General features: G+C 67.0%; 39 protein-coding genes and 1 tRNA gene (1 of these 40 running past the window's edge). 20 read left to right on the plus strand and 20 right to left on the minus strand.

All coding sequences use genetic code 11. From position 1 onward, the window contains the following. The 4 genes in view from rlmH to EC839_RS07725 are tightly spaced (at most 10 nt apart) and all read right to left on the minus strand, a layout consistent with a single transcriptional unit that may run on beyond the window. Positions 1-4, minus strand: partial view of a 23S rRNA (pseudouridine(1915)-N(3))-methyltransferase RlmH gene (rlmH, locus tag EC839_RS07710; RefSeq protein ID WP_007159668.1) — the 5' end (the start) only. 464 nt of this gene lie to the left of the window's left edge; only the first 4 of its 468 coding nucleotides appear in the window; it begins with the start codon at positions 2-4; the stop codon falls past the left edge of the window. Between the two features lie 5 nt (positions 5-9). Then, positions 10-360, minus strand: coding sequence for a ribosome silencing factor (gene rsfS, locus EC839_RS07715; protein WP_007159669.1), 351 nt, complete (start codon positions 358-360; stop codon positions 10-12). Positions 361-370: 10 nt separating this feature from the next. After that, positions 371-1,033 carry a nicotinate-nucleotide adenylyltransferase gene (nadD, locus tag EC839_RS07720; RefSeq protein ID WP_007159670.1) on the minus strand — a complete coding sequence of 221 codons (663 nt, stop codon included), beginning with the start codon at positions 1,031-1,033 and terminating at the stop codon, positions 371-373. Further along, on the minus strand, positions 1,033-2,298 hold the full coding sequence (locus EC839_RS07725; protein ID WP_007159671.1) for a glutamate-5-semialdehyde dehydrogenase: 1,266 nt from the start codon (positions 2,296-2,298) through the stop codon (positions 1,033-1,035). The genes nadD and EC839_RS07725 overlap by 1 nt, the downstream gene beginning before the upstream one ends. 252 nt (positions 2,299-2,550) lie before the next feature. On the opposite strand from EC839_RS07725, the gene EC839_RS07730 reads away from it, so the two are divergent. The 3 genes from EC839_RS07730 (at position 2,551) to EC839_RS07740 (ending at position 9,793) form a co-directional block, all read left to right on the plus strand. After that, on the plus strand, positions 2,551-5,568 hold the full coding sequence (locus EC839_RS07730) for a cellulose biosynthesis protein BcsC (protein ID WP_007159672.1): 3,018 nt from the start codon (positions 2,551-2,553) through the stop codon (positions 5,566-5,568). 228 nt (positions 5,569-5,796) lie between these two features. Continuing rightward, positions 5,797-7,125, plus strand: a complete 1,329-nt coding sequence (locus tag EC839_RS07735; RefSeq protein WP_007159673.1) for a bifunctional DedA family/phosphatase PAP2 family protein — start codon at positions 5,797-5,799, stop codon at positions 7,123-7,125. Between the two features lie 100 nt (positions 7,126-7,225). Beyond that, on the plus strand, positions 7,226-9,793 hold the full coding sequence (locus tag EC839_RS07740) for an ATP-binding protein (RefSeq protein ID WP_132832494.1): 2,568 nt from the start codon (positions 7,226-7,228) through the stop codon (positions 9,791-9,793). 30 nt (positions 9,794-9,823) lie between these two features. Here the strand turns inward: EC839_RS07740 and bfr are convergent, their stop codons facing one another. From bfr to EC839_RS07770, 6 genes are all read right to left on the minus strand, one after another. Continuing rightward, positions 9,824-10,321 carry a bacterioferritin gene (bfr, locus tag EC839_RS07745; RefSeq protein ID WP_007159675.1) on the minus strand — a complete coding sequence of 166 codons (498 nt, stop codon included), beginning with the start codon at positions 10,319-10,321 and terminating at the stop codon, positions 9,824-9,826. 120 nt (positions 10,322-10,441) lie between these two features. Then, complete coding sequence (locus tag EC839_RS07750; RefSeq protein WP_007159676.1) at positions 10,442-11,332, minus strand: PA4780 family RIO1-like protein kinase; 891 nt, start codon at positions 11,330-11,332, stop codon at positions 10,442-10,444. Between the two features lie 150 nt (positions 11,333-11,482). Next, on the minus strand, positions 11,483-12,415 hold the full coding sequence (locus tag EC839_RS07755; protein ID WP_007159677.1) for a biotin-dependent carboxyltransferase family protein: 933 nt from the start codon (positions 12,413-12,415) through the stop codon (positions 11,483-11,485). Next, complete coding sequence (gene pxpB, locus EC839_RS07760; protein WP_007159678.1) at positions 12,412-13,089, minus strand: 5-oxoprolinase subunit PxpB; 678 nt, start codon at positions 13,087-13,089, stop codon at positions 12,412-12,414. Before pxpB ends, EC839_RS07755 begins: the two co-directional genes overlap by 4 nt. Next, the gene (locus EC839_RS07765) at positions 13,086-13,832 is read right to left on the minus strand and encodes a 5-oxoprolinase subunit PxpA (protein ID WP_007159679.1); all 747 of its coding nucleotides are present in this window, start codon (positions 13,830-13,832) and stop codon (positions 13,086-13,088) included. The genes pxpB and EC839_RS07765 overlap by 4 nt, the downstream gene beginning before the upstream one ends. Before the next feature lie 105 nt (positions 13,833-13,937). Further along, the gene (locus tag EC839_RS07770; protein WP_007159680.1) at positions 13,938-14,858 is read right to left on the minus strand and encodes a LysR family transcriptional regulator; all 921 of its coding nucleotides are present in this window, start codon (positions 14,856-14,858) and stop codon (positions 13,938-13,940) included. Positions 14,859-15,129: 271 nt separating this feature from the next. Between EC839_RS07770 and EC839_RS07775 the strand changes: the two genes are divergently transcribed. From EC839_RS07775 to EC839_RS07800, 7 genes are all read left to right on the plus strand, one after another. Beyond that, positions 15,130-15,837 (plus strand): DUF969 domain-containing protein, encoded by a 708-nt coding sequence (locus EC839_RS07775; RefSeq protein WP_007159681.1) that lies wholly within the window; start codon positions 15,130-15,132, stop codon positions 15,835-15,837. Beyond that, positions 15,834-16,784: a DUF979 domain-containing protein gene (locus EC839_RS07780; RefSeq protein WP_007159682.1), complete on the plus strand. Its 951-nt coding sequence runs from the start codon at positions 15,834-15,836 to the stop codon at positions 16,782-16,784. Before EC839_RS07775 ends, EC839_RS07780 begins: the two co-directional genes overlap by 4 nt. 8 nt (positions 16,785-16,792) lie before the next feature. After that, the gene (pcp, locus tag EC839_RS07785) at positions 16,793-17,431 is read left to right on the plus strand and encodes a pyroglutamyl-peptidase I (RefSeq protein WP_007159683.1); all 639 of its coding nucleotides are present in this window, start codon (positions 16,793-16,795) and stop codon (positions 17,429-17,431) included. Between the two features lie 79 nt (positions 17,432-17,510). After that, positions 17,511-18,863, plus strand: a complete 1,353-nt coding sequence (locus EC839_RS07790) for an MATE family efflux transporter (RefSeq protein WP_007159684.1) — start codon at positions 17,511-17,513, stop codon at positions 18,861-18,863. Positions 18,864-18,927: 64 nt separating this feature from the next. Further along, positions 18,928-19,065 (plus strand): hypothetical protein, encoded by a 138-nt coding sequence (locus EC839_RS24130; RefSeq protein ID WP_007159685.1) that lies wholly within the window; start codon positions 18,928-18,930, stop codon positions 19,063-19,065. A 120-nt stretch (positions 19,066-19,185) separates the two neighbouring features. Further along, positions 19,186-19,731 (plus strand): hypothetical protein, encoded by a 546-nt coding sequence (locus tag EC839_RS07795; RefSeq protein WP_007159686.1) that lies wholly within the window; start codon positions 19,186-19,188, stop codon positions 19,729-19,731. A 286-nt stretch (positions 19,732-20,017) separates the two neighbouring features. Beyond that, positions 20,018-21,058: an acyltransferase gene (locus tag EC839_RS07800; protein ID WP_007159687.1), complete on the plus strand. Its 1,041-nt coding sequence runs from the start codon at positions 20,018-20,020 to the stop codon at positions 21,056-21,058. Between the two features lie 153 nt (positions 21,059-21,211). Here the strand turns inward: EC839_RS07800 and EC839_RS07805 are convergent, their stop codons facing one another. From EC839_RS07805 to queA, 6 genes are all read right to left on the minus strand, one after another. Then, on the minus strand, positions 21,212-21,739 hold the full coding sequence (locus EC839_RS07805) for a glycine zipper 2TM domain-containing protein (protein ID WP_007162948.1): 528 nt from the start codon (positions 21,737-21,739) through the stop codon (positions 21,212-21,214). A 59-nt stretch (positions 21,740-21,798) separates the two neighbouring features. Continuing rightward, complete coding sequence (gene secF / locus EC839_RS07810) at positions 21,799-22,704, minus strand: protein translocase subunit SecF (RefSeq protein ID WP_007162949.1); 906 nt, start codon at positions 22,702-22,704, stop codon at positions 21,799-21,801. Positions 22,705-22,714: 10 nt separating this feature from the next. Continuing rightward, positions 22,715-24,583 carry a protein translocase subunit SecD gene (secD, locus tag EC839_RS07815; protein ID WP_007162950.1) on the minus strand — a complete coding sequence of 623 codons (1,869 nt, stop codon included), beginning with the start codon at positions 24,581-24,583 and terminating at the stop codon, positions 22,715-22,717. Positions 24,584-24,647: 64 nt separating this feature from the next. After that, the gene (gene yajC, locus EC839_RS07820) at positions 24,648-24,992 is read right to left on the minus strand and encodes a preprotein translocase subunit YajC (RefSeq protein ID WP_007162951.1); all 345 of its coding nucleotides are present in this window, start codon (positions 24,990-24,992) and stop codon (positions 24,648-24,650) included. A gap of 147 nt (positions 24,993-25,139) precedes the next feature. Then, positions 25,140-26,258, minus strand: coding sequence for a tRNA guanosine(34) transglycosylase Tgt (tgt, locus tag EC839_RS07825; protein WP_007162952.1), 1,119 nt, complete (start codon positions 26,256-26,258; stop codon positions 25,140-25,142). A gap of 10 nt (positions 26,259-26,268) precedes the next feature. Then, positions 26,269-27,312 carry a tRNA preQ1(34) S-adenosylmethionine ribosyltransferase-isomerase QueA gene (gene queA / locus EC839_RS07830; RefSeq protein WP_007162953.1) on the minus strand — a complete coding sequence of 348 codons (1,044 nt, stop codon included), beginning with the start codon at positions 27,310-27,312 and terminating at the stop codon, positions 26,269-26,271. A gap of 106 nt (positions 27,313-27,418) precedes the next feature. Between queA and EC839_RS07835 the strand changes: the two genes are divergently transcribed. From EC839_RS07835 to EC839_RS07850, 4 genes are all read left to right on the plus strand, one after another. Beyond that, positions 27,419-27,503 (plus strand) — tRNA-Leu (locus EC839_RS07835). Between the two features lie 222 nt (positions 27,504-27,725). Continuing rightward, positions 27,726-28,265: a DUF4410 domain-containing protein gene (locus tag EC839_RS07840; protein ID WP_007162968.1), complete on the plus strand. Its 540-nt coding sequence runs from the start codon at positions 27,726-27,728 to the stop codon at positions 28,263-28,265. A gap of 289 nt (positions 28,266-28,554) precedes the next feature. Continuing rightward, positions 28,555-29,064 (plus strand): hypothetical protein, encoded by a 510-nt coding sequence (locus EC839_RS07845; protein ID WP_007162969.1) that lies wholly within the window; start codon positions 28,555-28,557, stop codon positions 29,062-29,064. A 57-nt stretch (positions 29,065-29,121) separates the two neighbouring features. Then, entirely contained in the window at positions 29,122-29,442 is a 321-nt protein-coding gene (locus EC839_RS07850) for a hypothetical protein (RefSeq protein WP_007162970.1), read from the plus strand. A 19-nt stretch (positions 29,443-29,461) separates the two neighbouring features. Here EC839_RS07850 and lptG read toward each other — a convergent pair whose 3' ends face one another. Next, a complete protein-coding gene (lptG, locus tag EC839_RS07855) occupies positions 29,462-30,523 on the minus strand; it encodes an LPS export ABC transporter permease LptG (protein WP_007162971.1) in 1,062 nt (353 codons plus the stop codon). Then, complete coding sequence (gene lptF / locus EC839_RS07860) at positions 30,520-31,632, minus strand: LPS export ABC transporter permease LptF (RefSeq protein ID WP_007162972.1); 1,113 nt, start codon at positions 31,630-31,632, stop codon at positions 30,520-30,522. Before lptF ends, lptG begins: the two co-directional genes overlap by 4 nt. A gap of 171 nt (positions 31,633-31,803) precedes the next feature. Between lptF and EC839_RS07865 the strand changes: the two genes are divergently transcribed. The 5 genes from EC839_RS07865 to EC839_RS07885 all read left to right on the plus strand — a co-directional run bounded on the left by EC839_RS07865 (position 31,804) and on the right by EC839_RS07885 (position 37,595). Beyond that, a complete protein-coding gene (locus EC839_RS07865) occupies positions 31,804-33,303 on the plus strand; it encodes a leucyl aminopeptidase (RefSeq protein WP_077171780.1) in 1,500 nt (499 codons plus the stop codon). 228 nt (positions 33,304-33,531) lie between these two features. Continuing rightward, positions 33,532-33,960, plus strand: a complete 429-nt coding sequence (locus EC839_RS07870) for a DNA polymerase III subunit chi (RefSeq protein WP_007162974.1) — start codon at positions 33,532-33,534, stop codon at positions 33,958-33,960. 4 nt (positions 33,961-33,964) lie between these two features. Next, on the plus strand, positions 33,965-34,327 hold the full coding sequence (locus EC839_RS07875) for a hypothetical protein (protein ID WP_007162975.1): 363 nt from the start codon (positions 33,965-33,967) through the stop codon (positions 34,325-34,327). Positions 34,328-34,414: 87 nt separating this feature from the next. After that, positions 34,415-37,246 carry a valine--tRNA ligase gene (locus EC839_RS07880; protein ID WP_007162976.1) on the plus strand — a complete coding sequence of 944 codons (2,832 nt, stop codon included), beginning with the start codon at positions 34,415-34,417 and terminating at the stop codon, positions 37,244-37,246. A 52-nt stretch (positions 37,247-37,298) separates the two neighbouring features. Beyond that, a complete protein-coding gene (locus EC839_RS07885; protein ID WP_007162977.1) occupies positions 37,299-37,595 on the plus strand; it encodes a helix-turn-helix domain-containing protein in 297 nt (98 codons plus the stop codon). Positions 37,596-37,598: 3 nt separating this feature from the next. Here the strand turns inward: EC839_RS07885 and EC839_RS07890 are convergent, their stop codons facing one another. Both EC839_RS07890 and purL read right to left on the minus strand, forming a co-directional pair. Continuing rightward, entirely contained in the window at positions 37,599-37,913 is a 315-nt protein-coding gene (locus EC839_RS07890) for a hypothetical protein (protein WP_007162978.1), read from the minus strand. Between the two features lie 169 nt (positions 37,914-38,082). After that, complete coding sequence (purL, locus tag EC839_RS07895; RefSeq protein ID WP_007162979.1) at positions 38,083-41,982, minus strand: phosphoribosylformylglycinamidine synthase; 3,900 nt, start codon at positions 41,980-41,982, stop codon at positions 38,083-38,085. 316 nt (positions 41,983-42,298) lie between these two features. Between purL and mltF the strand changes: the two genes are divergently transcribed. Continuing rightward, positions 42,299-43,783 (plus strand): membrane-bound lytic murein transglycosylase MltF, encoded by a 1,485-nt coding sequence (gene mltF / locus EC839_RS07900; protein ID WP_007162980.1) that lies wholly within the window; start codon positions 42,299-42,301, stop codon positions 43,781-43,783. Positions 43,784-44,214 lie beyond the last annotated feature (431 nt).

A 44,214-nucleotide genomic window follows, 5' to 3' on the forward strand; every position in this document is an offset into this window, starting at 1 on the left:
GCACCGGACTTATTCGCCGTGGGCGGCGCGGCTCTGCTCGGCACCGCGCCAGAGGCGCTCGAGGTCATAGAACTCGCGGGTGGTCGGCAGCATCACGTGGACGACCACGTCGCCCAGGTCCAGCAGCGCCCATTCGCCGCCTTCCAGGCCTTCGCTGCCCAGCGGGCGCACGCCCTGCTGCTTGACCTTTTCCAGCACGTTGTCGGCCAGCGACTTGACGTGGCGGCTGGAGGTGCCGCTGGCGATGACCATGATGTCGGTCACGCTGGTCTTTTCCCGCACGTCCAGGGAGATGATGTCCTGGGCCTTCATGTCTTCCAGGGCGGCGATGGCCACCTGGACGAGTTGTTCGCTTTGCATGGTGTAGCTCTTACCTCGGTTCGGAGGACGCCGGATAGAGGTCGTGCGTCCGGATGTAGTCAAGCACGGCATCGGGCACCAGGAAGCGGATGGACTTCCCGGTGGCCAAGAGGCCGCGGATCTGGGTGGCGGACACCGCGAGCGGGTTCTGCCAGATAAAGGTGATCTGCCCGCCCGGCCCCTTGAGGGCCTGGGGATCGGGCTGACTGCGCGCCGCCAGGAAATCGCGCAATTCCTGGCAGGGCTCGCTGTCGGCGTCGGGTCGTTGCAGGACCAGGATGTGGCACAGCTCCAGCAACTCGCGCCAGCGGTGCCAACTCGGCAGGCCGCAGAAGGCGTCCCAGCCCAGCATGAGCAACAGCTGCACCTCATCGCCGAGTTCGACGCGCAGGCTTTCCAGGGTCTCTATGGTATAGGAGTGGCGCGTCCGGCGCAGTTCCCGGTCATCGACCACCAGGGTCGCGACGTCGGCCACCGCCAGGCGCACCATCGCCAGGCGATCCTCGGCGGAGACGCTGGGCGCCTCGCGATGGGGCGGCCGGGCGCTGGGGATCAGCCGCAATTCGTCCAGCGCCAGGGCCTCGGCCACCTCCAGCGCCGCGCGCAGGTGACCGATGTGCACGGGATCGAAGGTACCGCCGAACAAGCCGATGCGGGTAGGCAGGCTGCTCATCAGCTGCGGACGTGACCGTCGCCGAAGACCACGTATTTCTCGCTGGTCAGCCCTTCCAGGCCCACCGGCCCGCGGGCGTGCAGCTTGTCGGTGGAAATGCCGATCTCGGCGCCCAGGCCGTATTCGAAGCCGTCGGCGAAGCGGGTGGAGGCATTGACCATCACCGACGCCGAATCGACCTCGGTCAGGAAACGCCGGGCGTCGCTGAAGTTCTCGGTGACGATGGCATCGGTATGCTGCGAGCCATAGGCATTGATGTGCTCGATGGCCGCATCGAGGCCATCCACCACCCGGATGGACAGGATCGGTGCGTTGTATTCGGTACGCCAGTCTTCTTCGCTGGCCAGCAGGACATCGGTGCCGAGCAGCGCTCGGGTCCGCTCGCAGCCGCGCAGCTCCACCTGCTTGTCGCGATAGATGGCGGCCAGGGGCGGCAACACCCGCTCGGCGATGGCCGCATGGACCAGCAGCGTCTCCATGGTGTTGCAGGGCGCATAGCGCTGGGTCTTGGCGTTGTCGGCGATGCGAATGGCCTTGTCGACGTCGGCGGCGCGGTCGATGTAGACGTGGCAGATACCGTCCAGGTGCTTGATCACCGGTACCCGGGCATCGCGACTGATGCGCTCGATCAGGCTCTTGCCACCCCGCGGCACGATGACGTCGACGTATTCGGGCATGGTGATCAGCGCGCCCACGGCTGCGCGGTCGGTGGTCTCCACCACCTGGACCAGCTCGGCCGGCAGTTCGGCTTCGGCCAGACCGGCCTGGATGCAGGCGGCGATGGCCTGGTTGGAATGAATGGCTTCGGAGCCGCCGCGCAGGATGGTGGCATTGCCGGACTTGAGGCAGAGACTGGCCGCATCGATGGTCACATTGGGGCGCGACTCGTAGATGATGCCGATGACGCCCAACGGCACACGCATCTTGCCCAGCTGGATGCCCGAGGGCACGTATCTCATGTCGCGAATCTCGCCGATGGGATCGGGCAGCGTCGCCACCTGGCGCAGACCTTCGATCATGTCGTCGATACGCTGGGGCGTCAGCGCCAGACGATCCAGCATGGCGGGGTCCAGACCGTTGGCGCGCGCAGCGGCCAGGTCCTGCTCATTGGCCGCGGTCAGCTCGGCACGACGAGCGTCCAGGGCGGCGGCGGCCGCGAGCAGGGCGCGGTTCTTCTGGGCGGTGCTCGCCCGGGCGGCGACCCGCGACGCGGCACGGGCAGCCTGGCCAAGACGGGTCATGTAGGCGGAGACGGACTCGGTCATGGTCGGCGGCCTGCGAAAGACGGTGGGAAAGCCGCAGAGTATAGCGTCGCCGGGCCCTGCGCGGCCAGCGCCGAGGGGCCTGGCGATGGCATTCGCCTGCTCGATTTGGTTGACTCGCCACGGCCTGTCGGGAATCATCCGCGGCTGTATTTGCCGTTCAGCTTGCGTTCAGCTATTCCCTTATAGCCGAAATCGTCCCCAGCTCTGCGCCAGGTGCTGCAGCGACGCCTACCAGTCTTCACGGAAAGAACCATGCCCAAGCACCTCACCTTGTCCCTTGGTCTGCTCGCCCTTCTGATCCATGCCGACGCGACCTGGGCCGCCGCTGCCGATGCCGCGCCGAGCGCAGCCGCAGTCCAGGCCCTGGAAGCCCAGCTGAAGAAGACGCCCCAGGACCCGGACGCCCTGGGCAAGCTGGGCAGTGCCCGGCTGGCGCAGCAGCGCTGGACCGATGCCGAGCAGTTGCTGACCCAGGCCGTGCAGAAAGGCGGCAAGACCTGGCAGCCGGCGCTGGACGAGGCGCGCTATCACCACCTGCTGGAACGCGCCCATGCCGCCGAGAACAAGCGCGAGCTGGACCAGGCGCGGGATCTCAGCGTGGAAGCCATCCGCCTGAAGCCCGAAGCGGTCGAGGCGCAACTGTTCCTGGCCGGCATCCAGAGCCAGAAGCGTCAGTGGGAGCTGGCCGAGGCCACCTACCGCCAGGTGCTGATGCGCGAGCCGGCCAACGTCGATGCCTACTACGGACGCATCGCCGCGCTCAACGAGCTGGGTCGCACCGAAGAAGCCCTGCAACTCACCAAGAATCTGCAGCCGAGCGCCAAGAATCAGGTCAAGGGCCTGGATCGCCTGCGCGCCGGCCAGGCCATGCAGGAAGCCGAAGCCGCCGAGGCGCGGGGCGATCTGCAGGGTGCATCGCGCCTGCTGGAACAGGCGCGCCAGGAGTCCCCGGAGGATCCCTGGCTGCGCCTGGCCCAGGCTCGCCTGGAGGTCCGCCAGGGCCGGCCGCGCGCCGCCCGCGATCTGGTGGACAGCCTGGTCAAGGATGGCGCCCAGCGCCCCGAGGTGCTCTATGCGAGTGCCCTGCTGTCCAACGAGCTGGGTGAATACCCGCGCGCCATGCAGACCCTGATGCGCATTCCCCAGGCGCAGCGTTCGCCGGACATGAACGCCCTGGCCGCGCGCATCACCTTCAACGAACAACTGGCCGAGACCGTGGCCCTGGCCAAGCAGGGGCGCCGCGAGGAAGCGCGCAGCCTGATGCAGCGCCTGGAAGCCCGCGCCGGTCGCAATCCGGATCTGATCGGCGACCTGGCCGAGGCCTTCGCCACCGCCGGCGATCCCGAGCACGGCCTGGCCCTGCTCAAGCCGATGATCACCGGCGATACCCGCCCAGCGCCCGCCATGCAGCTGCACTACGCCAGCATCCAGCTGCAGCTGAACCAGGACCAGACCGTGGGCAACGTCCTGCGCGACCTGCAGGGCGTGGTGCTCGACAGCGGCGAGAAGCAGCAGTACGACGACCTGCTCGCCCGCTATCGCATCCGTCAGGCCGATCGCCTCACCGACCAGGGCAAGCTGGCCGCCGCCTACGACACCCTGGCCCCGGCGCTCAAGGCCCGTCCCGACGACAAGGCCGCCCAGGCCGCCCTGGCGCGCATGTACCTGGCCAGCGGCGACACCCAGAAGGCCCGCCAGCTCTATCGCGACGTGCTCAGCGACCAGCCGAAGGACGCCGAGCTCTATCTTGGCGCCGCCGAGATCGCCGCCAAATCCCAGGACAGCGTCACCGCCCGCCAGTACCTGGACCAGGCGGTCAAGCTGGGCCAGAGCGATCCCCTGGTGCTGCGCCGCGCCGCCCTGCTCTACCGCGACATCGGCATGGCCGGTACCGCCACCGGCCTGCTGGAGCAGGTGGTCCAGGTGGAGCGCAAGGATCGCGAATCCGCGGCCCGCGCCGCCGGTGCCAGCGACAACCCCTTCGCCGCCCTGCCCGGCCAGACCCGCAGCGATGACGCCCTGGCCGCCGTTCCGGCCGCCGCGGGTGGCAACGCCGGCAGCGCCGACTACGCCTGGAGCGATCCGCTGCAGGCGCAGAAGGCCGCCAACAATCCCTTCAGCGACCTGTCCGTGGTGCCCACCAGCAGCCTGTCGAGCAGCCTGGCCACCGAGCAGATCCTCGGCCAGCTGCAGCGCGAGCGCAGCATCCGCATCACCCAGGGCCTCAGCGTACGCAGCTACGACCCCAGTGGCAGTTCGCGCCAGACCACCGTCAGCGCGCCGCTGGAGATCTCCTTTCCCGCCGGCGACCAGCGCCTGGCCGTGCGCGTCACCCCAACGCGCATCAACGACAGCAGCAGCGACGGCAGCCAGAAGGAAAACGGCGTGGCGGCGTCCATCGCCGTGGAAGACGCGGGCCGCGGCCTCAAGGGCGACATCGGCGTCTCGCCGGTGGGCCTGAGATACAGCACCGTGGTTGGCGGCGCGACCCTGGAGCGCCCGCTGAGCAGCCTGAGCGAGAACCTGCTCTATGCCCTGAGCGTATCGCGCCGTTCGGTGACCGATTCCCTGGCGTCCTATGGCGGCATCCGCGATCCGCGCACCGGCCAGGAGTGGGGCGGCGTCACCGCCAACGGCGGCCTGGCGCGGCTACGCTATGACGACGGTCGCTACGGCTCCTACATCTATGGCGCGGCCCATCGCCTGACCGGCCACGACGTCAAGGACAACGACCGCTTCGAGATCGGCACCGGCGTCTACTACTACCTGCGCAATGGCCCGGACAGCCTGTTCACTGTGGGCCTCTCGGCCACCGCGATCGGCTACGACAACAACCAGAACCACCTGACTTACGGTCATGGCGGCTACTTCAGTCCGCAACGCTACTTCGCCATCGGCGTGCCCCTGGTGTGGGCGCAGCGGGGCGATCTCTGGGCCTACCAGGTGCAGGGCATGCTGGGCGTGCAGACCATTCGCCAGGACGCCGCGGATCGTTATCCGGACGACGCCGCCCTGCAGGCCGCCGCAGAAGCCGCCGGCCAAGGCCAGTACGGCAGCAAGAGCAAGACCGGCGTGGCCTACAGCCTCTCCGCCAATGGCGAATACCGCCTCAGCGGGCAATTCGCCCTGGGCGGTCGCCTGGGCCTGGACAACGCCCAGGACGAGCGCGACGTCAACGGCAACCTCTATCTGCGCTACTTCTTCGAAGAGCAGGAAGGCCGACCGCAACTCTCGCGGCCGCAGCCCTACCGCTCGCGCAACGAAGAGTAAGAAAAAGGGCCCGCACCCGCGGGCCTTTTTCTTGCCCATCAGACTTGATCGAGAGCCGGTCCCGCCTTCCGACAAACCCCGCCACAGTTATTGGTCTGGGAAATTCCCGAGCGCGATTTACAATCCCCCGAGCCCCGAGGCGTTGCGTCTCGATCCGCGTCCTTGAGGCAACCAAGGCTTTCCCCATGGGTCTGAGGACGCAACCCCCAGCCCCCAGGAAGCCTTTCGATGACGGAACTGCTAGACGGCCTGACCCAGTGGATCAACCAGCACCACCAGTGGCTGGGCGTGGCCATCTTCATTATCTCCTTTCTCGAGTGCCTGGCCCTGGCCGGGCTGGTAGTGCCCGGCACGGTGATCCTGTTCGCCGTGGCCGCCGCCGCCGGCAATGGCGCGCTCAACCTCTTCGATACCCTGCTGCTGGGCTTTCTGGGCGGCATCCTGGGCGATGCGGTGTCCTATTTCATCGGTCGGCGCTTCCATGAAGGCATCCGCCGCCTGCCCGGCCTGCGTACCCATCCGGAATGGATCGGCTCGGCCGAGGGCTTCATCCACAGATACGGCGTGGCCAGTCTGCTGGTCGGCCGCTTCATTGGTCCGCTGCGCCCGCTGCTGCCGCTGATCGCCGGCATGCTCGACATGCCCCTGGTCAAATTCGTCAGCGTCAGCCTGGTGGCCGCCGCCGGCTGGTCCATCGCCTATCTCGGCCCGGGCTGGGTGACCGGCGCCGCCTTCCGCCTGCCGCTGCCGGAGGGCTTCTGGCAACAGGCCGGCATCGTCTTCGGTGGCGCGGCGGTGCTGCTGACGGTGGTGGCCCACGGCGCCTGGCGCGAGCGCGCCGGCACCACCCTGATCAGCGGCGCCCTCTGCCTGGCCGGGCTGCTGGCCTTGCTGTTCGGCTGGCACCACCTGCGCGCCTTCGATGAAGGCCTGATGGCGCTGGTCCAGGAGCATCGCGAGGGCTGGCTCAATCTGGTCGCGGTGGTCATCACCCGCATGGGCGATTTCCGCACCCAGCTGATCCTGGCCGCCGTGCTGATCCTGGTGCTGGCCGCCTTCCGCCAGTGGCGCCCGCTGCTGTTCGCCCTGGGCACCACCCTGGGGACCGCCCTGGCCAACGGCCAGTTGAAGAATCTGCTGGCCCGCGCTCGCCCGGACGTGCTCGCCGAGCCGCTGACTACCTACAGCCTGCCCAGCGGCCACAGTTCGGCCTCCTTCGCCTTCTTCCTGACCCTGGGCATCCTCGTCGGCCGCCGCTACGGTCCGCGCGGGCGCCTTGCCTGGCTGGTGATCGCCGCCCTGCCGGCGGTGCTCATCGCCCTCAGCCGCGTCTACCTGGGCGTGCACTGGCCCACCGATATCCTGGCCGGCGCCCTGCTCGCCGGGGGCTTCTGCGGCCTGAGCCTGGCGCTGCTGCAGAAGACCGGCGGCAATCGCCTGGAGCCAATCCCGACGCGGACCTGGTGGGTACTGCTGCCGCTGGTGGTGCTGGTGCTGGCCTTCGCCGCCGGCTGGGCCCTGCCGGAAGCCATCGAGCGCTATGCGCCCAGGCTGTAAAGCGGGCGCGAACCAAAAAATCCGGGCGCGGTCCTGCAGTTCCGGTTCGGTTGTGGTCTGAACGCCTGGAACTGCAGAAGTGGCTGGGGAGAAATAACCGATGGCAGCGCAGATTGCCGACTGGAACGAACTGGATTTTCTCGCCGGCGGCGGTGACATGGGCGCCCGGCTGCGCACCCACGACTGGTCGGAGTCGCCCCTGGGCGCTCCGTCCCAATGGCCGCAATCTCTCAGGTCCGCGCTGAGCATCTGCCTGAATTCCAGCTTTCCCACCGCCATCTACTGGGGCCCCGACCTGCTGCTGCTCTACAACGACGCCTGGGCGCCGATTCCCGCCGAGCGGCATCCCTGGGCCCTGGGTCGCCCGGCGCAGGAGGTCTGGCAGGACATCTGGCCGGTGGTGGGGCCGCAATTCACGCAGGTCCTGACCACGGGCCAGGGCTTCTCGGTGTTCGACCAGTTGCTGCCGATGGTGCGCCAGGGGGTGGTCACCGAGACCTACTGGAATTACAGCTTCACCCCGATCCGTGGCGAAGGCGGCGAGATCGCCGGGGTGTTCAACCAGGGCCACGAGACCACCCAGCGTATCCTCGACGAGCGCCGTCGCGCCGCGGATGCCGCCCGCCAACGGCGGATGTTCGAACAGGCGCCCGGCTTCGTCGCCATCGTGCGCGGCCCGGACCACGTCTTCGACTTCGTCAACGTCGCCTTCAGCCGGCTGTTCGATGGTCGGCCCCGGGAAGGCCTCACGGTGCGCGAGGTCTTTCCCGAACTGCAGAATCAGGGCTACTTCGAGTGGCTCGAGCAGGTCTATCGCAGCGGTCGGCGGTTCGTCGCCGAGCACCAGCCGCTGCGCCTGGAAACCGCGGGCGAACCGGTCCGCACCCTTTACCTGGATTTCATCTACGAACCCCTGACCGACGAAGCCGGCCAGGTAATCGGCATCTTCTGCCTGGGACAGGACGTCACCGAAGCCCATCTGGCGCGAGCCGCCCTGGAGGCCAGCGAACGACGCTTTCGCACCGCCCTGGAGATCGAGACGGTAGGCGCCCTCTGCTTCGATGCCGAGGGGCGGCTGATCGATGCCAATGACGCCTTCCTGCGCATGAGTGGCCATGACCACGGGGATCTGGCGACCGGCCGTATCGCCTGGCCCGCGCCGATGCTGCAGTGCATCGACGACCAGTCACCGCCCGAGGAGCGCAACTACCGGCGCCGCGACGGCTCGACCGGCTGGGCATTGGTGGCGGCCAAGCGCCTGCCCGATGGCAGTGCCTTCGAATTCCTGGTGGACATCAGCGACCGCAAGCAGGCCGAGGCGGAGTTGCGCGAGGAAACCCGCACCCTCGAAGCGCTCAAGCGCATCGACACGGAGCTGGCCAGCCAACTGGATCTGGCGCACCTGGTGCAGACCGTGACCGATGCCGGAGTGGAACTGACCGGAGCGGATTTCGGCGCCTACTTCAATCAACGCCACGAAGCGGATGGCGGGCGCCTGCAGCGCTTCACCCTGTCCGGCGTCGAAAGGGACCTGTTCGAGCAGTTCGGCGAATCCGGCGCCACCGCCCTGTTTGTCACCACCCTGGGCCGCGCGGGCGTGGTCCGCAGTGACGACCTGGCGAGCGATCCTCGGCTTGGCCATGCCCTGGCACCTCCAGGCAGCAGCGGGGGCCGCCTGCCGGTGCGCAGCTATCTGGCCGTCCCGGTAGTGGCCCGCAGCGGTGCGGTGCTCGGCGGACTGGGCTTCGGCCATCCCGAACCAGGGCGCTTCAACGCCCGCCACGAACGCCTGATGGTCGCTCTGGCCGCTCGCGCGGCCATCGCCATCGAGCAGGCCCAGCTGTTCCAGGCGGTGCGGACCGCCAACGAGACCCTCGAACAGCGGGTGATCGAGCGCACCGCCGAACTGACCCAGGCGCAGCAGGCGCTGCACCAGGCGCAGAAGATGGAAGCCATCGGCCAGTTGACCGGTGGCATCGCCCATGACTTCAACAACCTGCTGGCCGGCATCATCGGCAGCCTGGAGTTGATCGAGCGCCGCCTGCAGCAGAACCGGACCGACCAGCTCGACCGGCTGTTCGGCGGCGCCCAGGCCTACGCCGCGCGCGCGGCCTCCCTGACCCAGCGGTTGCTGGCCTTTTCCCGGCGGCAGACGCTGGAACCCAAGCCCACCGACGTCAACGAACTGATGCTGGCCATGGAAGAGCTAATCCGCCGCAGCGTCGGCCCGGCGATCGAGGTGCAGGCCGAGCCGGCGGAGCCGCTCTGGCCAACGGTGATCGATGCGGTGCAGCTGGAAAGCGCCCTGCTCAACCTGGCGATCAACGCCCGGGACGCCATGCCCCAGGGCGGCCAGCTGCGGCTGTCCACGGCCAATCTGTCCGAGGACGCACCCGAGCGACCGGACGATCTGCCTGCCGGAGACTATGTGAGAGTCAAGGTGAGCGACACCGGTACCGGCATTGCGCCGGAGACCGTGGAGCGGATCTTCGATCCCTTCTTTACCACCAAGCCGCCGGGTCAGGGTACCGGACTGGGCCTGTCCATGGTGCACGGCTTCGTGCATCAGTCGGGTGGCCAGATCCAGGTCGACACCACGCCGGGCGTGGGTACCTGCATCTCGCTCTATCTGCCACGGGCGCCGGAGGACGACGCCCGCACGCCCTGAGCGACGCCTGGCGGCGCCGCTCGGCCGACCTCAGAGGCCGGCGCCATGGGGCGTGGTGCCGCCCTTCATCTGCGATTGCAGGTAGTTCTGCAGACCGATCTTGTCGATCAGGCCCAGCTGCTGCTCCAGCCAGTAGGCGTGGTCTTCCTCGGTGTCTTCCAGCTGCACCACGAGGATCTCGCGGGTCACGAAGTCCTTGTGCTGGTTGCACAGGGCCACGCCCTGGGCCAGGGCTTCGCGTACCTCGTACTCCAGCGCCAGGTCCGCGCGCAGCATCTCCGGCACGGTCTGGCCGACGGTGATGGCATTGGGTCGCATGTCCGGCGTGCCCTCGAGGAAGAGGATGCGGCGCAGCAGGGCATCGGCGTGCTGGGTTTCCTCTTCCATCTCGTGGCCGATCCGCTCGTACAGGCGCATCAGGCCCCAGTCCTCGTACATCCGCGAGTGGATGAAGTACTGGTCGCGCGCCGCCAGCTCGCCGCGCAGCAGCTGGTTGAGGTAGTTGATGACGTCCGGATGGCCTTGCATGAAAAGAGTCCTGTGCTGTTCAGTGCCCAGTTTAGCGCGCCGGCGCCCGGAGGACGCCGTTCATCGCCCGACCACTGGGGCCGTTCGTCTCATCGCAGCGCTAATCGTTCTGCTTCACGATCAGCTTAGCCAGGGCGGCGGCGGCTCTTCGCGCACGCTGGGCTCGTCCTGCTCGCGCCGCGCGGCCTGGCGGCGCTCCTCGTCGCGCCGGGCGGCCTCGATCTCGCGCATCACCGCATGGACGTCGGCCTGGCCTTCGCGTTCGACGAATTCGCCGGTCAGGCGGGTATTGGCGAACAGCTCGCCCTTCTCGAACAGCGCCCACATCTCCGGCGCATAGCGGGTCTTGCGCAATTCCGGGGCGAAGCGACCGAAATACAGCGCCATGTTCTCCACGTCCCGCGCCAGCAGGCGGAAGGCGTGGTTGTTACCGGCGGCGTCCACCGCCTGGGGCAGGTCGATGATCACCGGGCCGTCCTCGGCCAGCAGCACGTTGAATTCGGAGAGGTCGCCATGGACCAGGCCGGCGCACAGCATGCGCACGATCTGGCCGATCATCAGCTCGTGGTAGCGCAGCGCTTCCTCGGCGGTGAGGGTCACGTCGTTGAGCCGCGGCGCGGCCTCGCCATGGCCGTCGGTGACCAGGTCCATCAGCAGCACGCCGTCGAGGAAGTCGTGGGGCTTGGGTACCCGCACCCCGGCATCGGCCAGGCGATAGAGCGCCGTCACCTCGGCGTTCTGCCAATTGTCCTCGCGCTCGCGGCGACCGAACTTGGAGCCCTTGGCCATGGCGCGGTTTTCCCGACTGCCACGCACCTTGCGCCCCTCCTGATACTCGGCGGCCTGGCGGAAGCTGCGCTTGTCGGCCTCCTTGTAGACCTTGGCGCAACGTACCTGGCTGCCGCAGCGCACCACGTAGACCGCCGCCTCCTTGCCACTCATCAGGGGCCGTATCACCTCATCGACCAAGCCGTCCTCGATCAGCGGCTCGATGCGTTTGGGAATTTTCATCGCCGGTTCCAGCTCCTTCTTGTCGGTCGTCTCGGGGGGACGTGTGAGGCAAGTTTCAAGCCAGACGCCGAGAAAGGGAAGTCGGCGTCGCCCCTGAGCGTGCGACTCATCGAAGCGGACAAGATTCCTCAGCCGTGACCGGTTGCACCCTCAGCCGCCGAAGAAGGCCAGGAACCGCCGCCACTCGGCCTGGGCCTCGGCCAGCTCCACCGGGGCGAAGCGCACCTGGTGATGAGCCGGGCACTGGGCCAGGCGCGCCAGGTCCAGCGGATGGATGAAGCCCAGCAGCGGATAGCCGCCCATGGTCTGGCGATCGGCCATGAGCACGATGGGCTGGCCATCCGGCGGCACCTGGATGGCTCCGGTCACCACCCCAAGCGACCACTGGCGACGCGGGGGCGCCAGGGGAACCTCGCCGGCCAGGCGGATGCCCATGCGATCGGACTGCGGACTGATGCGCCAGGACTGGGTGCAAAGCGCCTGCTGCTGCGCCGGGCCGAAGGCCTCGGCGTCGCCGCCGAGGATCACCCGCAGGGTCGGCACCTCGCGATAGTCCGGCACGAAGCGCGCGGCCGGGCCGCAGCCGTGGGTATGCAGCTCGCTCACCGCCGCGCAGCCCAGTCGCTGCCCGGCGGTGAGCGGCGCGCCCTGGCCTTCCAGCCCGCCCAGGCCTTCGCGTCGGTTGCTGGCCACGCTCCCCAGGGTCGCCGACGCCTGGAAGCCGCCACCGGCGGCGGCCAGGTAGGCGCGCTGCCCGGACTGGGCGAAGCCCAGGCGCAAGCGCGCGCCAGCCCTTACCGGAAAGCACGACCAGGCCGGCAGGGGCTCGCCATCCAGGCGAGCGTCCAGCGGCGCACCGGTCAGCGCCAGCCAGGTGTTGGTCTCGATCTCGAATTCGGCGCCGCCCAGGGCGATCTCCAGCAGCGGCGCCGCGACCGGATTGCCCACCAGGCGATTGGCCCAGCGCGCGGCATGGCCGTCCATGGGCCCCGAGGGCGCCACCCCCAGGTGTTGCCAGCCCTGGCGCCCCAGATCCTGCAGCAGGGTCAGGGGACCGGGCTTGATGACCTGCAGTCCGCTCATGGCTGACCTCCCTGGGCGCGAAAGGCCGCTTCGTCGACGGGTACGAAGCGCACCCGATCACCGGGCGCCAGCAGGCACGGCGGCTCGGCGCGGGCATCGAAGACCGTCCACAGGCAGCGACCGATGAGATTCCAGCCGCCCGGCGACGCCTGGGGATAGACGGCGGTCTGGCGTTCGGCGATGGCCAGGCTGCCGGCGGGTACGTGGGTCCGCGGCGTGCTGCGCCGGGGCAGCGCCAGGCGCTCGTCCAGTTCGCCGAGAAAGGCGAAGCCCGGCATGAAGCCGATGGCGCCCACCTGATAGTCGCGACCGCTGTGCAGAGTGATGACCTCGCCCTCGCTCAGGCCACAGCGCTCGGCCACCTCGGCCAGATCAGGGCCGGCATAGAGCGTCGGCACCTGGTGCAGGCGCCCGCCCTCGCCGGCCGGCGCGGCGCCCGGCCAGTCGGCCAGCAGGGGGTCGAGTCCGGCCTGCAGCTCGGCCAGGGTCAGCTGCAGGGGATCGTAGTGCACCAGCAGGCTGGTCCAGCCCGCCACCAGGTCGGTCACCGCCGGGCCGAAACGCTGGCGAATCCGCTCGCCCAGGCGGGCGATGCGCGGGGGCAGCTCGGCATCGGGATGCTCGGCCAGTTCGAGCAGCAGCGCCGCGACGCCAAAGGGCTTGCAAACGATCATAGGGCATCCAGCGCGGCGCGCAGCCGCCGCAGTACCGCCAGGGATTCGGCGTTGTCACCATGCACGCAGAGGCTGTCGGCCTGCAGCCGCATGGGCTGGCCATCAAAACCGGGAAAGTCTTCGCCGCGGGCGATGGCGACGGCCTGGGCGAGGATGCGCTCGGGGTCGTGATGGACGGCGCCGACCTGGCCACGCGGAGCCAGGGAGCCGTCGGCCAGATAGGCGCGATCGGCGAAGGCCTCCAGCAGCAAGGGCACCCCGGCGGCTTCGGCCAGCTGGCGCTCGCGATCATTGTCGGCCTTGGCCAGCACCATCAGCGGCAGTCCCTGGCGATAGCGGGCGCAGGCGGAGAGCGCGGCGCTCAACAGGGCATCGTCCTTGACCAGGGCGTTGTAGAGGGCGCCATGGGGCTTCACGTACTCGACGCGCACGCCCGCGGCGCGGCAGAAGGCGTCGAGGGCGCCGATCTGGTAGAGGATCATGGCTTCCACCTCGGCCGGGGTGCAGGCCATGGGTCGCCGACCGAAGCCCACCAGATCGGGATAGGCCGGATGGGCGCCGATCTGCACGTCATTGGCCACCGCCAGGGTCACGGCGCGCTGCATGGTCAGGGGATCGGCGGCGTGGAAGCCGCAGGCCAGATTGGCCTGGTCGACCAGGGGAATGGCATGGGCGTCGTCGCCCATGGACCAGGCACCGTAGCTTTCACCGGAATCGCAATTGAGCAGCAGGCGAGCGGGCATGACAGGATCCTCTGAGAAGGTAGCTCGAGTGTCGGAAAGCCGGAGCGCCGCTGTCCAACAAAAGATTCCGGGCGCTGGCGATAAGAAGCTGTTGCAACATCGGGGCTAGACCAGCACCGGCAAGGCGCGCTCCGGCCCCAGCCGCGTGCACCATTCGGCCACTACCGTCTGGCTCAGGGCCACCACCGCCTCGCTCAGCGCCAGGCCGGCGCCGCCATGCCAGCTGGCCTGGACATCGAAGGGTGGCGGGCCGGCCAGCGGCAAGGGCATGAGACTGCCGCGGGCCAATTCCTCGATCACCAGGGCCGGCGGCAGGGCGCCGATGCCGAAGCCCTCGCCCATCAGCTTGATGATGGCCGCCACCGAATTGATGCAGCAGACCCGCGGTTCGGCGATGCCCTCGCGCTGCAAGAGACCAAGGATGTCTTGGTGCGGACGCGAATGGCGGGAAAAGGTGATCAGGCGCTCGCCGGCCAGTTCGGCCAGATTGGCGTAGGGTCGCGCCAGGTGGCTGTCGCTGGCCACCAGCCAGCGCACCGGATAGCTGGCCAGGTGCAGGTTGCGGATGCCCTCGGCGCGCAGCAAATCGGTCTGGAAGATCAGGTCGAGCTGCCCGCGCGCCAGTTGCTCGGCCAGATTCAGCGCCGTGTCCGCGGTCAGTTCCAGCTCGATGGCCGGATAGGTCTGGGTGACCGCGGCGATCAGTTGATCCAGCCAGCTGTGGATCACCGTATCCATCACCCCGATGCGCAGGCGACCTTCTAGGGTCTGGCCATGGCCCAGGGCCTCGTGCAGCTCGCGCTGGGTCGCCAGCATCCGCTCGGCGTAGCCCAGCACCCGATGGCCCTCGGCGGTCAGGCTCACGCCGCGGGAATCGCGCAGGAACAGTTGCACGCCCAGTTCGCTCTCCAGCACGGCGATGCGACTGGAAATGGCCGCCTGGGTGGTGGACAGCTTTTCCGCCGTCAGGCGGAAACTGCCCAGGCGGGCGACCCAGACGAAGGTATCGAGAAAGCGCAGATTCATGGGGACCTCGACAAGGCTACCCCGCCACTTTACCCCCACCGGCGCCTTGTCTGCCCCGCTTTTCCCTATCGGCGGCGAACAGTTTTATTTGCTGGACGCCAGCTCCGCCGGCGGCGAAAGATGCCAGCCGGCGTTATGCCAAGTGACGTCTGACAACAATAACGAGCGGTGCCGCGGGCACTGCCTGGATCAGCCGAAGCCGCCCGCGGCTTCCTACCGTCCGCCGCACCGTCTGCCCGGAGCGCGGTGGACCTGCTGGAGACATCCACCTATGCAAACCACCGTCAACCTCTGGCCGCTGCTGGGCGTGCTGGTCATCGTGGTCGGCTTCGTGCTGAGGTTCAATCCGCTGCTGGTCGTCGCCCTGGCCGCCGTGGCCACCGGAATCGCCGCCCAGTTCAGTCCCGAGGCGCTGCTCGCCGCCATCGGCACCGGCTTCATCAAGGCGCGCGCCCTGCCGCTGATCATCCTGCTGCCGCTGGCGGTGATCGGCCTGCTCGAACGCCACGGTCTGCGCCTGCATGCGCAGAACTGGATCGCCCGCTTTCGCAACGCCACCGTCGGCCGCCTGCTGATCTTCTACCTCTTCGTCCGCGAGACCACCGCCGCCCTGGGGCTGACCAGCCTCGGCGGCCATCCGCAGATGGTCCGCCCGCTGCTGGCGCCCATGGCCGAAGGCACCGCCGAAAAGATTCATGGTCGCCTGCCCGAGGCCCTGCGTCAGCGGCTGCTGGCCTTTTGCGCTGCCACCGACAATGTCGGCCTGTTCTTTGGCGAGGACATCTTCGTCGCCTTTGGCGCCATCGCCCTGATGCACACCTTCCTGCTCGGCGCCGGACTGGATGTCGAACCCCTGCACATCGCCCTCTGGGGCATTCCCACGGCGCTCTGCGCCTTCTTCATCCACGCCCTGCGCCTGCACCGCTTTGATCGCCAGCTCTATCGCGAGCTGACCGCCAACCGGGAGGTGCGGCCATGATCCTGTCGATCCAGTACCTGTTCTGGCTGGCCGGCGCCATCCTGGCGCTGACCGCGGTCATGACGCTGGCCGATCGTCAGCACCCCAAGCGCTGGACCAGCGGTCTGTTCTGGGGCCTGTTCAGCCTGGTCTTCCTGATCGGCGATCGCCTGCCACCCGCCTGGGTGGGTGCCGGGGTGCTGCTGATGGCGGTGCTGGCCGGCTGCGGCGCGGTGGGCAGCGGGCATCACGTGACTCGCCCCGAACGCGAGACCCGCGCCAGCGCCGGACGCCTGGGCAATCGCCTGTTCATTCCGGCGCTGGCCATTCCGGTGGTGACGGTGATCGGCAGCGTCTTGCTCAAGGACGTGCAGATCGCCGGCCTGCCGCTGCTCGACCCGAAGAACGTCACCTTCGTTTCCCTCGGCCTGGGCGCCCTGGTGGCCCTGGCGCTGGCCTGCTGGCTGACCCGCGACACCCCGATCCAGGCGATGCGCGAATCGCGCCGCCTGACCGATGCCCTGGGCTGGTCGCTGGTGCTGCCCCAGGCCCTGGCCATGCTCGGCCTGGTCTTTACCGACGCCGGCGTCGGCAAGGCGGTGGCGCACCTGGCCACCGCCTACGTGGCCCTCGACCTGCGCCTGGTGGCGGTGGTGGTCTATGTGGTGGGCATGGCCGCCTTCACCGTCATCATGGGCAACGGCTTCGCCGCCTTCCCGGTGATGACCGGCGGCATCGGCGTGCCGGTGCTGGTGGGCGTATACCACGCCGATCCGGCGGTGATGGCCGCCATCGGCATGTTCTCCGGCTACTGCGGCACCCTGATGACGCCCATGGCGGCCAACTTCAACATCGTCCCGGCGGCCCTGCTGGAGCTGGACGACAAGAATGCCGTGATCAAGGCCCAGGTCCCCACCGCCCTGGCGGTGCTGGCCTGCAACGTGGTGCTGCTCTATCTGCTGATGTGAGGTATCCCATGACCCTGTTGCTCACCGGTTTCGCGCCCTTTGGCGGCGAGACCCTCAACCCCTCCTGGGAAGCCGTGCGCCGGCTGGATGGCGAGCGCCTCGGCGATCTGACCGTGGTCGCGGCGCAGCTGCCAACCGAATTCGGCGCCGCGCTCCGGGTGCTGGATGAGCTGCTCGAGCGCCATCGCCCGACCCTGGTGGTGGCGGTCGGCCAGGCCGGCGGGCGGGCCGAGCTGTCGCTGGAGCGCATCGCCATCAACGTCGACGACGCCCGCATCCCCGACAATGCCGGACGCCAGCCCATCGACGAGCCGGTGGTGGCCGGCGGCCCGGCGGCCTATTTCAGCACCCTGCCGATCAAGGCCATGACCCGGGTCCTGCGCGACGCCGGCATTCCTGCGGCGGTGTCCCAGACTGCCGGTACCTTCGTCTGCAACCACGTCTTTTACGGCCTGTTGCATCGCCTGCAGGGCAGCGGGGTACGCGGCGGTTTCATCCATATCCCCTACCTGCCGGCCCAGGCCGCACACCAGCCCGGCGCGTCATCCATGGCCCTGGAGACCCTGATCGCCGGTCTGCGCCTGGCGCTCACCTGCGTGGCGACCACCCAGGCAGACCTGCGCGAAGGCGGCGGCCAACTGGACTGACCCCCGCAGGCGCTGCGGCGGAGGACCACCCGGGCCGGCTGGCCTACAATGCCCCCTCCGCCGCCGCTGCGATTAGCCCATGTCCACCCTGCTTGCCGACTGGCGTCACCCCCTGCTGCACCGCCGCGTCTGGGCCCTGGCCGCGCCCATGATCCTGTCCAATCTCAGCGTGCCGCTGGTGACCCTGGTCGACAGCGCCATCGCCGGTCATCTGCCCGAAGCTCGTCAGCTCGCCGCGGTGGCCATGGGCGGCGCCTTCTATACCGCCCTGCTTGGGATCCTCGGCTTCCTGCGCATGGGCACCACCGGCTTCGCCGCCCAGGCCAGCGGCCGCCGCGACGGCGCCGCCCTGCGCCAGATCCTCCTGCAGGCCGGCCTGCTCGGGCTGGGTCTGTCGCTGCTCCTGCTGCTGGCCGCCAGCCTGGCGCTGGAGCCGTTGCTCGCCTGGCTCGGCCTGGACCCCGCCTTCGCCGACCTGGCCGCGCGCTTTCTGTACCTGCGCCTGCTCGGCCTGCCCGCGGCGCTGCTCAGTTACGCGGTGATCGGCTGGCTGCTCGGTACCCAGGATGCGCGCACGCCGCTGGTGCTACTGCTCACCACCAATGCTCTGAACCTGCTGCTGGTGACCGGCTTCGTGCTCGGCCTCGGCGCCGGGGTGCAGGGCATCGCCCTGGCCTCGGTGCTGGCGGAATGGAGCGGCATGCTGCTCGGCCTCTGGCTGGTGCTGCGCCGCCTGCGGCTGTGGCCCGGCCGGATTGATCGCCCGGCGCTACGTCTCCTCGCCAGCTGGCGACCGTTGCTGGCGGTCAATCGCGACATCTTCATCCGCTCCCTGGCGCTGCAGGCGGTGTTCCTGCTGTTCGCCGCCCAGGGCGCCCAGCTGGGCGAGACCACGGTGGCGGTCAACGCCCTGCTGCTCAATGGCCTGCTGGTCACCGCCTTCGCCCTCGACGGCCTCGCCCATGCGGTGGAGGCCCTGGCCGGCCATGCCCTGGGCGCCCGCGAGGGCGCTACCCTGCGCCGGGTGCTGGTAATCGCCGGCGGCTGGTCGCTGCTGGCCAGCCTCGGCTTCGCCCTGGCCTTCGCCCTGGGCGGCGATCTGTTCGTCGCCCTGCAGAGCGACATCGCCGCGGTACGCGAGGCGGCTCACGCCTACCTGCCCTATCTGGCCGTGCTGCCGCTGATCGCCATGGTCAGCTACCTGCTGGACGGCCTCTTCATCGGCGCCACCCGCGCCCGGGAGATGCGCAACTCGATGCTGCTGGCGCTGTTGCTGGCGCTGCCGCTCGGCTGGCTGCTGCGCGGCCTCGGCAACCACGGCCTGTGGCTGGCCTTTCTCGCCTTCATGGCGCTGCGCGGCCTGATCTCCGCCCTGCTCGCCTGGCGCCTGGCCCACCGCGAAGGCTGGCTCAGCGACGACGGCAGCGCCTGACGCTGCGGAACCGCCGGGTCGGCGCTCCCCTCAAAGTCGGACATCCCCTGCCGAGAGCGCTGCCATGAGCGAAGACACCCGCGATCAGGAACCCCTGGACACCCCCGCCGACGGCGACGACGTCCCCGAGCACCAGAAGCCGGAAAATCTGGAAAAGCTCAAGGATTACGGCAAGGACCAGATTCCGCCCGGCATCGCCTGACGCCAACCCTGAACCTCTCGACAAAAGCCGTCGACAGCGGTGGCAAAGCCCCGGCGGAGCTCTTAGCATCCGTCGGGTTGAGTGGGCCCAAGGGCCTTTGTGAAGGGAATCCGGATCACCATGACCGTCAGGTCCTACCTGTCGCCTCTGCGCGCGCCCCTGTTGGCGCTACTGGCGCTTGTCCCGGCGCTGGCCCAGGCCGTCGACGGCTACGCCGGGATCGCCTTCGGCACCGAGCAGAAAGCCTTTCTGGCGAAAAAGCTCTGCACCTTCCTGCCGCGCAAGATCGACGTCGTCGGCGTCGAGTATTTCGAGTGCACCGACCTGACCTTCGCCGGTGAAAAGGTCGAGGCCGGCGCCTTCTTCATCGATGGTCGCTTCCTGCGCCTGTCCATCGTCACGCCCCTGGCGCAGTCCTTCCTGATCGCCGAAGGCCTCACCCAGAAGTACGGCAAGCCCTCTTCCCAGTCGTCGGCCGCCGCCTTCGAGCGCCTGACCCAGGACGACGACGCCCAGGCCTATCTGGCCTTCGATCACGACACCGTCGTCTACAAGTTCAGCGCCCAGGCGGCACGCAAGAAGCAGGTCCTGCTGATCTATACCTCGCCGCGCTACGAGCCCCTGCTCAAGGAGAAGCAGCTGCAGTTCGTCAAAGATTCTCTCTAAACATCCGGTTACAGCTCGTCGGACAATTGGGCCTTTGGCCATCAAAGTGTTGCCCCGTTCACGTATGGCCGGAAACAAGCCATGAACAATGGCAGATAGCCACGGTCAGAACGCGGGCAAGGAGCCCCTTCCTGTAACCGGCTACTTACGGACGTCGTTCCTTCGGGAGTCCTACCATGACCGAACCTGTCGCAACGCGCGCCCTGGCGCCGCAGCGTTCCCGCTTTCGTTTGCCCCAGTGCTTTGGCTTCAGCTGCACAGGTTCTCTTTTGAAAAGGATCATTCAATGAACACTCGCAATCTCTGGGTCGACTATGCCAAAGCCATAGGCATCGTGCTGGTCGTCTACGGCCATGTCGTCCGCGGCCTGCTCAACGCCGGCATCCTGCAGGACGCCGAATTCCACGGCCTGGTGGACAGCGTCATCTACAGCTTCCACATGCCGCTGTTCTTCTTCCTGTCCGGCCTGTTCTTCTACAGCTCCTTCATCAAGCGTGGCACCGGCGGCCTGCTGGTGAACAAGATCGATACCATCGTCTATCCCTTCCTGGTCTGGTCGCTGCTGCAGGGCTCGGTGGAGGCGCTGATGTCGCGCTACACCAATGGCGGCGTCAGCTTCAGCGAAGTCCTGACGGTCTGGGAGCCACGCCAGCAGTTCTGGTTCCTCTATGCGCTGTTCCTGGTGTTCTGCCTGGCCATGCTCGCCTATCGTTGGGCCAAGCCGCTGGCCTTCTTTGCCGTGTTCGCCTTTGGCGCCCTGGTCTATCTGTTCCAGAACGCCGGCCCGGAAGACTTCTTCTTCACCTTTACCGCGCAGAACTTCGTGTTCTTCGCCTTCGGCGTCTGGTTCAACAACTTCAAGCAGGCCATCGAGGAACAGGCCGGTGGCGTGATGCTGGGTTCGGGTCTGCTGTTCGTGGTGCTCGAATACTGGTTCCACGGCCTGCTGGGCCTGGTCTATACCGATCGTGGCCTGGCCACCCTGGTGCTGGCGCTGAACGGCATCGTCTTCGTCAGCAGCCTCTGCATGGTGCTGGCGCAGCGGCCGCTGCAGTGGGTGCTCACCCTGGGCGCGCTGTCCATGCCCATCTACGTAATGCACGTGCTCAGCGGCAGTGGCGCCCGCATCGTCCTGAGCAAGGGCCTGCACATCAACGACGGCCTGCTGCACATCGTCGCTGGTTGCGCCTTCGGCATCCTGGTGCCGGTGGCCATCGCCAAGCTGCTGGAAGCCCGCGGCATCAATGGTCTGTTCGAGGCGCCGGCGTGGATCTCCGCCCGGCGGTGGCTTCGGCCCAAAGCAGAAACCCCCCGCCCCGCCGTCTAGGTGACGGCACCGACCAGGGCGCCCTGCGCGCCCTGGTCGGCGCGGCAGAGCTTTCGAATCACCGCGCAAGAGCCAACAAAAAACCCGCTGCCAGTCACCTGGCAGCGGGTTTTTTGTTGGCTGCAGCCCTGGGGCTTCAGCCGGTCACGCGGATCACTGGCTAGCCAGCACCTGGCCGTTCTTGACTTCCAGTTGCTTGCCCGGCTCGTGGTCCATGCGGACCTGGCCGATCTTGCCATCCAGCAGGTACTTGACGTCATAGCCGACCACCTTGTCGCTGCTGTCGTTGACCGTGCTGCAGCGGGTCTGGGTGGTGGTGTAGGTGTCGCGGTTCTGCATGTATTCCTGACCCTTGTTGCCGGCGTAACCACCGCCCACGGCACCGGCGATGGTCGCCAGGGTCTTGCCGCTGCCGTTGCCGACCTGGTTGCCCAGCAGACCGCCGACCACCGCGCCTACGGCGGTCCCGGCGATCTGGTGTTGGTCCTGAACAGGCCGCCGATGCGTCACCGCGACCTCCTTGCAGACCTCGCGCGGGGTCTTGACCGTTTCCTTGACCGGCTGGACGGCGACGACCTCGGCGTACTGAGGCCCGCGGTCGACGAAACTGTACGCCACGGCGCCACCAGCGGTGGCGACGATGGCTCCCAGAACCGTACCTACGAGCATCGACTTGTTCACTACAACCTCCTGACTACTCTGTCATAGCGGGCACCTGGCCCTTTGCCATGCCTGGGACATCAGGGACGGTCGTCGAGTTCCTTGGCTTGCGGGGGAATCAGGTCCTCGCTCTTCAGATCCAGCCAGATCAGCACCACGTTGGCGATATAGATCGACGAGTAGGTACCGGCCAGCACGCCGATGAACAGCGCCAGGGAGAAGCCGAACAGGTTGTCGCCGCCAAAGAACAGCAGCGCCGCCACGGCCAGCAGGGTCGAGATCGAGGTAGCCAGGGTGCGCAGCAGGGTCTGGGTGGTCGAGACGTTGATGTTCTCGATCAGACTGGCCTTGCGCAGTACCCGGAAGTTTTCCCGCACCCGGTCGAACACCACGATAGTGTCGTTGAGCGAGTAGCCGATGATGGCCAGGACCGCCGCCAGCACCGTCAGGTCGAAGGTGATCTGGAAGAACGACAGCAGGCCCAGGGTCACCACGACGTCGTGCACCAGGGAGATGATCGCGCCCACGGCGAATTTCCACTGGAAGCGGAAGGCCACATAGAGCAGGACGCCACCCAGGGCCAGCAGCATGCCCAGGCCGCCCTGGTCACGCAGCTCTTCGCCCACCTGCGGACCGACGAACTCGGTACGGGTGAGGGAGAAGCGTTCGGTGCTCGCCTGCTGCAGTGCAGTGGTCACCTTCTGGCCCAGCTGGGGATCATCACCGGGCATGCGTACCAGGACGTCGGTGGTAGCACCAAAACTCTGCACCACCGCTTCTTCGAAGCCGGCGCTCTGCAGTTGCTGACGGATCTTGCCGAGATCGGCCGGCTGCTCGTAGCGCAGCTCGATCAGGGTACCGCCGGTGAAATCCAGGCCGAAGTTCAGCCCCTTGTAGAACCAGCTGAACAATGCCAGAACGGTCAGGAGCGCGGTGATGGCGAACGCGATATTGCGTACGCCCATGAAGTTGATGGTCTTTTTCATCGGCGCGTCCTCAAATCCACAGCTTCTTGACGTTCCGGCCGCCATAAATCAGGTTGACCAGGGCGCGGGTCACGAAGATGGCGGTGAACAGGGAGGTGAAGATACCCAGCGACATGGTCACGGCGAAGCCCTTGACCGGCCCGGTGCCCATGGCGAACAGGATGGCGCCCACCAGCAGGGTCGTCAGGTTGGAGTCCAGGATCGCCGTGAAGGCGCGACTGAAGCCCTCATGGATGGCGCGCTGGATCGGCATGCCGTTGGCGATCTCTTCGCGGATCCGCGAGAAGATCAGCACGTTGGCGTCCACCGCCTGGCCCATGGTCAGGACGATACCGGCGATACCCGGCAGCGTAAGGGTGGCATGCAGAATGGACATCAGGGCCATCAACAAGATCATGTTGAAGCCGAGGGCAATGGTCGCCAGCAAGCCGAAGAAGCGGTAGATGGCGATCAGGAACAGCGAGACGAACAACATGCCCCACAGCGAGGCATCGATGCCCTTGGCGATGTTGTCAGCGCCCAGGCTCGGGCCGAGGGTGCGTTCCTCAGCGAAGTACATGGGGGCGGCCAGACCGCCGGCACGCAGCAGCAGTGCCAGTTCCGAAGCCTCGCCCGAGCCGTTCAGGCCGGTGATGCGGAAGCTGTTGCCCAGAGCAGACTGAATGGTCGCCAGGCTGATGATGCGCCGCTCTTCCTCGAAGCCGGGCACCGCCACTTCCTTCTGCACGCCGTCCACGGTCTGGGTGGTGTAGCGGGTGACCGGACGCTGCTCGATGAACACCACGGCCATGCTGCGGCCGACGTTGCTACGGGTGGCGCGGTTGATCAGATCGCCGCCATGGCCATCCAGGCGGATGTTGACCTGGGGCCGGCCGTTCTCGTCGAAGCTGGCCGAGGCGTCGGTGACCTGGTCACCGGTGATGATGACGTTACGCTCCAGCGGAACCGCCGGACGACCGGGCTCGCGGAATTCGAAGCTCTCGGTGGAGGCGCGCGGGGTATCCGCGGTGGCGGCCAGGCGGAACTCCAGGTTGGCGGTCTTGCCGAGGATGCGCTTGGCTTCGGCGGTGTCCTGCACGCCCGGCAGCTCGACCACGATGCGGTCGGCGCCCTGGCGCTGCACCAGCGGCTCGGCCACGCCCAGTTCGTTGACCCGGTTGCGCACCGTGGTCAGGTTCTGGGTGACGGCATAGTTGCGGATCTCGCGCAACTTGGCCTCGGTCAGCTGCAGACGCAGCACCTGCAGGTCGCCACGGGTGTCGGTGGTCAGCTCGAAATCGGTGTAGTTCTTGCGGATCAGGCTCTGCGCCTGCTGCAGATCGGCGGCATCGGTGAAGCCCAGCTGCAGGGCGCCATTCTGGTCGGGCATGCTGCGATAGCGCACCTTCTCGCGACGCAGCAGGGTCTTGACCTCGTTGTCATAGACCTTCAGGCGCGCGTCCACGGCCTTGTCCATGTCCACCGCCAGCAGGAAGTGCACACCACCGGACAGGTCCAGACCCAGCTTCATGGGGCTGGCGCCGAGCTTGCGCAGCCACTGCGGGGTGGTGGGGGCCAGGTTCAGAGCGACCACGAAGTCGTCGCCGAGGGTGCGGCGGACCACTTCCTGGGCCGGCAGCTGATCGTCGGCGCGCATCAGGCGGATCAGCACCCGGCTGCCGCTCTCGTTGACGTCGCTGGATTTCACGGCGAGTTGCGCCTGCGCCAGAGCCGCATTCACCCGCTGCACATCGGCAGGAGTCACCGTGCGTTCGGTGCTGGAAGCGCTGATCTGCAGGGCCGGATCGTCGGGGTACAGATTAGGAACCGAATAGATGGTGCCCACGACCAGTACGGCCAGGATCAGCAGGTACTTCCAGAGGGGATATTTGTTGAGCATGACACCGCCCGAGATAAAGGCGGGGCGCCTTGCGCGCCCCGATATTAGCTAGATTGAGGAAGACTCAGAGGGCCTTCAGGGTGCCCTTCGGCAGGGTCGCGGCAATGGCGCCCTTCTGGAACTTGAGCTCGACGTTGTCGGACACTTCCAGCACCACGAACTCGTCGGTGACCTTGTTGATGCGACCGGCGATGCCACCGGTGGTCACCACTTCATCACCCTTCTGCAGGCCGCCGATCAGGTTCTTGTGATCCTTGGTGCGCTTGGCCTGGGGACGCCAGATCAGGAAATAGAAGATCACCACGAAGCCGATCAGGAAGATGAACTGAATGTATTCACCTCCCGGTGCAGCGTTGGCGGCCGGCGCGGCAGCTTCCTGGGCCTGGGCCGTGGAAATCAGAAAACTCATTGCACTACTCCTTGCAGAGTTGGATGACGGAAAAAGAAGAGATGCCGGGGGTCGCTCGCCGCCGTTCCGACCGCATCTAGACCCTGCTCACGCCCCCGACGAAGGATGCGCGAGCGCCGTTTCGCCAGGGCGATCGGACAGGGGCTTTCAGCTGTCGAGCGGCGGCGTAGGCAGGCCGCGCCGAGCATAGAAGGCGTCCACAAAGTCGGCCAATTTACCCTCTTGGATAGCCTGGCGCAAACCGGCCATCACGCGCTGGTAATACCGCAGGTTGTGGATCGTATTCAGCATACTCCCCAGCATTTCCCCGCATTTATCCAGATGGTGCAGATAGGCCCGGGAGAAATGTTTGCAGGTGTAACAGTCACAGGTCGGGTCCAGCGGCGTCTCGTCGTGACGGTGCACGGCATTGCGCAGCTTGAGGACACCGGTGTCGATGAACAGATGGCCGTTGCGCGCGTTGCGGGTGGGCATCACGCAATCGAACATGTCGACGCCACGGCGCACGCCTTCCACCAGGTCTTCCGGCTTGCCCACGCCCATCAGGTAGCGCGGCTTGTCCGCCGGCAGGTGCGGCGGCAGGAAGTCCAGTACCCGGATCATCTCTTCCTTGGGCTCGCCCACCGACAGGCCGCCGATGGCGTAACCGTCGAAGCCGATGCCTTCCAGGCCTTCCAGGGACCTCAGGCGCAGTTCCTCGTGCATGCCGCCCTGGACGATGCCAAACAGCGCCGAGGGGTTGTCGCCATGGGCTTCGCGGGAGCGCTTGGCCCAGCGCAGCGACAGCTCCATGGAGCGGCGCGCGGTGTCGAAGTCGGCCGGATAAGGGGTGCACTCGTCGAAGATCATCACGATGTCCGAGCCCAGGGCGCGTTGCACCGCCATGGATTCCTCGGGCCCCATGAAGACCTTGGCGCCGTCCACCGGCGAGGCGAAGTAGACGCCCTCCTCCTTGATCTTGCGCAGCGCGCCCAGGCTGAACACCTGGAAGCCGCCGGAATCGGTGAGGATCGGCCCCTGCCACTGCATGAAGTCGTGCAGGTCGCCATGGCGCTGGATCACCTCGGTCCCCGGGCGCAGCCAGAGGTGGAAGGTGTTGCCGAGGATGATCTGGGCACCGATGTCGGCGACGCTGTCGGGCAGCATGCCCTTGACCGTGCCGTAGGTACCGACCGGCATGAAGGCCGGGGTCTCGACCACGCCGCGGGGAAAGGTCAGGCGACCGCGACGGGCCTTGCCCTCGGTGGCCAGCAATTCGAAATTCATGAAACTCATATCAGCTCTCCGGGCCCTGGGCCCCGGGATTGCGGGTGATGAACATGGCGTCGCCATAACTGAAGAAGCGATAGCCCTCGGCCACGGCCGTGGCATAGGCGGCCATGGTCTCGCGGTAACCGGCAAAGGCCGACACCAGCATCAGCAGGGTCGACTCGGGCAGGTGGAAGTTGGTCACCAGCGCATCGACCACGTGGAAGGGCCGACCGGGATAGAGAAAGATGTCCGTCTCGCCGGCGAAGGCCTTGAGCTCGCCGTCACGGGCGGCGCTTTCCAGCGAACGCACGCTGGTGGTGCCGACGGCGATCACCCGGCCACCCCGGGCGCGGCAGGCGGCCACGGCGTCAACCACGGCCTGGTCGACCTGCAGCCACTCGCGGTGCATGTGATGGTCTTCGATCCTTTCCACCCGCACCGGCTGGAAGGTGCCGGCACCGACGTGCAGGGTGACGAAGGCGGTCGCCACGCCCTTGGCGCGGATGGCCTCCAGCAGCGGCTCGTCGAAGTGCAGTCCGGCGGTGGGCGCGGCCACGGCGCCGGCATTGCGCGCATAGACGGTCTGGTAGCGCTCGCGATCCTCGGCTTCGTCGGGCCGGTCGATATAGGGCGGCAGCGGCATGTGGCCGACCCGCTCCAGCAGCGGCAGGACCGGCTCGGCGAACTTCAGCTCGAACAGCGCCTCGTGGCGCGCCACCATCTCGGCCTCGGCGCCGCCGTCGATGAGGATGCGGCTGCCCGGCTTGGGCGACTTGCTGGATCGCACATGGGCCAGCACCCGCTCTTCGTCCAGCACCCGCTCCACCAGGATCTCCAGCTTGCCGCCACTGGCCTTCTGGCCGAACAGCCGCGCGGGTATCACCCGGGTGTCGTTGAACACCATCAGGTCGCCGGGCCGCAGATAGCCCAGCAGATCGGCGAAATGGCGATGACTGAGCTCACCGCTGGGGCCGTCGAGCACCAGCAATCGACTGCCGCGGCGCTCGGCCAGCGGATGACGGGCGATGAGGGATTCGGGGAGGTCGAAATGGAAGTCGGCGACGTGCATGGCAGGTAGATCTCGAAAGGCCGCACAGCTTACCGGAAGCGGCCTTTTTCACCAACGCACTTTGGATTGACCGGGCCTGCCCGCGTCCCTATACTCCGCCGCCATTGCCCCGGTGGCGGAACCGGTAGACGCGGCGGATTCAAAATCCGTTTCCGAAAGGAGTGGGAGTTCGAGTCTCCCCCGGGGCACCAAGCTGTACCTTCCAGGCATCCGCTGCGCTATCTGGAAGCCGAAGAAACCGCCCCTTGGGGCGGTTTTTTTGTGCCTAATGATCAGCAGCACCGAGACCTGCAGCGTCAGGGTGTCCGCCGCCTTGCAGCAAAAGACTGCGCCTCTCGTCGTAGCGGCTAGACTGCCCATACCGGCCCGCCTGCGTCTCTGGCGCCGGCCCCTCCACGCTCTGGAGCAAACCGATGATCAGACTAGTCGTTGTCGCTGCACTCCTGCTGGTTGGCGGCTGCGCCGCCAAGGTCACCTCCTCCGCGGATCAGACGCCGATTCCCGTCTATGCCGATGCCAAAACCACGTTGGTGGTACTGTTCAAGGCCGATGCCAAGGTACAGGCCAACGAAAAATGGCCACTGCTGAAGAGCGAATGGCTGGAAGCACTGCGCACCAGGGGCCAAGCCAAAGGACTGCAGGTCCTGACCGAGCGGCCAAAGACGCCGGCGACCCTGGCCACCATCGAGGTCACCAACTTTCGCTACATGAGCTCGGGCCTGCGCTATTCGGTAGGAGTAATGGCGGGTAATGCCTGGATCAGCGCCCAGGTCCGCTACCAGGACGCCACCTCGGGAGAAACGCTGGCGACCCGCAACTACGACACCTCGTCCAGCGCCTGGGAGGGTGTGTTCTCCGCGATGACGTCCGATCAGATCAAGGCGCTGGCGACCACCATCATCGATGACGTGACCATCAACTCAAGCAGCAAACCGCGGCGAAGCCCTCAGTAGGCGCTGTTTGCTTGCCAGGTGAGCCCACGACGACTCGCCCAGGCTTACCGGCGGCGTTACTTACCATCTCTTGGGAATACAGTTTGAAACCGCTCCTACTATGCCTTGCCCTGCTACTGACCGGCTGCAACCACTACAGCCCAGCCGGCTCCGTCTGCGAACCCAGTCCGCTGAGTGGCGAGGACTGCAAGAAGTCGCAACCGGTCGGCAACTACCTGATGGATAAATATCGGGAATGGCAGCGGTACCAGTAGGCTGGCGTCTGCCCGAGACTTGCCGAGACCAGAAGATGCGCCTGTGCCCTCCCCTGCTACTCGCCGTGGTGCTGACCCTGGGTGGCTGCGCCGTACAGCAACCTGCCCAGCCAGCCGGTGCAGCGATCGACCTGGATCGCTCGCCCAGCTGGACCCTGCAGGCCCGGTTGCACAGTGCGCTCTATGGCTGCGAATTGCTGGTGCTGCACGGCAACAACGCCCGCCTGGCGGGCGAGCAGGGGCGCTTGGCGGACTTTCGCCAGCGGCTGAACAGCTGCCAGACCCAGGCCATTGCCGAAGCGAAGTCTGCTACGGACAGGTTACCCACCGGCCAGGATCGCCTGCTGCGCAATGCGCAGAAGGCCTACCTGGCCGCTTGGCAGCGCTATCTGGTCGGGCTCACCATCGATCATCCGGCCGATCTGCAGCAGAAGCAGTCTTATCTTAAGGCGCGATCAGCGCTGCTCGAGGTGGCGTCAAAACGCCCGGACATCCGCGCCGAGCCCGGCAAACGACCGGATAGCCAGCTGACAACCGGCAGCTGAAACCCGAGGGCAAAGCATGCAATAGTAAGACATCGATACGGACGCGAGATCTTGCGCATGGAAACGCTCTCCCCTCTCTCCCAGGTGGCGGTCAAGGACCTGGAAACGGCCCAGACCCCCGCTCGCTTCTCCACCGCCTTCATCGAGCGCCTGCTCTCGCGTTGCGAGACGCGCATGGACGAGATGGAAGCCTGCCCCGACATGAGCGCGGATCTGCGCCTGATCCACATGCAGAACGTCGATCTGCTGGTGCGTACCGTGGTGGGCGAATGCCGCCATCGGGATCAGATCCGCCGCGTGCAGCGAATCCTGAGCTTCTGCGAAGCCCACGCCGGCTGGCTGCAGCCGCAACCGGTCGTGAGCAAGGGCGCCGCCTAGCGGACGGCGCCGCCGGGCCCTAGCCGGCCCGGCGCAGCAAGAGCACCCCGGCCACGGCGCAGAGCAGCGCCGGTGCCAGCACGGCCAGCAGCGGCGAGAAGCCGAACACCAGGCTGGACGGCCCCAGCAGATCCTGGAAGATCCGCAGGGCGAAGCCGATGATCACCCCGGTGAAGATCCGCTGTCCCAGGGTCACCGAGCGCAGCGGGCCGAAGATGAAGGAGATCGCCATCAGCACCAGGGCTGCGGTCACCAGCGGCTGGAAGATCTTCGACCAGAACGCCAGCCAGTAGCTCTTGTTGCTCAGGCCCTGATCGGCCAGGTAGTGGATGTACCACCACAGCCCGGAGATCGACAGCGCATCCGGCTCCATGATCACGGTGTCGAGCACCTGCGGGGTCAGCTCGACGTTCCAGGTGACCTTGGGTTCCTGGCGCACACTGGTCTGGCGATTGCCGAAGTCGGTGATGCTGACGTTTTCCAGCTCCCAGTGATCGCCACGGTAGATGCCGCGCTGGGCGAAGCTGGATTGCAGCAGGTGGCGATTATCGTCGAATTCGTAGCGCGTCACGCCCAGGAGCAGGCCATTGGGCTGCACCGCGTTGACGTGGGTGTATTCGTGCCCCTGACGATGCCAGAGACCGTGACGCGAACTCTGTGCCTTGCCGGCGCTCTGGGCCAGGGCCCGGCCGCTCTGCGCCAGATTCTCCGACCAGGGCGCCACGTACTCGCCGATCAGGATGCCGGCGATGAGCAGCACGAACATCGGCTTCATCACCGCCCAGACGATGCGCCCCAGGGAGACGCCAGCGGCACGCATCACGATCAGCTCGCTGCTGCTGGCCAGGGTGCCCAGGCCGATCAGGCAGCCGATCAGCGCGGCCATGGGCAGCATCTCGTAGGCCCGGCGCGGCGTGGTGAGCAGGACGAACTTGAGCGCCTCGGCGACCCCGTAGTTGTCGTCGAAGTCGCCGAGCTGGTCGATGAAGGCGAACAGCAGGGCCAGACCGACGATCACCCCCAGTACCGCGAGGATGCTGACGAAGACGGTGCGACCTATGTACCAGTCGAGCTTGTTCATGCCGCTACCTCCGGCTTGTGACCGCGCAGACGCGCCTTGAGCGGTTCCCAGAAGGCCAGTAGCAGGCCGAGTACCAGGAACAGCAGGTGCACGCCCCACAGCCCGATGGCCGGCGGCAGGCGACCCTTGTCCAGGGCGCCACGGGCGGCGATCAGCAGCGACAGATAGGCCATGTACAGCAGGATCGCCGGCAGCAGCTTGAGGAAACGGCCCTGGCGCGGATTGACCTTGGCCAGGGGCACGGCGATGAGGGTCACCACGAACACCAGGATCGGCAGCGACAGTCGCCACTGCAGCTCGCCGCGATACTGCAGCTCGTTGCTGCGCATCAGGTCGCCGGTGGTGACGGCGTCACGCTCGCTGATGTCCTCGCTGACCGCGGGCTTGGGCAGGAGCACACCGTAGGTATCGTACTGCACCACGCGATAGTCGGCCTGGCCCGGCACGCCGTCGTAGCGGAAGCCGTTCTGCAGGATCAGATAGCGACTGCCGTCCGGGTGGATTTCCTGCCGGCCGGTGTCGGCCACCAGCACGCCCACGCCACGGTCCTTGCCGCCGGCGGTGGAGGTGTTGCGCTCGGAGATGAAGACCCCGCCCAGCTGGCTGCGATCCGCCGACAGGCGCTCGGTGTAGGTGACCCGCGAGTTGTCCCTCAGGGACTGGAAGCGACCCGGTTCGAGGGTATCGAACTCGGTCATGGCATCCTGCTGGTTGAGGATGGTGGTGACCTTCTGCACGCCCAGCGGCGCCAGCGACAGGCTCAGCCAGGCGACCACCAGGGCGACCACCGCGGCCGGGGCCATGCTGTAGGCCAGCAAGCGGCGCGGACTCATGCCGGTGGCGGTGAGCACGGTCATCTCGCTGTCCAGGTACAGCCGACCATAGGCCAGCAGGAAGCCGAGAAACAGGCCCAGCGGCAGGATCAGCTGCAGGAAGCCGGGGATGCGATAGGCCATGATGAGCAGCAGCACGCCCGGATCCAGTAGGCCCTGGGCCGCCTGGGCCAGGTACTTGATGAAGCGGCCGCTCATGATGATCACCAGCAGCACGGCACTGACCGCACCGAGGGTGGTGAGAACTTCTCGAGACAGATAGCGGAAGACGATCAAACAGGATTCTCCAGGGTTGTCAGGCTCTGGCGCGAACGCTCACACTAGCTCGGCTGCATGGCTTGCGTTGCAAGGCCCACCCGTTGAAGGCCGATCGCCGGGAAAGGCCCTGGCGAAAGCCCCGCATTATATCCTGCGAACTCATGTGTTTGTCTTGGGGAGCTTCTCCTAATGGAATTCGTCGTCAAAAACGCTCGTCCGGAAACCCTGAAAACCGCCACGCTGGTCGTGGCCGTCGGTGAAGGCGGTGCGCTCGACGCAGCGGCCAGCGCCGTGGACGCCGCCACCTCCGGCGCCCTGAGCGCGGCGGTCAAGCGCGGCGACATCGCCGGCAAGGCCGGCCAGACCCTGCTGCTCACCAATCTGCCCGGCATCAAGGCCGAGCGCGTGCTGCTGGTGGGTAGCGGCGCCAGCGAAGGGCTGTCCGACCGCCAGTACCGCAAGCTGGCCAGCGGCGCCCTGGGCGTGCTCAAGAGCCTGGGCGGCAGCGACGCCGCCATCGCCCTCGGCGATGTGCCGGTCAAGAATCGCGACGGCTATGCCCGTCTGCGCCTGCTGGCCGAGACCCTGGCCGATGGCGACTACGTCTTCGATCGCTTCAAGAGCAAGAAGGCCGAGCCGCGGCCGCTGAAGAAGCTGACCCTGGTCACCACCAAGGCCTCCCAGCCGGAAGCCGAACGCGCCCTGGCCCATGCCCTGGCGATAACCCACGGCACCGCCTACGCCAAGGACTTCGGCAACCTGCCGCCAAACGTCTGCAATCCGGTCTATGTGGCCGATCAGGCCAAGGCCCTGGGCAAGCAGTTCAAGGACGCCGGGCTCTCCGTCGAGGTGCTCGACGAGAAGAAGATGCGCGAACTGGGCATGGGCTCCTTCCTCGCCGTGGCCCAGGGCAGCGCCCAGCCGCCGCGCCTGGTGGTGCTGCAGTACAAGGGCGGCGCCAAGAATGCCCAGCCCTACACCCTGGTCGGCAAGGGCATCACCTTCGACACCGGCGGCATCAGCATCAAGCCCAGCGCCGGCATGGACGAGATGAAGTACGACATGTGCGGCGCCGCCAGCGTCCTGGGCACTTTCCGCGCCCTCATGGAACTCAAGCCGGCGATCAACGTGGTAGGCCTCCTGGCCCTGGCCGAGAACATGCCCAGCGGCACCGCCACCCGTCCGGGTGACATCGTCACCAGCATGAGCGGCCAGACCATCGAGATCCTCAACACCGACGCCGAAGGCCGCCTGGTGCTGTGCGACACCCTCACCTACGCCGAGCGCTTCCAGCCCAAGGCGGTGATCGACATCGCCACCCTCACCGGGGCCTGCATCACCGCCCTGGGTTCGCTGGTCTCGGGCCTGATGGGCAATAACGACGCCCTGATCGACCAGGTCAAGCAGGCCGGCGATCGCGCCGATGACCGCGTCTGGCAACTGCCGCTGCACGACGAGTACCAGGAGCAGCTGGACAGCCCCTTCGCCGACATGGCCAACATCGGCGGCCCCAAGGCCGGCACCATCACCGCCGGCTGCTTCCTGGCACGCTATGCCAAGGCCTATCCCTGGGTCCACCTGGACGTGGCCGGCACCGCCTGGATCAGCGGCGGCAAGGACAAGGCCGCCACCGGTCGTCCGGTCCCGCTGCTGGTGCAGTATCTGCTCGACCGCACCGCCGAGGCCTAAGCACCTGCTCAAAGTCTGCTGCGCGTCGGCCAAACGGCGTTGAAAAGACCTTCGGAATGCTCATTTACGTTTTGTAAACTCGAGCGCGAGTCCGATCCGCTTCCTCAGGTCTTTTCGCCTTGTTTGGCTCTAGCTCGCGAGACTTTGAACACGCGCTAACGCCTATAGAGGCCGCGACGCCCCTGCGTCGCGGCCTTGCCGCTTCCCTCCCCTTCTTCGTGATCCGCCATGACCCGTGTCGACTTCTATGTTCTGCCTTCCACCGATCCCGCGGCGCGGCTGGCCTTCGCCTGCCGGCTGGTGGACAAGGCCTGGAAGCAGGGCATGCCGGTCTATGTGCACTGCGCCGACGCCGAGCAGCGCCAGCGCCTGAACGAGCAGCTGTGGGCGTTTCGTCCCGACAGCTTCGTTCCCCACGATCTGGCGGAGAACGCCAGCGACAGCCCCGTGGTGCTGGGCCTGACCACGCCCGCCGAGCAGCAAGGCGAGCTGCTGATCAACCTCAGCCTGGCCCCGCCGCCCTGCCATGCGGGTTTCGCCCGGATCGCCGAGGTGGTCGTCGAAGCCCCCGAAGTGCGCCAGGCGATGCGCGAAGGTTTTCGCTTCTACCGCAAGCTTGGCTATGCTCTACAGGACCATCAGCTGTCACGTGTCTGATTTCATGACCAGCACCAAGCCTCCCGCGCACGTCCTGCAAGACCTCGAAGCCATCCGCCAGGTGCTCGACAAGAGCCGCAACGCGGTCCATCCGAGCAGCGTCGATGGCATCCCCATCCTTTCCGACGTCATCGCCCCCAGCGCCGAGCGGCTCAAGGCCATTCCGCCGCTGCTCGACCAGATCGTGCCGGACGTCATCGAAGAGGTGACGCCCAGCGCGCCCCACGAAGACCTGGCCCAGGTGCGTCTGCGCCAGGAGGCGCCGGCCATCCTCCAGGAACTGCTCGACGAACAGTTGCCGCGCCTGGAAGCCGAACTGCAGCGCCGCCTGCAGCAGCGCCTGGAAGAATTGCTGCAGCGTCCCTGAGCCCGGGGCGCCAAGGCGCCCTGCCGTCGGCGGGCCGGAGTCGCTATACTCGGAGGCTTTCCTCTTCCAGCGACAAAAGCCCCCTCCATGGACAAGACCTACCAGCCGCACGCCATCGAAACCTCCTGGTACCAGACCTGGGAACGCCAGGGCTATTTCGCGCCCCAGGGGTCGGGCGAGCCCTACACCATCATGATCCCGCCGCCGAACGTGACCGGCAGCCTGCACATGGGCCATGGCTTCAACAACGCCATCATGGACGCCCTGATCCGTTTCCGCCGCATGCAGGGCCGCAACACCCTCTGGCAGCCGGGCACCGACCATGCCGGCATCGCCACCCAGATGCTGGTGGAGCGCCGCATCGGCGCCGAGGGCCTGTCGCGCCATGACCTGGGCCGGGACAAATTCCTGGAGAAGGTCTGGGAATGGAAGAACGAATCCGGTGGCAACATCAGCCGGCAGATCCGCCGCCTGGGCTCCTCGGTGGACTGGTCGCGCGAGCGCTTCACCATGGACGACGGCCTCTCCGAGGCGGTCAAGGAAGCCTTCGTGCGCCTGCACGAGGATGGCCTGATCTATCGCGGCAAGCGCCTGGTCAACTGGGACACCAAGCTGCACACCGCCATTTCCGACCTGGAAGTGGAAAGCCATGACGAGAAGGGCCACCTCTGGCACCTGCGCTATCCGCTGGCCGATGGCGCCCGTACCGCCGAGGGCATGGATTATCTGGTGGTCGCCACCACCCGTCCCGAGACCCTGCTGGGTGACGCCGCCGTGGCCGTGCACCCGGAAGATCCGCGCTACAAGGACCTGATCGGCCAGTACGTCGAGCTGCCCCTGGTGGGCCGGCGCATCCCCATCGTCGGCGACGACTACTGCGACCCGGAGTTCGGCACCGGCTGCGTCAAGATCACCCCGGCCCATGACTTCAACGACTATGAAGTCGGCAAGCGACACAACCTGCCGCTGATCAACGTCTTCGACGCCGACGCCGCGGTGCTGCCCGGCGCCCAGGTGTTCAACCTGGACGGCAGCGTCAACGGCATGTTCGACGCCACCCTCCCCGCCGCCTACGCCGGTTTGGACCGCTTCGAGGCGCGCAAGCGCATCGTCGCCGACCTGGACGCCGCCGGCCGCCTGGAAAAGATCGAGGACCACGCGCTCAAGGTACCCAAGGGCGACCGCTCCGGCACCGTGATCGAGCCCTGGCTGACCGACCAGTGGTACGTCTCCACCAAGCCCCTGGCCGACAAGGCCATCGCCGTGGTCGAGAGCGGCGAGGTGCAATTCGTGCCCAAGCAGTACGAGAACATGTACTTCAGCTGGATGCGCGACATCCAGGACTGGTGCATCAGCCGCCAGCTCTGGTGGGGCCACCGCATTCCCGCCTGGTACGACCAGGCCGGCAACGTCTACGTCGGTCGCGACGAGGCCGAGGTGCGCGCCAAGCACAACCTGGGTGACATCGCCCTGCGCCAGGACGACGACGTGCTGGACACCTGGTTCAGCTCCGGCCTGTGGACCTTCTCCACCCTCGGCTGGCCCGAGCAGACCGAGGCGCTGAAGACCTTCCACCCCACCGACGTGCTGGTCACCGGCTTTGATATCATCTTCTTCTGGGTCGCCCGGATGATCATGCTGTCCACCCACCTGACCGGGCAGATCCCGTTCAAGACCGTCTACGTCCACGGCCTGGTGCGCGACGGCCAGGGCCAGAAGATGTCCAAGTCCAAGGGCAACGTGCTCGATCCGCTGGACATCGTCGACGGCATCGACCTGGATACCCTGCTGCAGAAGCGCACCAGCGGCCTGATGCAGCCCAAGCTGGCCGAGAAGATCGCCAAGCAGACCCGCGCCGAATTCCCGGACGGCATCGCCAGCTACGGCACCGACGCCCTGAGATTCACCTTCTGCTCCCTGGCCACCACCGGTCGCGACATCAAGTTCGACATGGGTCGCGTCGAGGGCTATCGCAACTTCTGCAACAAGCTGTGGAACGCGGCGAACTTCGTCATGGAGAACGTCGAGGGCCAGGATACCGGCGTCAACGACGAACCCGTCGAGCTTTCCTCGGTGGATCGCTGGATCATCTCCCAGCTGCAGCGCACCGAGGCCGAGGTGACCCGTCAGCTCGACGCCTTCCGCTTCGACCTCGCCACCCAGGCGCTCTACGAATTCGTCTGGGACGAGTACTGCGCCTGGTACCTGGAGCTGGTCAAGCCGGTGCTGTGGGACGAGAACGCCTCCCTCGAACGCCAGCGCGGCACCCGCCGCACCCTGGCGCGGGTGCTGGAAGTGGTGCTGCGCCTGGCGCACCCCTTCATGCCCTTCATCACCGAGGAAATCTGGCAGCGCCTCAAGGCGCCGGCCGGCGTCCAGGGCGAGACCCTGATGCTGCAACCCTGGCCGGTGGCCAACGAGGCGCGCATCGACGCCGCCGCCGAAGGCGACATCGAGTGGGTCAAGGCGCTGATGCTGGGCGTGCGGCAGATTCGTGGCGAGATGAAGATCTCCATGGCCAAGCGCATCGACATCATCGTCGCCAACGCCAGCGCCGAGGACCAGCGCCGCCTGGCCGACTTCGAGCCGCTGCTGAACAAGCTGGCCAAGCTGGAATCGGTCCGCATGCTGGCCGCCGGTGAAGAAGCGCCGATGTCCGCCACCACCCTGGTCGGCGAGATGGAAGTGCTGGTGCCCATGGCCGGCCTGATCGACAAGGACGCGGAACTGGCGCGCCTGGACAAGGAGATCGGCCGCCTGGAAGGCGAGGTCAAGCGCGTCGGTGGCAAGCTGAGTAACGAAGGCTTCGTCGCCAAGGCCCCGGCCGAGGTGCTGGAGAAGGAACGCGCCAAACTGGCCGAGGCCGAGCAGGCCCTGGCCAAGCTGGTGGACCAGCGGCAGCGCATCGCCACCCTCTGATGCCCCTGAAGCCCACCCTCGCGGTGGGCTTTTTATTGCCAGGACGATTCTCATGGATGTGAGCAAGACCAAGACCAGCTTCTATCGCCGTCTCTATGTAGCCTGGCTGGTGGCCAGCGGTACCGCCACCAGCGTGCCGGCCCTGATGGCCGCCACCGGCATGCCGCGGCGCACCGCCCAAGACACCCTGCTGGCCCTGGCCGATCTGGATATCGACTGTCAGTTCGTGCAGGGTGAAGGCGCCCGCAACAACGCAGGTGGCTACGAGATTCGCGACTGGGGCGCGGTGGATCCGTGCTGGATCGAGCGTGAGCTGGCGCGGATCAAGAAGGTCCTGGGCTATCCCTGAACCCTAGACATCCAGCACCTGCACCACGTCATAGGCCGGCGTCTCATAGGGGTGCGCCGCCTTGAGCGCCGCCACGGCCTGGCGGGCGAGCTGTTCGTCGGCCAGCACCAGCTCCACCCGCCATTCCTCCACCCGTTCGAGACTGCCCTGCTCGCCCAGATGCGGCTGGCTGCCCGCTAGCGGACGGAATTGGCCGAGGCCCCGGACCTGCCAGCAGCAGCTGTCATAGCGGCCGATGCGACCGCCGCCCACGGCGAAGATCGCCTGCTTGACGGTTTCCAGGTGGGAGTCGGGGACGTAGAAGCAGAGTTTGAGCATGGAAGTCGCTCTCTGGCTGGGCGGCCCTCACCCCAGCCCTCTCCTTGAGGGAGAGGGGGTAAGAGCGCAGCGGCGGACGCCTGATGGCTCGCCGTCGGTTTGGAAGAAGAGCGTATGAGCCAGGCTCACCCGACCGCAGGTCGAGCAAGCCTGGCCAGGCGCCGAACCCTCAATCCACCCAGACCCGCGCATTGCGGAACAGGCGCATCCAGCCACCGTCCTCGCCCTGCCAGTCGGCCGGGATCCAGGAGTTCTGCACGGCGCGGAAGCAGCGCTCGGGGTGCGGCATCATCAGCAGCACGCGACCGTCCTGGCTGGACAGACCGGTGATGCCCAGCGGCGAGCCGTTGGGGTTGGCCGGATAGGTCTCGGTGACCTTGCTGTGACCATCGACATAGCGCAGCGCCACGGTACCGGAGACGTCGGCGGCGACCAGCGCCTGCTGATTCGGGTACTCGGCGAAGCCTTCGCCGTGGGCAATGGCGATGGGCAGCCGCGACCCGGCCATGCCGGCGAGGAACAGCGACGGCGAATCCTGCACCTGGACCATGGCCACCCGCGCCTCGAACTGCTCGGAGCGGTTGCGCACGAAGCGCGGCCAGAATTCGCTGCCGGGCACCAGCTCGCGCAGGTTGGCGACCATCTGGCAGCCGTTGCACACGCCCAGGGTGAAGGTATCGGTGCGCTCGAAGAACTGCTGGAAGCCGTCACGGGCGCGGGCGTTGAACAGGATGGACTTGGCCCAGCCACCGCCGGCGCCGAGGACGTCGCCATAGGAGAAGCCGCCACAGGCCACCACACCCTTGAAGTCCGCCAGGTCGATGCGCCCGGAGAGGATGTCGCTCATGTGCACGTCGATGGCGGCGAAACCGGCCCGATCGAAGGCCGCACCCATCTCCACCTGACCGTTGACGCCCTGCTCACGCAGGATGGCGACCTGCGGCCGCACGCCCTTCTTGATGTAGGGGGCGCAGATGTCTTCGTTGGGGTCATAGGCCAGCTTGGCCGACAGCCCCGGATGATCCTCTTCCAGCAGGGCATCGAATTCCTGCTGGGCGCACTCGGCGTTGTCGCGCAGGCGCTGGATCTGGAAGCTGGTCTCGCTCCAGACGCGCTGCAGCATGCGCCGCTCGGCCCGGTAGAGGTGCTCGTCGTGGTAGTGGATGTTGATCTCGTAGCCGTTGACCGGGTTGCCGATGACCGCCACACAGTCTTCCAGACCGGCCGCGCTGAACTGGGCCAGCACTTCATGGGTGAAGTCCTGGGGCACCTGGATGACGGCGCCCAGTTCTTCGGCGAACAGCGCACGGGTCAGCTCGTCACGGTCGGCGGCCAGGGCATCCAGGCGCAGGGCCAGGCCGCAGTGACCGGCGAAGGCCATTTCCACCAGGGTGGTGATGAGGCCGCCGTCGGAACGGTCGTGGTAGGCCAGCAGCAGGCCGTCCTGGTTGAGGCCCTGGATCACGGCGAAGAAGGCCTTGAGGTCTTCGGCTTCGTCGACGTCGGGAGCCTGCTGGCCGAGCTTGCCGTGGGTCTGGGCGAGGATGGAGCCGCCCAGGCGATTCTGGCCGCGACCCAGGTCGATGAGGATCAGGTCGGTCTGGCCCTTGTCCAGGCGCAGCTGCGGGGTCAGGGTGCGGCGGATGTCCTGCACCGGGGCGAAGCCGGTGATCACCAGCGACAGCGGCGCGGTGACGCTCTTGTCTTCGCCGCCGTCCTGCCAGCGGGTCTTCATGGACATGGAGTCCTTGCCGACCGGGATGGTGATGCCCAGCTGCGGGCACAGCTCCATGCCCACCGCCTTGACGGTTTCATAGAGGCGCGCGTCTTCGCCCGGGTGGCCGGCAGCGGCCATCCAGTTGGCAGAGAGCTTGATGTCGCCGAGCTTATCGATCCGCGCGGCGGCCAGGTTGGTGATGGTCTCGCCGATGGCCATGCGGCCGGAAGCGGGCGCGTCGAGCAACGCCAGCGGGGTGCGCTCGCCCATGGCCATGGCTTCGCCGGTGTGGACGTCGAAGCTGGTGGCGGTCACGGCGCAGTCGGCCACCGGCACCTGCCAGGGGCCGACCATCTGGTCGCGGGCGACCAGGCCGGTGATGGTGCGGTCGCCGATGGTGATCAGGAAGCTCTTGCTGGCCACGGCCGGGTGACGCAGGACGCGCTCCACCGACTCGGTCAGGTCCAGGCCGGCGCCGTCGAAGGCGTCGCCCAGTTCGGCTTCGCGGGTCGCGCTGCGGTGCATGCGCGGCGGCTTGCCGAGCAGGACGTCCAGCGGCATGTCCACGGCGTTGTTGCCGAAGTGGCTGTCGGCCACGGTCAGCTGGCGCTCCTCGGTGGCCTCGCCGACCACGGCGAAGGGGCAGCGCTCGCGTTCGCAGATGGCCTTGAAGGTCTCGAAGTTCTCGGCGTCCACGGAGAGCACGTAGCGCTCCTGGGACTCGTTGCACCAGATCTCCAGCGGACTCATGCCCGGCTCGTCGTTGGGCACGTTGCGCAGCTCGAAGCGACCGCCGCGACCGGCATCGTTGACCAGCTCGGGGAAGGCGTTTGACAGACCGCCCGCACCCACGTCGTGGATGAAGGTGATGGGGTTGTTTTCACCCAGCTGCCAGCAGCGGTCGATGACCTCCTGGCAGCGGCGCTCCATTTCCGGGTTCTCGCGCTGCACCGAGGCGAAATCCAGGTCGGCGGAGCTGGCGCCGGTGGACATGGACGAGGCCGCACCACCGCCCAGGCCGATCAGCATGGCCGGGCCGCCCAGCACGATGAGCTTGCCGCCCACCGAGATGTCGCCCTTCTGCACGTGGTCGGCGCGGATGTTGCCCAGGCCGCCGGCGAGCATGATCGGCTTGTGATAGCCACGCACCTCGGGACCGCGGGGGGTCTCGACCTGCTGTTCGAAGGTACGGAAGTAGCCGGCCAGGGCCGGACGCCCGAATTCGTTGTTGAAGGCGGCGCCGCCCAGCGGGCCTTCGATCATGATGTCCAGCGGGGTGACGATGCGCTCGGGCTTGCCGTAGGGCTGTTCCCAGGGCTGCTCGAAACCGGGGATGTTCAGGTTGGAGACGGTGAAGCCGGTCAGGCCCGCCTTGGGCTTGGAGCCGCGGCCGGTAGCGCCTTCGTCGCGGATCTCGCCGCCGGAGCCGGTGGAGGCGCCGGGGAAGGGAGCGATGGCGGTCGGGTGGTTGTGGGTCTCCACCTTCATCAGGATGTGCACGGGCTGGCTGTGCGCCCCGTACTCGCGAGACTCGGCGTCGGGATAGAAGCGCCCGGCGGTGAAACCTTCCATGACCGCGGCGTTGTCCTTGTAGGCGGACAGCACGCCGGTGCGATTCATCTCGTAGGTGTTCTTGATCATGCCGAACAGGGACTTCTCCTGGCTTTCGCCGTCGATGTCCCAGCTGGCGTTGAAGATCTTGTGCCGGCAGTGCTCGGAGTTGGCCTGGGCGAACATCATCAGCTCGACGTCGTGGGGATTGCGCCCCAGGGCGGTGAAGCTCTTGACCAGGTAGTCGATCTCGTCTTCGGCCAGGGCCAGGCCCAGTTCCAGGTTGGCCTGCTCCAAGGCCGCGCGACCGCCGCCGAGCACGTCCACCGCGGTGAGCGGCTTGGGCGAGGCATGGCTGAAGATGTCGGCGGCGGCGTCCAGGGTCGGCAGCACGCGCTGGGTCATGCGGTCATGCAGGGCCGCGGCCAGTTGCGCGTGGGCGGCGGCGTCCAGCTCGCCGGCGACATAGTAGGCCACGCCGCGCTCCAGGCGCTCGATCTGCGCCAGGCCACAGTTGTGGGCGATGTCGGTGGCCTTGCTCGACCAGGGCGAGATGGTGCCCAGGCGGGGCACGATGAGGAACAGCGCGCCGCTGGGTTCCTGCTGGGGGACGCTGGGGCCGTATTGCAGCAGTCGGCCGAGGATGCCCTCTTCCTCCGCGCTCAGGGTGCCGGCGACTTCGGCGAAATGAACGAACTCGGCATAGAGCCCGGAGACACCGGGAACCAGACGAGTCAGCTGGTCGAGAAGTTTGCCGTGACGGAACGAAGAAAGAGCGGGAGCGCCGCGCAGGATCAGCATCGGGGACAGCCTCGGGGCCAAGTCACTTTGGGGCCGTGCATTCTAGCCTAAAGGCGCGCCGGGGACACCTTCCGGCGACGAGGGTTCATCCAGCCTTACCACCATCCCTGTATGTATAAAATGGGCGCTTTGCCACTTCTCGCGTATACTGCGCGCCGATACGGCCTGCCGCGCCCCATGGACGCGGCTCCACATTGGGCTCAGGATAGAGCCTTTGGCCGGACCGGTGGCGCGGAGCGTCCCGACTATAACGAGTGCCCGGAGGGGCCGACCGATGAGGCGCGTCAGCAAGGCGCCAGTGCCGTTTTGATGCCGTATGGCCGAGCTAGCCCATTTGAATAAAGCCTTCAAGCGATTCGCCTGGCTTACCCTGCCCTTTCTCGCCTTGCTCATGAGCTGCGGGGAAGCGGACGTGCCTGCGCCGCCCAAGCCGACCACGCTGGAGCAGGTGCAGCAGGCCGGCGTCCTGCGCGTGGTGACGCGCAACAGCCCGGCGACCTATTTCCAGGACCGCAACGGCGAGACCGGCTTCGAATACGAACTGGTCAAGGGCTTCGCCGAATCGCTCAAGGTGCGCCTGGAAATCAGCACCGCCGACAACCTCGACGACCTCTTCAATCGCCTGACCGCACCCGACGGCCCGGTGATCGCCGCCGCCGGCCTCACGCCCTCGGTCAATCGCCAGAATCTGAAGTTCTCCCGCAGCTATCTGGATGTGGTGCCCCAGGTCATCTACCGCAACGGCACCGTCCGCCCCAGCACCCCCAAGGACATGGTCGGCAAGCGCATCCTGGTGCTCAAGGGCAGCAGCCAGGCCCAGCAACTCAGGGCGCTGCAGGCCCAGGTGCCGGAGCTCACCTTCGACGAGTCCGATCAGGTGGAGGTCAGCGACCTCCTGCGCATGGTCGACGAAGGCCAGATCGACCTGACCCTGGTGGACTCCAACGAACTGGCCATGAACCAGGTCTATTTCCCCAACGTGCGGGTGGCCTTCGACCTCGGCGACAACCAGGGCCAGGCCTGGGCGCTGCAACCCGGCGAGGACAACAGCCTGCTCGACGCGGTCAACGCCTACCTCGACAAGGTCCGCCGCGACGGCACCCTGCAGCAGCTCAAGGAGCGCTACTACGGCCACGTCGACGTGCTCGGCTACGTGGGCGCCTACACCTTCGCCCAGCACCTGCAGGAACGCCTGCCCAAGTACGAGAAACACTTTCGCAAGGTGGCGCAGAAGCATCAGCTGGACTGGCGCCTGCTCGCCGCCATGGGCTACCAGGAATCGCTGTGGACGCCGGATGCCACCTCCAAGACCGGGGTGCGCGGCCTGATGATGCTGACCAACAACACCGCCCAGGCCATGGGCGTGTCCAATCGCCTGGATCCCGAGCAGAGCATCACCGGCGGTGCCAAGTACTTCGACCAGATCCGCGACGAGTTGCCCGACAGCATCAACGAACCGGATCGCACCTGGTTCGCCCTGGCCACCTACAACATCGGCATCGCCCACATCCTCGACGCCCGCCGCCTGGCCGAATCCCAGGGCCTGGATCCGGATCGCTGGCTGGACGTGAAGAAGATGCTGCCGCGCCTGGCGCAGAAGCAGTGGTATAGCAAGACCCGCTACGGCTACGCCCGCGGCGGCGAAACGGTGGAATTCGTGCAGAACGTGCGCCGTTACTACGACATCCTCACCTGGACCACCCAGCCGCAGATGGAAGGCCAGCAACTGGCCAAGACCGGCCTCCACGTCCCTGCCATCGCCGACGACCGCCCCACCCGGGAAACGCCGCAGGATATGTAAAGAGAGACGTACCGTCGTCCGTCCGATGCGCCATTACCGCCCCCTCTCCCTCCGGGAGAGGACTGGCTCGCTCGAAACCTCGTAGCCTGGAAAACCGCGCAGCGTTTTCCACTGGCATCCCGACACCCTTCCCGCGTGGACAAGGCTGCGCCGTTGTCCACCCTACCTAGCTGAGGCGTGCCGTTGTCTAAGCCGATGCGCCGGTACCACCCCCTCTCCCTCGGGGAGAGGGCTGGGGTGAGGGCAGACTCGCTCGAAACCTCGTAGCGTGGAAAACCGCGCAGCGTTTTCCACTGGCACCCCGGCACCTCCCGCGTGGACAAGGCTGCGCCGTTGTCCACCCTTGTATCTCGACTACAGCCTCCTCAGGAGGTCATAGTCCCCGACTGATCATCGGGGGAGGATGGCAAGCCGCGTCCACCCTTAAGCCT

The organism is Pseudomonas sp. JUb52 (assembly GCF_004341115.1).
Taxonomy (GTDB): domain Bacteria; phylum Pseudomonadota; class Gammaproteobacteria; order Pseudomonadales; family Pseudomonadaceae; genus Chryseomonas; species Chryseomonas oryzihabitans.

What these genes read in the sequence shown, in the direction of transcription:
- EC839_RS07730 (WP_007159672.1), top strand. Translation starts at nt 2,551, where the DNA reads ATGCCCAAGCACCTCACCTTGTCCCTTGGTCTGCTCGCCCTTCTGATC.
- EC839_RS07870 (WP_007162974.1), top strand. Translation starts at nt 33,532, where the DNA reads ATGACCCGTGTCGACTTCTATGTTCTGCCTTCCACCGATCCCGCGGCG.
- secF (WP_007162949.1), bottom strand. Translation starts at nt 22,704, where the DNA reads ATGAAAAAGACCATCAACTTCATGGGCGTACGCAATATCGCGTTCGCC.
- bfr (WP_007159675.1), bottom strand. Translation starts at nt 10,321, where the DNA reads ATGCAAGGCCATCCGGACGTCATCAACTACCTCAACCAGCTGCTGCGC.
- EC839_RS07725 (WP_007159671.1), bottom strand. Translation starts at nt 2,298, where the DNA reads ATGACCGAGTCCGTCTCCGCCTACATGACCCGTCTTGGCCAGGCTGCC.
- yajC (WP_007162951.1), bottom strand. Translation starts at nt 24,992, where the DNA reads ATGAGTTTTCTGATTTCCACGGCCCAGGCCCAGGAAGCTGCCGCGCCG.
- EC839_RS07795 (WP_007159686.1), top strand. Translation starts at nt 19,186, where the DNA reads ATGACCGTCAGGTCCTACCTGTCGCCTCTGCGCGCGCCCCTGTTGGCG.
- EC839_RS07875 (WP_007162975.1), top strand. Translation starts at nt 33,965, where the DNA reads ATGACCAGCACCAAGCCTCCCGCGCACGTCCTGCAAGACCTCGAAGCC.
- mltF (WP_007162980.1), top strand. Translation starts at nt 42,299, where the DNA reads ATGGCCGAGCTAGCCCATTTGAATAAAGCCTTCAAGCGATTCGCCTGG.
- EC839_RS07740 (WP_132832494.1), top strand. Translation starts at nt 7,226, where the DNA reads ATGGCAGCGCAGATTGCCGACTGGAACGAACTGGATTTTCTCGCCGGC.
- queA (WP_007162953.1), bottom strand. Translation starts at nt 27,312, where the DNA reads ATGCACGTCGCCGACTTCCATTTCGACCTCCCCGAATCCCTCATCGCC.
- EC839_RS07800 (WP_007159687.1), top strand. Translation starts at nt 20,018, where the DNA reads ATGAACACTCGCAATCTCTGGGTCGACTATGCCAAAGCCATAGGCATC.
- EC839_RS07770 (WP_007159680.1), bottom strand. Translation starts at nt 14,858, where the DNA reads ATGAATCTGCGCTTTCTCGATACCTTCGTCTGGGTCGCCCGCCTGGGC.
- purL (WP_007162979.1), bottom strand. Translation starts at nt 41,982, where the DNA reads ATGCTGATCCTGCGCGGCGCTCCCGCTCTTTCTTCGTTCCGTCACGGC.
- EC839_RS24130 (WP_007159685.1), top strand. Translation starts at nt 18,928, where the DNA reads ATGAGCGAAGACACCCGCGATCAGGAACCCCTGGACACCCCCGCCGAC.
- EC839_RS07880 (WP_007162976.1), top strand. Translation starts at nt 34,415, where the DNA reads ATGGACAAGACCTACCAGCCGCACGCCATCGAAACCTCCTGGTACCAG.
- secD (WP_007162950.1), bottom strand. Translation starts at nt 24,583, where the DNA reads ATGCTCAACAAATATCCCCTCTGGAAGTACCTGCTGATCCTGGCCGTA.
- EC839_RS07775 (WP_007159681.1), top strand. Translation starts at nt 15,130, where the DNA reads ATGCAAACCACCGTCAACCTCTGGCCGCTGCTGGGCGTGCTGGTCATC.
- EC839_RS07885 (WP_007162977.1), top strand. Translation starts at nt 37,299, where the DNA reads ATGGATGTGAGCAAGACCAAGACCAGCTTCTATCGCCGTCTCTATGTA.
- EC839_RS07750 (WP_007159676.1), bottom strand. Translation starts at nt 11,332, where the DNA reads ATGAAAATTCCCAAACGCATCGAGCCGCTGATCGAGGACGGCTTGGTC.
- pcp (WP_007159683.1), top strand. Translation starts at nt 16,793, where the DNA reads ATGACCCTGTTGCTCACCGGTTTCGCGCCCTTTGGCGGCGAGACCCTC.
- pxpB (WP_007159678.1), bottom strand. Translation starts at nt 13,089, where the DNA reads ATGATCGTTTGCAAGCCCTTTGGCGTCGCGGCGCTGCTGCTCGAACTG.
- EC839_RS07890 (WP_007162978.1), bottom strand. Translation starts at nt 37,913, where the DNA reads ATGCTCAAACTCTGCTTCTACGTCCCCGACTCCCACCTGGAAACCGTC.
- EC839_RS07840 (WP_007162968.1), top strand. Translation starts at nt 27,726, where the DNA reads ATGATCAGACTAGTCGTTGTCGCTGCACTCCTGCTGGTTGGCGGCTGC.
- EC839_RS07735 (WP_007159673.1), top strand. Translation starts at nt 5,797, where the DNA reads ATGACGGAACTGCTAGACGGCCTGACCCAGTGGATCAACCAGCACCAC.
- rsfS (WP_007159669.1), bottom strand. Translation starts at nt 360, where the DNA reads ATGCAAAGCGAACAACTCGTCCAGGTGGCCATCGCCGCCCTGGAAGAC.
- EC839_RS07780 (WP_007159682.1), top strand. Translation starts at nt 15,834, where the DNA reads ATGATCCTGTCGATCCAGTACCTGTTCTGGCTGGCCGGCGCCATCCTG.
- nadD (WP_007159670.1), bottom strand. Translation starts at nt 1,033, where the DNA reads ATGAGCAGCCTGCCTACCCGCATCGGCTTGTTCGGCGGTACCTTCGAT.
- lptG (WP_007162971.1), bottom strand. Translation starts at nt 30,523, where the DNA reads ATGAACAAGCTCGACTGGTACATAGGTCGCACCGTCTTCGTCAGCATC.
- EC839_RS07865 (WP_077171780.1), top strand. Translation starts at nt 31,804, where the DNA reads ATGGAATTCGTCGTCAAAAACGCTCGTCCGGAAACCCTGAAAACCGCC.
- EC839_RS07790 (WP_007159684.1), top strand. Translation starts at nt 17,511, where the DNA reads ATGTCCACCCTGCTTGCCGACTGGCGTCACCCCCTGCTGCACCGCCGC.
- tgt (WP_007162952.1), bottom strand. Translation starts at nt 26,258, where the DNA reads ATGAATTTCGAATTGCTGGCCACCGAGGGCAAGGCCCGTCGCGGTCGC.
- EC839_RS07765 (WP_007159679.1), bottom strand. Translation starts at nt 13,832, where the DNA reads ATGCCCGCTCGCCTGCTGCTCAATTGCGATTCCGGTGAAAGCTACGGT.
- EC839_RS07755 (WP_007159677.1), bottom strand. Translation starts at nt 12,415, where the DNA reads ATGAGCGGACTGCAGGTCATCAAGCCCGGTCCCCTGACCCTGCTGCAG.
- EC839_RS07845 (WP_007162969.1), top strand. Translation starts at nt 28,555, where the DNA reads ATGCGCCTGTGCCCTCCCCTGCTACTCGCCGTGGTGCTGACCCTGGGT.
- EC839_RS07850 (WP_007162970.1), top strand. Translation starts at nt 29,122, where the DNA reads ATGGAAACGCTCTCCCCTCTCTCCCAGGTGGCGGTCAAGGACCTGGAA.